This window comes from uncultured Clostridium sp., from assembly GCF_947039605.1.
Lineage (GTDB): Bacteria > Bacillota > Clostridia > Clostridiales > Clostridiaceae > Sarcina.
The window spans coordinates 57,672-100,060 of sequence record NZ_CAMQZG010000004.1 but is presented as its reverse complement, the minus strand read 5'-3'; the positions used below and the strand labels follow the sequence as shown (position 1 = coordinate 100,060).

Below are 42,389 nucleotides of genomic sequence, written 5' to 3'. Positions count from 1 at the left end.
CACCACTTAGCTAAAGCTTGAAGTGGGAGAATTCTCTCAAATTAAGTTAAAATTTATTTGAGATTTAGTTTAAATTAAATAGAAAATAAGGCTAAGAATTAAAATTCTTAGCCTTATTTTTATTTGTTATTTTTAAGTTTTTTGTCCATATAGAAGTATATAGGGAAACCTATAAGTGTTATAACAACTCCAGATAGAGCTATTATACTTGATTGAATTCCTGACATAAATAATTGGTTTATTACAACAAATAATCCACCAAGAATAGCGATAATAGGTATTACAGGATATCCTATAACTTTGTAAGGTCTGTTCATTTCAGGTCTTTGTTTTCTAAGTTTAAATACTCCTATAAATATAAGGGAGTAGAATATCCATATTGTGAATATTGTAAGGTTACTTAGTAGGTTAAATTGTCCACTAAGTGCATAAAGTATTCCAAGGATAGCCATAAGCCAAGTTGCATTAGCTGGAACGTTAGCTTTATTTAATTTAGAAAATGTTTTACTAAATGGAAGATAACCTGTTTTTGCTAGAGCAAAAGGAACTCTAGGTGCAGTAAGTGTGTAACCATTAAGTGTTCCAAATATAGATACTAATATTCCAATATCTATTATTTTAGCTCCCATATCTCCAAATAATTTTTGGGCAACTATAGATGCTGGTGTAGCACTAGCTGCAATTTCACTTGCTGGGACTACCATTACAAATACTACGTTGATTATAACGTAAACTGCCATAACAAGCATTAATCCACCAATAATTGCTTTTGGTAAGTCCTTGCTAGGATTTTTCATTTCTCCTGCAATATTTCCAACATAAATCCAACCATCATAAGCAAATAAACTTGCTACAAGAACTTGCCCAAGAGCAGTTGTAAAGTTTATGTTATGCCCAATCATTGGAGTCATTATATTACCTGTACTTGGATGTTTAAAAAGTCCAACTATTATTATTAGAGCGATAGGGATAAGTTTTCCAATAGTTGATACTATTTGAATAAGCCCACTAGTTTTTGAACCAATTAAGTTTACTAGTACAAGTAGAAGAATAACACCGATTGCTATTGGTATTTTTAAGTGAGGCATGTCTAAAAGTTCACATGCTTGTTCTGAAAATAATATTGCAAGCGCAGCAATAACTGCTGGGAAGTAAAGTATTGTTTGCATCCATGCTGTAAGGTATGATAATTTTTGACCATAGATTTCTCTCATGTAAATCATCATTCCACCAGTTTCAGGGAAAGCTGCTGATATTTCTGTAGCTGTAAGTCCTGCTGCGATTGTTATGATACCACCAAGTATCCAAGCTATTATACCAAGACCAGGTGCACCTCCAGTTGATTGGAATATAGCTTGAGGTTTGAAGAATACTCCCGACCCTATAACTAGTCCAATAACTGTGGAAAAGGCTGCCCAAAAGCTAACCGTCTTCTTTAGTTCATTATGTCCCATTAATTTTCCTCCTAAGTTGAATATGTAATTGTTTGATATTTAAAATAAATCCTAACTACAATTATTAAAGTGCGAATAATCTTCTATAAATATAATTTGGTTTTAAATTATAAGAATTATGTATATAAATATTATTACATAATTTAAGAAAAGATACTTTACAAATTTGTAAAGCATCTTTTTAAAAATCATGGTATATTTAGGGATTTCATTTTATAGTTATATATTTGTATTCACATGTATAGGTAAATTGGGTATAATTGAGAAAGACCACTAATTTAGACTAGGGGGTAGCACGCGAGATGAAAATAACAGGTAGAGTATTAATATCTCTTATAGCAATAGTTATAATTGATTTAATTTATTCTTTCTATTTAGGAATTACGATAGAAGAAAAGATAGGTGCAGCAGTAATACTACTAATATTACCAATAGTGTCTGGGATAGTATTTATAGCTAGAAAAACATTCCAAAGAAAAGTTATATTAATTGTACTTTTAGTTTTAACTATAATAATGATTTTATTGGAACTTACAATACTTGCTTTTACAGGTACTTTTGACCAGTTAAATGATGTTTATAGTTATAAAGCACTTGGAGTTATAGCACTAACATTTAGTCCACTTATAGCTTCATATGTATGGCTAGCTTATATGCAATTTAATGAGATAAAAGGAAAATATCAAGGAAGACAGAGATATCTATTTTAGGTATCCGTCTTCTTTTTTTTCTGTAAATATAGTAATCTTACAAAATTGAAAGGTTACTGAAATGTAAATCGATATGTGCAAGTGGATATCTAGGATATACTAATGTCATAGACAAACAAGAGCAATTTTAAAAAGTAACGAGGGAGATATGAAAATGGAGAAAATTTTAGAAGTTAAAAATATAGAAAAATATTATGGTAATAAGGACAGTCTTACAAAGGCTATTGATAATATAAGTTTTAAGGTTGAAAAGGGTGAGTTTGTTGGTATTATGGGACCATCTGGGTCTGGTAAAACAACACTTTTAAATTGTATTGCAACGATTGATAGGGTTTCAGCTGGAAGTATAACTATTAATGAAAGTGAAATAACAGGACTTAAAGGAAAGAAACTTGAAAAGTTCAGAAGAGATGAACTTGGTTTTATATTTCAGGATTTTAATCTTCTTGATACGCTAACAGCTTATGAGAATATTGCACTAGCACTTACTATTCAAGGTAGAAAGCCTATGGAGATTAATAGACTTGTAAATGAGGGAGCAAAAAAACTTAACATAAAAGATATTTTAGCAAAGTATCCATATGAGATGTCAGGAGGTCAAAAACAAAGAGTTGCATCAGTTAGGGCAATTGTAACAGAGCCGAGTTTAATCCTTGCAGATGAGCCTACAGGAGCATTAGATTCTAAGTCAGCATCACAACTTTTAACATCATTTGAAAAACTTAATGAGGAATTACAATCTACTATACTAATGGTTACACATGATGCTTTTACTGCGAGTTATGCAGATAGAATTTTATTTATTAAAGACGGAAAGATGTTCAATGAATTAATCAAAGGCAATGATACTAGAAAAGAATTCTTTAATAGAATTATGGAAGTAGTGACACTTTTAGGGGGGGACGCTGATGTACTTTAATATAGCAAAAAATAATATTAAAAAGAGTTTTAAAGATTACACAATCTACTTTTTGACATTAAGCTTTGCTGTATGTGTATTTTATGCTTTTAACTCAATTGGTTCACAAAGTGCTATGACTACCTTGAATGAAAGTCAAAAGGAATATATGGAACTAATGAACAATGTAACTAATATACTTTCAATTTTTGTATCAATAATACTTGGAGCACTTATAATTTATGCAAATAACTTCTTAATTAAAAGAAGAAAAAAAGAACTTGGAATTTATATGACACTTGGTATGGGAAAAGGTAAAATATCGAGAATATTAGTGTTAGAAACTTTAATAGTTGGGGCTATATCATTAATAGTAGGTCTAATAGTAGGTCTTATTATATCTCAAGGATTATCTGTTTTAACAGCAAAGCTATTTGGTGGAATAATCTCTAAAATGGGATTTATAATTTCATATAGTGCTATAGGTAAAACTATTTTATATTTTGGGATTATTTTTGTACTTGTTATGATATTTAACACAGTCATAATTTCAAAATATAAATTAATTGATTTGCTTACAGCTGTAAAAAAGAATGAAAAAATTAAGATTAAAAATCCTGTTTTATTATTTATTATATTTATTATAGGAGCAGTAATTTTAGCTAGTGGATATGTAATAATTCTTAAAGATGGATTAACTAAAATGGCAATATTATGGGTGGCTATAGGCCTTGGAACAATTGGAACATTCCTATTTTTCTATGGACTTGCTGGATTTATGGTTATAGTTAGTCAAAATAATAAAAATAGATATCTTAGAGGGTTAAATATATTTGTTACAAAGCAAATGAATAATAAAATCAATACAAGTTTTGTATCAATGGCTCTAATTTCACTTATGTTATTTGTAACGATTTCGGCTTTATCCACAGGTGTAAGTCTTAAAAATGCTATGAGTGAATCTATTAAAAACAATACACCATTTGATGTTTCAACAACAGTATATACAGATGAAAATTCAACTGTAACACTAACTCAAGCGATAGATGAACTAAATAAAATTTATCCGAATTATAGTACAGAGTTTAAAAGTGCAGTATTTACAAGTTATAGGTATAACACTCCTGTAAGCATAAAAAGTAAAGCAGGAATGAATACTCAGAAATATACAAATTATATGACAATTGATGATTATAATAATTATTTAAAATTATTAGGAAAAGCACCTATCACATTAAATGAAAATAGTGTTTTATTAGTGGGGGCTAAGAGTAAAACAAATAAGGGTATAAACAAAATTTTAGCTTCAAAAGCAAAATTGGAATTTAACGATAAAGAGTATGATATACAAAATTTAGAGTTAATCAATGATTCTTTAGAGAACTCTCCGGTGGCAAGTTCTGTTATTACAATTATATATCCAGAAAATTTTGTATCAAGTAATTTTAAATGGTCAGGTAAATCAATTATCGTCAATGCTAATGCCGATAATAAATTTAATTCAAAAAAAGTACAAGAGAGTTTATCACAAAAAGCACATAAATATGAAAAAGAGTATAACAGTACATCCAATAATGCAAATTCACCAATCTATTTTGTATCTACAAGAGGAAGTATTATTGCAGATAGTCAGGGAATCTCTACAATAATTCTTTATATAGCTATCTATATAGGTGTAATATTCCTTTTAACATCATCAGCTGTAATAGCACTTCAACAACTTGTTGAGGCTAGTGATAGTAAAGAGAGATATGATGTTTTAAGAAAAATAGGTGCTACTAATAGTATGATAAATAAAGCTATTTTAAAGCAGGTTGTAATAGCATTTATGCTACCACTAATACTTGCAATAGTTGATTCTATAGTGGCTATAAAAGTAGTTTCAAGTTTTGTTGAAACCTTTGGAAAGTCAGGGATAGTAGGTGCATCTCTTATGACGGGGGGAGTTATCATTGTTATATATGGTGGTTATATGATGGCAACTTACTTTGGATTTAAAAACACAGTTCGGGAAAATAAATAATACTAAAAATAATGAAAATTTAATTTTATAAAATAAATTTATTGTCTAATTTATTTATAGGTAGCGTATCTTGATTGATACGCTATTTTTTTTATGTATATTTTTTTAGTTTTATATAACACTAAATTAAGATACTAAAGAAGAAGTGAGGATGGATTTTTATGAAATTTACAAAGATTGATATTGATGAATGTTATGCTTATTTGATTGTTACACAAGAAGATAAAGCTATTTTAATTGACCCAAAACTTGATTATGCAGAGTATTATTTGCATATTTTAGAGGAGAAAAAGTTAGAACTTGAAATGGTTATAGATACACATTTACATGCAGACCATTTAAGTGCAGGGGCTTACCTTAAAGAAGAAACTGGTGCTACTTATGGAATGTATGAAAATAGCCCTTGTGCATCTATAGATAGAAAGTTTTATGATAATGAAGAGTTTAAGATAGATAATTTGAATTTTAGAATTATCTATACACCAGGTCATACTGATAATAGCATGTGTGTGATTTGTGAGGATAAAATATTTACAGGAGATTTCTTATTTTTAGATGGTAGTGGAAGGGATGATTTACCTACAGGTGATTGTGAAGCTCATTTTTATACTTTAGATAGACTTCGAGGACTTGAAGATTTTTATGTAGTTTGCCCAACTCATAATTATGGTGCAAATGAACTTTCAAGTTTACATCAAGTTAGAAAGGAAAATCCAATTTTAAATTGTAAAAGTTTAGATGAGTTTAAAAAGTTAACTAAGCCAGAGCGTGAAGCAGAGGAGTGGATACATGATGTTATTAAATTTAATAATGAGGGGAATAAAGATATTAATTCTATCAAGATTCCAAAAAGGGAAGCTATTTGCCAAAAAGGACAGGGGGAGAAAGGGTCTCTTGATAATGTGGCGTTTGTAACTAAGTATGAGATTAATGAATTACTTGGGTGTAAGAATCAACCTGTTATTTTAGATGTTAGAGAAAAAACAGAGTTTTATGATATAAAACCAATAGATGGGTCTATTTTTATTAATATAAAAGAACTTCCAAGTAGTTTAGATAAACTACAAGAATATAAAGGAAGAACATTTATTACTGTTTGCAAAAGTGGAGCAAGAGCAACTAAGGCTGCTAAAATGCTTCAAGGAGCAGAACTTGGAAAAGTGTTTGTACTAAAAGGTGGAATACAAGAGTACAGAAAATAAAAAATAAAGTGCATCTATTACTAATAGGATAATAGGTGTATTTTTCTAAATTTAAAGGAAAAAAGTTATAGATAGTATAAGTGACACAATTCTACCTTTTTCTTAGTGTAGAATATCCTTGTTCAAGATAAATGAAAAGGGGATATTATATGAAAAAAGGAGTAAAAATATTAATTATACTAGCAGGTGTTATTGTAGTTGGAATTATAAGTTTTTTATTAAGTGATTTTAGTAAAGCAACACCAACTGTAGTACCAGAACCAATTTTGGGGAGTACTTCAGTAATACAAAAAGTTGTACATAAAAAAGGAACTAATAATGAATCTGAATATATTAATTCTGTATTACCAGTAGTTCAAAAAAATATGAATTATAAGTCGCAAAATAAATTTATGTCGGTAAAAAAAGAAACTAATGTTTATGATGATGCTAATAATACTTCTAAAAAAATAGGCAGTGTAGGGGCATCAGAGAGGGTTATGTTTAAGAATAAAGATGGAGTTTTTACTAAGATAGGGTATTCATCAGCAGGAGGAATGAAACTTGGTTATGTGGCAAGTAGTGATTTAGAGATAGCAAAGATAATTCCAAATGATTTTAATAATTTAGTAGTACCAAGTAATGTGAAAAAGGTACAGTATGGAAAAAGTGGAATGGGAAGACCTTTATATTATTATAAGATAGGTAATGGAAGTAAGCATATCCTTATGAATTTTGCGATACATGGATATGAAGATTCATGGGCGCAAGATGGTTATGTTTTAACTCAAATGGGTGAGTATGTTATTAAAAACTTATCTGCAAGAGATTTAAAAGATGGAGGACTAAATGGATGGACAGTTTATATAATTCCATCAGCAAATCCTGATGGGCTTTTAAATGGTTACACTAATGAAGGACCAGGTAGAGCGCAAGTTTCAGAAGGAATTGATATAAACAGAGATTTTAGTGGTCCAGGCTTTGAAGAAACTTCAACTTCAAGAAATAAAACAGAAGCGAAGCCTTTTTCAGCACCAGAAACAAGAGCACTTGCAAAACTTGTGAGAACTCTTATAAAAAATAATCCAAACTTAATTTTAACAGATACACATGGATGGCTTAATTTTACAAAAGGTAATGCTAGTGTAGCAGAGTATTTTGATAAAGAATTTAATTTAAAAAATCAAGTTATTCATAGATATTTTGGTGGATATTTAGTAGGGTATGCAAGAATGGAGGGTGCAAGAGAAGTTTTAATTGAGCTTCCTAATCCAGAGTCACCAAAGGGTGCAGTTACAAAACAGTATAATGAAAAAATGTTATCAGCAGTTAATAATCTTTTAGATAATTACTCATTTTAAATAAAAAAAGAGCTTCAGACTAGCTATTGTCTGAAGCTCTTTACTATTTTAAAACTATTTTATCTAATCAAAAATCAAAAAATCTTTTCTATCTTAAAGAGTTGAAAGATCAGCAGCTGGTCCAAACATTTCGTAGTTGATTGAATCATCTGCAACATCCATACCTTTTAATGTGTTGAATACATGCTTCATGAATCCTAAAGGTCCACAGAAGTAGAATTCTCCATTTTTAGGCAGGTTTGCTTCTAACCATTCTTTTGTAGCAAATCCTTCTACATCATAGTCAACACCGATTTTTTCATCAGCTGTTGGGTTAGAGTAGAATACTGCTGTTTTAAGGTTTGAGTTTGCATCAGCAAGAGCCTTTAACTCATTTTTAAATGTGTGAGCTGTTGAATTTAATACAGCTTGTACAAATATTACTTCTCTTTTTTCTTCAAGAGCTTTGTAAAGCATTGACATAACTGGAGTAACTCCAATTCCACCACTTAATAATACTAAAGGTTGTTTTTTATCTTCTTTTAAGAAGAATTCTCCAAGTGGACTTGTTAATTCTACAACATCGCCAACATTTACATTATCGTGCATGTATCTTGAGATTTTACCTTGGTCTTCTCTCTTGATGCTTAATCTGTAGAAATCTTCACCTGGTTTCATTGATAAGCTGTATTGTCTTACTTCTTCAGTAAGTTCTCCTTCTTTAACAGGTTTAACTGATAAGAATTGTCCAGCTTTGTGAGTCTTAACAGCTGCACCAGCTAATGGTTTGAAGTAGAATGAAGTAACGACATCATTTTCTTTTACTTTTTTAGTTAATTCAAAGTTATGGTAGTCGAAATCATTTCCTTCTTCAGCTGAGAAGTATCTTTCTAATAATCCTGAGAAAGCTTTTCCGTGTCTAGCTTCATCTTTACACATTTCATGAACTGTATCATGTATTGCATCAAGGTTTAATTGTTTAGCAAGTGTAGCTAAATCTTTCTTACCTTGGCATGCACCATGTTCTGCATTAACTCTAGCTTGTAGGTTAGCTTTTGTATCAGCTTCTACAACTTCACCAAGCATTTCTGCAAATTTAGCAGCGTGCTCAGCTTCTTCGAAAGCTATTCTTGTATATGATCTAGCAACTTCTGGGAATCCTTCTCTATCAGCTTGTCTAGCCATAGCAAGGTACATTCCAACTTCAGTACATTCTCCCATAAAGTTAGCTTGTAAGCCTTCTATTATTCTTGAATCAACACCTTTAGCAACACCAATTCTGTGTTCATCAGCGAATACTAAGTTATCTGATTGCTCGATAAATTTATCAGCGCCTACTTTACAAAGTGGGCATATTTCTGGGGCATTTTCACCTTCGTGGATATATCCACATACTGTACAAACAAATTTTTTCATAATTTAAATCTCCTAAACAAACGTATATTTCTAAGCTAAAACAATATAGCTCTGTTATCTATGTTTCTATTATATAACACAAATAATGAATTGTAAAGAATAATAACTATTACTTAACAAAATAATTTTTAAAATAGGTAAAAGAAAAGAAATATCTTATATATAAAACAAATAAAATGTTCCTTTTTTCTTGTAACATCAAGTCGAACCATAGTGAATGGATTTTGATATATATATTAAGGAAGCCGTTTACTGAGTCTGGGTCTACGCAGTATCTTTTTTTATAGCGCCTTGCATATATTCTATATTGCCACAGACTGTTGCAATTCCAAGAGTATCAAGTTTTAAATTTTGTTTTATAAATTTATAGAATTAAATTTACAAAAATGTGTAGTTTAAATTTATAGAAATGGAAAAGTAATATAAAAAGTAACAAAATGATGTTGAATTTCAATAAATATGTCTTTTTTATTAGATTGAAAATAGGTTAATAGGTATATATAATCATAGTTATATTAATGAGATTATAATAAGACAAGGAGGGCATATGAAGACAATAATATCAATGATTATTGGAGGGGCTATAGTTTTAGGGTTATTTCTAGGAGTAACATCTAGTAATAGTTTTGTTTTAGATAGTCAAACTGTATTAAAAAGCCCAAAAGTTAATTTAGTAAAAGATAAGCATATTTTTAATTTTGATAATAATAGCAATAATGTGAATGTTTCTACAAGTACAAATAAACAAGATGGTTCAAATAGTTTAAATAATACAATGAGCCAATTTAATTACCTAATACAAAATGAAGGAATGTTATATGGAGTAGTAGCGAATGGGGCAAAAATTATAATTCCTTGTTCAGAGGGTAAGGTGATAAATGGACAACTTGTTGTTCCAGAGTATTATACAAGCATGCCATGGGAAAAATTTACTGATTATATAAGTTCTAATGGTGATGGATCTTTTACAATTTATGAATATTATAATGGTAAGCAAACAGGTGAATTTAATGTAAATGAAAAGGGAAACAATTTAGTTGGAGAGTTTATTCATACTGTAAATAATGCAAAGAGTAAAGTTATCTTTAGCAATGTGAAGAGTTTTGATGAGTCAGGACAACTTTCAAGAAAGCCTTTTTATATAGGGGTTATAGGAGAAACAGCAGTTACATTAACAAATGAGTTTGATGGCACATATACAGAGTATTATCATGGTGATAAACATTTATTTGATATTAAAAAAGAAACTAGCAGTTCTAATAGCAATTATAATATTCAATTAAATGAGTATTATAATGGAAAGTTAACTGGTGAGTATTTATTAAATGATATTGGTAATGACACTTATACAGGGATTTTTATTAAAGCCCCACAAAGTGCTAATCCAATAAAAAGTACAGTTGGTTTAACAGGGAGCAAATCTCCTTTTAGTATTTAGTTGAATAGATGTATTAAAAGCTACTATAAATTATAGTGGCTTTTTTAGCTATATAGTTATTTAAATAATACTATTGGATATATATAGGATATTTATTATAATTTTGAGATATTGACTTAAAAAGTACAATAAATTTATTTATAAAAGCATTTTAGTAATTTTAAGAAAGTAATTATTTGTATTTTGTATTATAATGCTTAATTTTCTTAAATTGAAAGTTACTATTCATAGGATTATGATTACTACATAAGGACAGGTTAAACTTATAATAGTAGGAGTGATTCATATGGAAAAAATAGAAAAAATAAGTCAAACAGGTAATACAGGCGTAATAAGAATAAATGCAGAAAAAGGTGATGTTTTTACAGTTGCAGAAGGAAGCTTTCTTTCAATGACTGATACATTTGATGTTGTTCTAAAAAAACACAGAGACCTTAAAAAAACTTTAGAAAAAGCTATATCAGGTCATAAAGTATTTTTAGAAGAGTATACAGCAATAGAAGATGGAACTTTAATATTAACAGATACTAAACTTGGTGATGTTTTAGTTTTAAATCTTGATAGTGAAAAAGAATATATTTTAGAGCAAAAAGAGTTTATGGCTTCATATGGACAGATAGAATATGAGGTTGAAGGTGGAAGAATTACAAATTTATTTGCTGGTGAGGGTTTATTTAGATTAAATGTAAAAGGGTCTGGAATTCTTTGTTTATCAGCTTATGGTTTACTTCTAGAGCAAGAGATTAAAGAAAATGAATCTTTAATTATAGATATGGATCATATAATTATAAGAGAAAAACAATTAGGTTATGAAATTGTTGATGTAGAGAGTAAAAAAACAATATTAGAAGGTGAAGGAAGAGCAGCTAAGGTTACAGGCCCAGGTAAGGTTTGGTACCAAGCTAAAACTTATAGTGCTTATATGAGCAATCCAGAACTTTAGAATTTGATTTTTTGAGATATTATATAAAAATAAAAGAGGTTATCTTAGAGTAGAATATTAAATTCTACTTTAAGTTAGCCTCTTTTGTATTTTACATAGAAATATTTATTTTTACATAGTTCTATGAAGATGACCGATAATAAATATTCCAAAGTTTAAGACATAATATATAAGTACTACACTTATGCCTAAAAATGTATATTGCATTTTTTCACCTAGATTACTTTTCAATCTATCTTGATTTTCAACGTCATTATCATCTCTAGCTCTTGAAAATTCTATGTTTGTTGTTATTAAATCGGCAAAAGCTAAAATTAATAATGCTATTATAACTAATACAGTTTGTGTAACTGGATTAAGTGATGGCATAGAAAAAATCTCCCCTCTGATAATAGTTAGTAAGTATATTATATCATTAAATTTACAAATATAAGGGATAATTTATAAGATAAAAAATGAAAAAATAAAATAAAGTTTAGAAAAAATATATAACTTAATAGTTAATTTATAAAAATGGCTTATTTAAAGGTTTTAACGTTGATAAAATATAGTGAAATTTAATTATTGTTTTATATAAAATTATACCTGTTTTTAAAAATTGAAAGAAATAATTCATAAATTCAAAATTTACTGACTACACATATAAAGAGATTAATTTAAAAAGGATGATTTCAATGCAGGAAAAACTTTTAAAAATTTTATCATCAGTAGTTAATGAGTCAAAGTTAAATGACTTTGAGTCACTAAGTGAGAAAGAGTGGAATGTTATATATGATGAGGCTAGTGCACATTCTATAGAGAGTGTAGTCTATTATGGAATTAAAGAAAATAACATAGATGTAAAAAGCGAAAAGTTTAAGTGTTACAAAAAGGAAGTAGCTTTAGCTAATATTTATCAAAACAGACATCTAGAAGCTATTTTATTAGCTTTAAATAAGTTAAAGGAAAGCGGAGTAGTAGTAATGGTACTAAAAGGCCTTGCTTTAAGAGGGATTTATCCAAAGTCAGAACTTCGTTCAATGTCTGATGCTGATATTTTAGTTAGAGTTGAAGATTTAGATTTAACTTGTGAAGTTTTAAAGAAGTTAGGATATAAAACGTCCACAGAATTTTCAGGTGATGAGTTTAATATAGTATTTGATAATGAAAAAACTAAGATTGAGGTCCATTGGGATTTAGTGAATGATGATTTTTTTTATGGCAAAAATAATTTTGATATAAATGTATGGGAAGAGTCAAAAAATTTAAAGATAAAAGGCGTAGAGTGTTTTGCTTTAGGAAATGAGGATTTAATAGTTCATATATTAATGCATATGATGGTTCATTTGTGCTATATGGGAGTTGGATTAAAGCAAATTTTAGATTTGGCATTTATGATAACTAAAAATCGTGATGAAATTAAATGGGAAGTAGTAACTAGTAAACTTGAAGAAGCAGAAATACTTAAATTTTCATTATATGCTTTCGAGGTTTGTGAAAAGCTTTTTGATATTGAGTTACCGGGGAATGTTAAAATGTTAGTACTAACAAATGAGTTAGATGATAAGAATGTAAATTTATTTATAGAAGATATTTGTAGTAGTAGTATTTTAGGAATTGAACAAGACAGAGAGACTTTTGGTAAAAATTTTGCTTATGATAAAAAAAGTAAAAAGCAAAAAAGTGTATATAGTCAGTTTATGAGAAGTATATTTCCAAAGGCAGATGATATGTCGAGTAAATACAAATATCTAAAAAAAGCTAAAGTGTTAGTTCCTTTTGCATGGACACAAAATATAATTGCAGGACTTTTCCATAAGGATTATTGCTTTAGTGAAAAAAGAAAATTTATAGGGACAATAAAAAAAGCTAAAAAAAGAAGAGAACTTTTGAGCTGTTTAGAGGTTAAATAAAAACAATATAAAAGCACTATTTAAACGAATACTTTAAATAGTGCTTTACTTTAAAATTCAATTTCAATTATAGTTATATTAGGAATGCAACAAAACCTTACAGGAAGACCTGTGCTACCTATACCAGAGTTAACATACAAGGGTAGATTTTTATTTTTGCCAAGTTTATATAAGCCTCTATCATGACTTTCAGCTAGTCCGGTATTTACAATGGTACCGTACAAAGGAATATAAATTTGCCCACCATGACTATGACCTGCAATAGCAAGGTCAATTGGATAATCTATAAATTTTTCAGCAAGGTCTGGTTCATGTAGCATAAGTAAGTTAAAATCATTTTTATCAATATCTATAGTAGTTTTCTCTATATCGTATTTACCTTGAAAAAAATCATCAAGTCCCATTAAGTTTAGTATTTTATTATTTATTTTAATTTTAGTATTTTCATTTCTTAGTAAAGTAAATCCGGCTTCTTTTAAAATTTTAGCATAAGTATATCTATTGCCAGGATAAGAATCATGATTCCCATAAACAGCAAACTTACCAATCTTTGCTTTTATAGTAGCTAGAATTTTATCAGCCTCACCATCATCAATATATCTTTTCATGCTATCAACTAAATCACCAGTGAAAACAACAATATCAGCATCAATAGAGTTGATTTTTTTAACAAGTCTTTTTAAATCATTTAGTTTATAGAATGGTCCAAGATGAACATCTGTAAAGTGAGCTATTTTAACTTTTTCAGTTAACTTAATATTGTTTTTTTTAATATTTATATATTTTTTTATAAGTAATTTTCTTTCAATTAAAGTGGAATATGCGATTCCAGCTAGTGCTATTAATATTAAGATACTAGTTTTCATTTATTTACTCCTTAAAATAGTATATCTAATATTATATATAAAAAAGATGGACTATAAGTTAAAAAAATCTGATATTTTAAAATTAAGCTAGTGGTAAATATAAAATAGGAAAATACATAACATATTAATAAGTTATGAATATAATATATAAATAAGTTATTTTATGTTATTAAATAGGAGGTAAGCAGGTGCAAAAAAAAGTTATAGGAATAACTGCAAACGTTGTTTCAGATATTGATGTTCCATACTTTGATCATTGTAAAATAATAAGAGTTTTTACTGATTATTCAGATTCTGTTATTAGGGCAGGAGCTATTCCAATTATAATTCCATTTACTACAAATAAGGATATTCTAGATGAATATATAAAACTTGTAGATGGACTTATAATAACAGGGGGATATGATGTAGAACCAATTAGATATAATGAAGAGCCTCATGAAAAATTAGAAGGGATTTCTCCAGAGAGGGATGAATATGAATTTTATCTTGTGGAGAAAGCAGGTGAGAAAAAGATACCGTTACTTGGGATTTGTAGAGGTCATCAGGTTATTAATGTAGCACATGGTGGAACTTTATATCAGGATATTTCACTTGTAAATGGAGCAAACTTAAAGCATAGACAGCAAGGATTATGTCATTTTCCAACTCATAGCATAGATATTAAGGAAAATACCATGCTATATGAAATTTTAGGTTCAAACTCAATGGTAAATTCATTTCATCACTTAGCAGTAAAAGACCTTGCAAAGGGATTTATAGTATCAGCTATGTCTAAAGATGGAGTTGTTGAAGCTATTGAAAAGACTGAAGAATCTTTTGTTATGGGAGTTCAGTGGCATCCAGAATGTTTAACACAGCGTAACGAACAGATGTTAAAACTATTTGTTTATTTTATAGAGAAATGTAATTGAAAGTCAGGTTTATATTTTAGGAATGTGTGATGAAAAATGAATTAGACGAAAATATAAAAGACCCGGGGGTTAAGATATGGAAAAAAGCAAAAGAAAAAAAATTGGGATACTAAGTATGATATTACTTGGATTTAACTCAATTGTAGGAACAGGGATATTCCTTTTACCAAACAAAGCAATGAAACTTATGGGAACGGCAAGTCTTGCAGTTATTTTATTTGATGCATTACTTGCGATAAGTATAGCCTTATGTTTTGCAGAGGCAGGGAGTATGTTCAATAAAGGTGGAGGGCCATACCTTTATACAAAAAAGGCATTTGGAGATTTTCCAGCATTTGAAGTTGGAATAATGACATATGCAGTATGTATAATCGCAGCAGCATCAATGGCTGTTGGATTTGCAACCGCACTATCAGTTTTTTGGCCAGCGGCAGCACATGGAATGACAAGAAGTATAATAGTAGTTTCTGTAATAGTAATTCTAACAATAATAAATTTATTAGGAGTTAATTTTACAAAGATTATATTAAATATAGCAACAGTGGGTAAATTAGTACCACTTATATTATTTATAGCTATAGGAATTTTCTTTATAAAGGGTGCTAATTTTACACCTATATTGCCACATAATACATATACTCCAGGGAATTTTGGAGCAGCAGCACTTTTAATATTCTTTGCATTTACAGGATTTGAAAGCTTAGCACTTGGTGCAGAAGATATGGAAAATCCACAAAAGAATATACCAAAAGCAATTATAATAGTAATGATAATAGTAGCATCAGTTTACATGCTAATTCAAATAGTTTCAATTGGAATATTAGGACAAGGTCTTATAAGTGATTTAACACCAGTAAGTACTGCAACAACACAAATTGTAGGTTCATTTGGAGGAGACTTTATAAGTCTTGGAATTCTTGTTTCAATAATAGGAATAAATGTAGCGCAATCATTTTATACACCAAGAATAGCAGCAAGTCTTGCAAATGATAAGTTGCTTCCAAAATCTATGGGGAAACTTAGTAAAAGAGGGGTTCCTTATATAGGAATTATAGTAAGTGCAATAATTACAATACCAATAGCACTATCAGGTTCATTTACAGAACTTGCAGTTATAAGTTCAATATCAAGATTTGCACAGTATCTGCCAACTTGCATAGCAATTCTTGTTTTAAGAAGAAAGAAAGAATTTAATGGTACTTTTAGAATACCATTTGGGCCAGTAATTCCTATTATAGCAGCGGTAGTAAGTATTTGGCTTGTACTCCAATCAAGTTTGAAAAATATAGTATGGGGACTTGGAGCACTTGTAATTGCAATTCCTTTATACTTTATAATGAAATTTTTAAATAAAAAAGATAATAAAGAAGCTAATAATTAAAAAACAAAAAACCATCAATGGGGGAATCCAATTGATGGTTTTTTTCTAATTAATAAAGAATATAATAGCTGTTATAAAATGTTATAAAAATTACTAATAATAAATATTATTAGTTCATATCGTATGATTGCTCAAAGAAGTCAACTTTTTCATCTCTTGAAGTTAAGAATGAAACGATAGAAACAACCCCTACTAATAATCCAACTGTTAAAATAGCCATAATAATTTACCCCCTAAAATTTAATTTTTAAAAAATCTATATATTTATAATTTATATTTAAATTGTTTTTCTTTATCTTATAATTTAATTATACGGCATAAAAATTACAAAAAGATTTCATTTAAATTAAAGAAAAATTTTTAATTCATAAGAATTTATTACAAAATTTTATGTAATCGTTAAAATTATAGAGAAAAACAATTAAATTAATAAAATATGAATAGCATTAAAAATAATTAGCAACAAAAAAGTTAAAGACAATTATAAAAGCCAGTAATTTATAAAAATTACTGGCTTTTTAGGATATTTATTATTTTTGGTAAATTAATGTAAGATTAGCATTATTAGATAAAACTACTTTATTTAATGCTGTTGTATTATCAAGTTTAATATCTTGAGTATTTCCTGAATAACTAAGTTCCCATTTAGCAGTTGATGAATTTGGACTATCCTCTAATGATATTAGATATGTGTTACCATTTTCAGTTTTAAATTGTGGATTAAAGAGTTGATAATTCTTTTGTAAAAAATCAGCAACATTTTTAGAATTAGTAGTCATCTTAAAATTACTCAATAGAGTAGTATTAGTAATTTTATTTTCTACTGAAACAGTTATATTAGAAGTATCTTTACTTTTCTTTTCAAATTTTTTATGTACAACAACAGCACCACCCGCAACTGCGATTATTAGTAGTACAATTATTAGCTTAATATGTTTTCTCATATTTTTTGTCCCTCCGAATTTTAAGTCTCTGTTTATAGAATATTGGAGTTAGAGAAAAAAAGAAAGAAGGAAATTAATTAAGTTTAATTACAAAATAATTAAAATATATAATTGACAACTATAATAGGGCTATGCAATAATTAGTTAGTCGACTAAGTAGTTGACTAACTAAGTGAGGTGAGAAAAATTTATAGTAAAGAAGATCAAGAATTATATGATGAATTAAGAAGAATGATGAAAGGACACTTTAGAAAGAGTAGAGCAGTCCTAGAAAAATATAATTTATATGCAGGGCAACCACCTTTATTATTTTTACTGATGAAGGAGGAAGGGCGAAGACAAAAGGATATTGCAAAAGCTCTTAATATACAAGCAGCAACAGTAACTGTTACGGTTAAAAGATTAGAAAAAGCTGGCTTTGTAGAAAAAAGAGAAGATGAAAAAGATAAAAGGATTTCTAGGTTATATCTTACAGACCAAGGAAGAGATGCATGTATAAATGTTAGGGAAGCTATGGATAATATTAATATGAAAGCTTTTAATGTACTAACAGAAGATGAAAAGATTGTATTTAGAAATCTTACTAAAAAAATTAATAACTGTGCAGAAAATGAAAAATAAAACATAAGACAAGGATGGTGAAATATGCTTAAATTATACAAGCATTTAAAACCTTATACTAGTCTTCTGATTTTGATATTAATACTTTTAGGTGTTCAAGTAGCAACTAGTTTATGGTTGCCAACTTTAATGGCTGATATAGTTGATAAAGGTATCATCAAAGGTGATACAAGCTATATTGTAAGTGTTGGTGGGAAAATGCTTATTGTTACTGTAATTGGTATGATAGCAATGATAATAGCAACTTTCTTTATATCAAAAGTCGGAATTGGCTTTGCAAGGGATTTAAGATCAAAATTATTTAAAAGAGTAGAAAGTTTTTCACAAGCGGATATAGATAAAATAGGAATAGCATCACTTACTACTAGAACTACAAATGATATTACACAAGTTTCAACAGTTACAATAACTATTCTAAGAATGATGGTAACAGCACCAATTATGATGGTTGGTGGAGTAATTATGGCTATTGATAAAAGTCCAAAACTTTCAATAGTATTAGCTTTCTCAGTACCAATTCTTATAATTGTTATTGCAGTGATTGGAAGTAAGGGTGTACCTTTATTTAAATCAATACAAAGTAAACTTGATAAAGTAAATCTTGTAATGAGAGAAAAACTTAATGGAATAAGAGTTATAAGAGCTTTTAATAAAAGTGAATTTGAAAGTGTTAAATTTAATGCGGCAAATAAAGATTTAACAGATACATCAATAAAAGTAAACAAGCTTATGGGTTCATTGCAACCAGTACTTATGCTTATATTAAATCTTACAACAGTCGCACTTGTTTGGATTGGTGCTATAAAGATTAATGATGGGTCAGTTCAAATTGGTGACTTAATGGCAATAATTCAATATGCTATGCAAATAATGTTCTCACTTATCATGATGGCAATGATGTTTGTTATGATTCCAAGAGGAGCAGCATCAGCAAAAAGAATTAATGAAGTATTTGATATAGAACCATCTATAAAAGATGATGTTAAGGTAAATAGTATGAGGGCAGAAAAAGGAAGTATCGAATTTAAAGATGTAGCATTTGCTTATGAAGGTGCAGAAGCGCCAGTTCTTAGTGATATTTCATTTGCTGTAAATTCAGGAGAAACACTTTCAATAATTGGTGGGACAGGTTCAGGTAAATCTACACTTGTAAGCCTTATACCAAGACTTTATGATATTACATCAGGTGAGATATTATTAAATGGCGTAAATATAAAAGATGTTTCACAAGAAGAACTTAGAGAGAATATAGGATATGTACCTCAAAAAGCAATATTATTTAGTGGAACAATAGAAGAAAATATTAGATATGGTAAAGAAGATGCAACTGATGAAGAGGTTAAACATGCAGCACAGATTGCACAAGCTTCAGAGTTTATAGTAAACATGGAGAATGAATATAAGCATGAAATTTCTCAGGGTGGTACAAATGTTTCAGGTGGTCAAAAACAAAGACTTTCAATAGCGAGAGCTTTAGTTAGAAAACCATCAGTTTATGTGTTTGATGATAGTTTCTCTGCATTAGATTTTAAAACAGATGCAAAACTTAGAGCAGGACTTAAAGATGAAACTAAGGACTCAGCAGTTATTGTTGTAACTCAAAGAATTAGTTCAGCTAAAGATTCAGATAAAATTATAGTTTTAGATGAAGGTAGAATAGCTGGAATGGGAACACACAAAGAACTTGCTAAAAATTGTCCATTATATAAAGAGATTGCATTATCTCAACTTTCAAAGGAGGAGATGGAAAATGAGTTCAACTAAGGATAATAAACAACCAAAATCATCGGCATCTCCATTTGGTGGAAGAGGTAAAGGAATGGCTGGTGGACCAACAGCTAAAGCTAAAGATTTTAAAGGAACAATGAAAAGATTATTTAGCTATCTTAAAGATTTTAAAGTTAGAATGATAGTTATATTTATACTAGCTATTCTTGCAACAATATTTAGTGTTGTAAGCCCAAAAATTCTCGGAATGGCAATCACTAAAATTGGTGATGGAGTAATGGAGAAGTATAAGGGAGTACCAAATGCTTCAGTAGATTTTCATTATGTATTTTGGATATTAGTAATACTAGCCTCATTATTTGTACTTAGTTCAGTATTCTTATTTGCACAAAAGTATGTTATGGCTTCAGTTGCACAAAAGACAGTATTCAAACTAAGAAAAGAAGTTGAAGATAAACTTAATAACTTGCCACTTAAATACTTTGACTCACATTCAAAAGGTGATTTACTTAGTAGAGTTACAAATGACCTTGAAAATATAGGTTCAACACTTCAACAAAGTTTAAATGAACTTATAACATCATTAATCACAGTAATAGGTGTGGCTATAATGATGTTTACTATAAATATATGGCTTGCACTTGTTTGTCTTATAGTTATTCCTATAGGAATATTTGGGATAAAACCTATAATGAAAAGATCACAAAAGCATTTTGTGGCACAACAAAGAGAAATAGGTAAAATTAATGGTCATATAGAAGAAGTTTATTCAGGGCACAAAGTAATTAAATCATTTAATAGAGAGACAGCTTCTATAAAAGAGCTTGAAGAGATGAATGATAGACTTTATGACTGTGGATGGAGAGCACAATTTGTATCAGGTATAATAATGCCATTCATGAGATTTGTAAGTAATATAAGTTATGTTGCAATTGCAGTTCTTGGTGGGATATTTGTAACTAAAGGTTATATAACTCTTGGAGATATACAAGCTTTTATCAGATATGTAAATCAATTTACACAACCAATGAGTCAAGTTGCAAATATAATGAACGTACTTCAATCAACAGCAGCTTCAGCAGAGAGAGTTTTTGAAATTCTTGATGAAAAAGAAGAGGTTAAAGAAGTAGAGAATCCAATTAAACTTGAAACTGTAAAAGGAAATGTTACATTTGAAAATGTTGAATTTGGATATACAAAAGAGAAAACTCTTATTACAAACATGAATATAGAAGCAAAATCAGGTCAAACAATTGCTATAGTTGGCCCAACGGGGGCAGGTAAAACAACACTTATAAATCTTTTAATGAGATTTTATGATGTAAACTCTGGTTCAATAAAAATTGATGGAGTTGATATCAATGAAATGACAAGAAAAGATTTAAGAAGCACATTTGGAATGGTTCTTCAGGATACATGGTTATTTAATGGAACAATAAGAGATAATATTGCCTATGGAGTAGATAATGCTACATTTGAAGAAGTAGTTTCAGCAGCAAAAGCTGCTCATGCAGACCACTTTATCAGAACACTTGCAGATGGTTATGATACTATCTTAAATGAAGAAGCATCAAATATTTCACAAGGACAAAAACAACTTCTAACAATAGCTAGAGCGATACTTGCAGACCCATCAATATTAATACTTGATGAAGCAACAAGTAGTGTAGATACAAGAACAGAAGTATTCATACAAAATGCAATGAATAAGCTAATGGAAGGAAGAACAAGTTTTGTAATAGCACATAGACTATCAACAATCAAAGATGCTGATATAATTCTTGTAATGAAAGACGGTAATGTAATTGAAAGTGGAAACCATAATGACCTTATAGAAGCTAAAGGTTTCTATGAAGATTTATACAATAGTCAATTTGCAGAAGATATGCCAGCTTAGTAAATAATACTATCTATAATAAAATAGTCACTATTTTGCCATAAGCAATTATTATAATTGCGTTATAGATATATTATTTAAATTTTGAAAGAAGGTGGATTCTATGATAACTCTTTTCTGGATTATGGTGGGAGTTCTTTTATATAATCTAGTTTTAAAACCAATTGTGGAAAAAGCATTTTTCACAAAATAATATTAACAAGTTAAACGTAAGACACCACAATTAGAGAAATCTGATTGTGGTGTTTTTGCTATAAAAATTACTTTATCAATAAAAATTATGTAATCCTATAAAAATGTGTAAAAAAATGGTAAAATTATTTTATGTAAATATTTTCAAGGGGGGAGAGTTTTATGTTAAATAATAAAGTAAAACTAATAATATTAGCAGCAATATCATCTTCAGTATTAATGGTAGGATGTGGATCAACAGAAAATGAAGAAAAAGTAGAAGAAAAGAAAGCTACAATGACCATGGAAGACTTACTAGATAAAGAAAAGAATATACTTGTTGATAAAGAGGGGGATAAGTATTTATATTTAACAAACAATAATGAACTATGTTTATGGGATGAGAGTGATAATGAAGTTCAAGTTATAGATAAAGAAGAAAATGAAAATTATGATATAGCATTTGCAGATATATTTGGAAATAAGATAGCATACAAAAAAATCACAGCAGATGGAACAACAGGTGTACAAGGTTATAACTATGGAACTTTTGTAGGCGAACTTGATGAGTCAGGTAAATATGTAGCAAATACAAGTTTTGTATCAGAAAAAGGAATACTTGAAGGTTATATTATAGATGGAAATAGATTAGTAGTATCATATGATAGCAAAAATGATGATAAAAATACTAGTGTAATATTATATGAATTTGGATTCGATTATGGATTTGAATTGTTTAATTCAGATAATTATTTTCATAACTTACATCTAGCTAATAATCTTTTAGTATTTAATATAGGAGAAACAACAACATCAGAGGATGACAAAAAAGATGTTGAAGTTAAAAATGACACATATGTAATAAATATAGAAGGAATAGATAGAGCGGATGTACTTACAGAAAATATGGTTACTAAAATAGAAGATATAAAAAATCCTTTAGTATATGGTGAAAAAATATATGGATTAACAAGCTTAGAAAATGGAAGTGAAGATTTAATAGAATATGATATGGTAACAAAAGAGAAAAAAGTTATCATATCAGGAGAAGAGTATTCAATAGAACCTAACTCAACTACGTATATACTAGGAGAAAATTTATATATATCAGGATATAATTATGCAAATAAATCATTTGTAGGTTCAGTTAACTTAGCAGATGGAAAATACACACCAACAAAGTTTGAAGATAAAGTATTAATCAGAAAAGAGTTTGATGATAGTCTTCTTATAGAAAAAATGACAAATGATAACTATGATAATCCAGAAACAATATATGAAATAATGAAAGTTGAAGTGAGTAAAGAAGTAAAAGAAGCAGATTCAGATGAACAAAAAAAAGAGGCAGAATAAATTTAAATAAAAAACTCCTATTGAGTGATTCAAGCTCAATAGGAGTTTTTTCTATACCAAAGTTAATATCTAATACCTACACTTGGCATTAGAACAAAAGGAGATTTTTTAGATTAAGGTATTATTGATTCAAGATAAAGGAGTATAGTGAAATACCCACCACTTAGCCTAAAGACTTGAAGTCGGGGCTTCGTATAATCCTGTCTAACCATATAGGTAATTATTTTACAGACTATCAGTTTCCAACGCTATGGGTTTTTTTAGGAGAACCCTTTCCGTATTTCCTACGGTACTGCAAGCTTAAGACTTGCTTTTGGAAACCTATAATTATATTATATCCAAGCTTGAATTATTAATACATGGGAATTATTTACGTTTAGCTAAAGCTACATCGATTCATCTCACCACCTGTAGAGATGGGAGAATTCTCTCAAATTTTAGTTAAAACTTTAGATACCTTAACCACAGTAACTTAATTTAGTTATAAATTAGTATAACTAGATTATGGTCAAAAGAATTTTTTTTATACAGTAAAATATTAAATTAATTTTAATATAAAAAAATTAATGATTTTAAAAAAACAATCGTTTAAATTAACATATTTATGAAAAATAAATGATAATATAAATCTTAATTGAGAATGGTATTTCAATGAAAAAATAAGAAAAAATTAAAAAAAATTAAAGAATAAGAAAAAATTAGTAATAAAGAATAAGAAATAGCTAATAAATTACATAAATAATATATAGTTATATAAAAAAATAGCAATAATACTAAATTTACTATTTAAAATTAATATTGTAATATTAATGAAAACACTGTGACAATTTAACATAGCATAGTTAACGAAGGAGGAAAAAAATGCATATACCAGATAATTATTTAAGTCCATCAACATGTGCAGTTATGGGAGCTGTTATGATACCAATATGGGTTATTTCAGCAAAAAAAGTAAAAAAAGAATTAAGTAAAAAGAAAATACCACTACTTGGTGTTTTTGCAGCATTTTCATTTTTAATAATGATGTTCAATGTTCCAACACCAGGGGGGACAAGTGCGCATGCAGTTGGGACAGCCCTGACCGCAATTATTTTAGGGCCGTATGCAGCAGTAATATCAACCTCAATAGCATTATTAATACAAGCACTATTCTTTGGTGATGGTGGAGTTTTAGCATATGGAGCTAATGCATTTAATATGGCAGCAGTTATGGCTTTCTCAAGTTATTTTATATTTAATTTCTTGAAAAATAGAATAAAAAGTTCTAAAGGTGAAAAAATAGGTGCATTCATTGCAGGATACATAGCACTGAATTTAGCTGCTTTTTCTGCATCATTAGAACTTGGAATACAACCAATATTATTCCACAACGCTGCAGGGCAAGCATTATATTGCCCATATCCATTTAGTGTTTCAATTCCAGCAATGATGTCAGCTCATGCAATTATTGGAATCGTTGAGGGAATAGTTACAGTAGCAGTATATTCATACATAAAAAAAGCATCAGATGATACTATCTATGCAAATGAAATAAAAGGTACAAAGAAAATTTACAAAGGATTAATTGGATTATTAGTAGCAATGATAATTATAGTGCCAATAGGATTATTTGCAGCAAGCAGATCAGCTTGGGGAGAATGGGATTCTTCAGCATTAAAAGCAATGATTGGGTATGTTCCAAAAGGTATGAAATCAGGAGTCGATTATCAAGCAATTGGCTCAGGATATGGCTTTGCAGGGATGGGGACTATACCAGGATATATTCTATCAGGGGTAATAGGAGTAGTTCTTTTAGTAATTTTATTTAAAATACTAGCAAGTCTTAAAAAAGATGAGCCAGTAAATTTTGATTAATTAGGATTAGTCCTATTCAGCAATTTTGGTGGATAGGGCTAATTTACTAAAATAAAAGGTGGTAATGAGAATTGGATGATAAAGATTGGCTTTTTAAAAAAGAAGAATACAACCTTGAAAAAGATAATGATAGCTTTATAGATAAAACTATTATCCACTTTATGGGGTTAATAGGTAGAATTAAAAGAGATGACCAAAAAGAAACTGGACTTTTGTATGAGATAAATCCAATGCTTAAATTAATTTCAACAATTGTATTAATTGCATTTTTATCAATGTCGAAAGAACCTTTATATACATATTTAATAGCAGCATATTTTTTAGTGTCACTTGCAACATTAAATGGAGAGATACTTAAAAGAATAGTTTTATTAAGCATAATAGTTCCTATTCTTACACTTATAATTTTGATACCCTCTATGATTATGGGGAATATATACAACAGTTTGATGATTGTTTTCAAAATTATGATAACTTTAATAGGTGTAAATATTTTATCTAATACTACAGCGTGGCATGATATTACAAAGGCTTTTAAAATATTATTTATATCAGATATTTTTATATTAGTTTTTGATATAACAATTAGATATATATTTTTATTAGGAGAATTTTCTTTAGAAATGTTATATGCGCTTAAATTAAGGTCTGTTGGAAAAAATAAAAATAAAGTTAAAGCCGTAACTAACATAATGGGAAATTTATTTTTCAAAACTAAATCAATGGGCGAAGATATGTATTCAGCAATGGAATGTAGAGGATTCACAGGCGAATATGTTTCTTATAAAAAGTTTAGATTTACTTTAAAAGATGCTATATATCTAATAATAACAATTGCAATAATAGTAATATTTTTTATTTATTAGAAAAATAGCAGTAATAAAATAGAGCTTAAAATAAGGAGAACTTACATGATTAAAATGGAAAAAGTATGTTTTGCATACAAAGATACAATTGCCCTTAAAAATATAGATTTAGAAATAGAAGCTGGAGAAGGAATTGCATTAATTGGAGCAAATGGTAGTGGGAAATCAACATTATTAAAATTAATCAATGGAGTTGTAAATCCAACAAAGGGTAAATACATTTTTGATGGTGAAGAAATAAATGAAAAATTTTTAAATAACAGTAAAAATGCTAAGAAGTTTCATCAAAAAGTTGGATTTGTATTTCAAAATTCAGATGCACAATTATTTAACTCTACTGTTTATGATGAAATTGCCTTTGGTCCAAGACAAATGGGTTATTCAGAAGATATTGTTGAAAAACGAGTAATGGATTGTTTAGACCTTTTAGGAATAGAGAAATTAAAAGATAGACAGCCATATAATTTAAGTGGTGGTGAAAAGAAAAAAGTTGCAATGGCAAGTGTGCTTTCTTTAAATCCAGATGTTTTAGTATTAGATGAGCCGATGAATGAAATTGATCCGAAAGGAAAACGTTTCTTAAGAGATTTTTTAATAAAGCTCAGAGAAAGTGGTAAAACAATTATATGTTCAACACATGAATTTGCATATGTTGAGGGAGTATTTAATAGAGTTGTTGTATTCTCAGAAAATCATGAAATCATAAGAGATGGTGAATATCATGAAGTGTTAGAGGATAAAGAGTTTTTAATAAATAATAATATTTTATAATTTAAAAATTAAAGAATAGTAAAAATTTTGAATGATGATTTTAGCAGTGAGCTAGAATCATCTATTTTTATGAACTAAAATAAGGCAGAGACTTAATAAAGTATCTATAAAAAAGCCTTTATTTTAAATGAAAAGTTATAATTTTAAAATAATACCGAGAGTATAAAAAAATTATGAATTTTATACTTAAATGTTTTTTTGTATGCAAAATATATTATAAAGATTTAATTTATATATATAAATTTTTAATTATTTGTAATAGTAGTTGACTAAAAAAAAAAAAGTAGAATTTTTAATAACAATTTAGTGTGGTAGAATTTTGGTGAAAAGTTTAATAAAAGCTTAAAGCAAAATTAGTTAAACTTTCAAGATGAATTTATTTTGAGGAGTGTTGAGACATGGAGACAAGAAATATAAAAGAAATACATAGTAATGTGGAATATCAATTAGACAAAATACAAAATATGTTAGAAAATGTTGCAAGTGAAATATTAAATTGGGATGCATGGATTGAATTTGAAAATAAAAAAGTATGTTTAAATAAAGAATATTATTCACTTGTAGTGAATTCATTATATTTATTAAATAGTAATATAGATCATTTAATACCAATCAGAGAAATACTAGAAGATTATAAAGATATATATGCATATGAAGGTTTTAATTGGAGAGTTCCAAAATTTGAAGATTTAGAGCCATTATTTAAAACAGATTTTAATTATCCAAACGCAATTAACAGAAATCAAATGAGATTTAAACATGGATGTAGAGGATACTTACTTTGTGATGACCATGGAATGACTAAAAGATATAGAGTAGAAAGTCCAAGATTATGGGCGGGCCCAGCTGCTGTATTCCCATTCTTGAAGTTAGAAGAATTATCATTTAATGGAATAGTAAAATTTATTTTAAGTAATGATCTTAAACCACATGGGTTTAAATTAATTAAAGAACTTGAAACACTAATAGAATTTAATGCTGCTTACCCAGTAATTGAAGATGAAAATGGACTATGTGTAGATAGAGAAGCAGTGCGTAAAGATATTAAAAATGAAGAGTTAACTTATGAATTCAAAAATGATATAGAAGAAATCAAATTAGATAACTTAGAGTTTGATAAAAGAAGAGCAGATATAGAAGTATATGATGAAAAAATGTTATTTGATGTTAATAGAGGAAGTTGGGATTTATGGGAAAGTATAGAGTACGACAAACTAGATACAGAAGTTAATATCAATTTAGAAGAAACTCTTATAGCAAGAAATCCACGTTCAGATATAAAGAAAAATGGAGTAGTCGGAATTGACTTTGGTACAAAAAGTACAGTTGTTGTCTACCAAGAAAAAGGAAACTATTCTGTTCCAATGAGAATTGGTGCTGGAGATTATAAAAGTAAAGTAGAAGCATATCAATATGAAAATCCAACAGTTATGGAATTTGTTGACTTTGAAAGTTTCATGAAATTATATGAGGGTAAAGAAGGAAGACCAAAAACTAAATGGAGTGACCTGACTGTATCACACACAGCTAGAAATAAGATGCTAACTAGTAATAGTGAAGAATATTATTCATTCTTTAGTGAATTAAAACAATGGTGTGGAAATAGTGATACAAAAGTAAGAATAAAAGATAAAACAGGTTTAGAAATTGAACTACCTCCATTTATGCAATTAAAAGAAGATGATTTTAATCCAATAGAAATATACGCATATTATATAGGTGCATATATTAATAACATGCATACAGGTGTATATATGGATTATAGCTTATCATTCCCGGTTACTTATGAGTGGGATATTAGAGAGAAAATACTTGATTCATTTAGAAAAGGAATTCAAAAATCACTACCTAAATGCTTAAACACTAATGAAGAATTTATGAAAGATTTTAGTGTTGAAGAAGGAGCAAATGAGCCAGCTGCATATGCAATATCAGCAATGAAAGCATATGGATTTAATCCAAAAGCAGATGAAGAAATTTACTATGGAGTCTTTGATTTTGGTGGTGGAACTACTGACTTTGATTTTGGTGTGTGGAGAAAAGCTACACCTAAAAAAGAAGAAAGATTTGACTATGTAATTGAACACTTTGGTGCAGGTGGAGATAGATACTTAGGAGGAGAGAATTTACTAGAACTATTATCTTTTGAAGTATTTAAAGATAATGCTGACTTATTAAGAGAAAATAGTATAGCATTTATATTACCACCAGAAGTTAGAGCTTTCCCAGGTTCAGAAATGTTAATATCAGAATCTAAGGAAGCAAGACTTAACACTAGACAATTAATGGAAAGACTAAGACCTATTACAGAAGCACATGATGATTATAAAGCTTTATATAGTGAACATGAGATAGAAGTTCATCTTTATAGAAATCAAGATGGTAAGTTAGTTACATTAAAATTAAAAGTTAATTTAGATGAGATTGAAGAAAAACTTAGCTCAAGAATTGAAAAAGGAGTAAAAGACTTCTTTGAGGCATTATCAGACTTAAGAGATGATAATAAAATACCAACAGATGCTAAAATGAATATTTTATTTGCAGGAAACTCAAGTAAATCAGAACGTTTAAAAATATTATTTGGTAAATATATGAGAGAACATAATACTATAAATAATTTTGAAGTATTCCCAGGACTTGGTACAAAGGATGCATATACAAAGCAAGAAGAATTAGGTTTAGAAGTAGATAGAACTAATTTAGAACTGCCTAATAGTAAAACAGGTGTAGCATTTGGACTTGTAGAAAGTAGACGTGGGGGAGTTATCAAAGTAATAAATAAAGAAGCTAAGTGTAAATTCTTCCTAGGGGTTGAAAAACTAGGTAAATTTAATTTAGTTATTGATAAGAAAATAGAACTTGGAAAATGGTTTAAATTCATAGATGCTTCTGTTGATAAATTTGAGATTTATTATACTACACTTGCTGAATCTAAAACTGGAAAATTATTAATAGATGATGTAGATCGTACTAGAGTAACAATAGATGTTATTAGTGAACGCGCAAATGTTTACATTAGAGCTTTATCATTTAATAAAATAGAATACGTTGTATCATATCCAGAAGATTTAGAAAAAGAAGAATATTTAACAGAAGTTAAAAATATAACTTTAGTCTAAAAATAAAAAAGTTAATTTTGTTATTAAAATGAAATTAACTTTTTTGGATTTATACATTAAAATTATATTTATGCATCATGATATGCTATCTGTAAATGGCTTTTTTAAACGGATTTATGCCTTTTAGTGTGAATAGAAAATAATTTTATTCACTTTGAATCAAATATGAAAAAATATACTATATTTAATACTAATACAAATTATTACCATATAAAAGTGCTATATTGGCAAGAATAGTACCTATAATTTATAAAACATTAAAAAAAATGAAAAAACTTTAATCAAATATAATAATATCAACTAATTATTTAAACTGTGGTAGTAATTATTAAAAATTTTTTAATTTTACATGAATTTTTTTAAAAATATATCATTATTTTTAAAAAAAGAAGCAAAACACAAATTTGACGGTAAAAGGAAAAAGTTATAAATTATAACTACCGGCAAAGTATTTAACTAAGTTGGTAAATTACATTAAGAAAATCATGTTTAATGATTTCTTATGAAATATACATATAAAAGGAGGAGTAATCATGAAGTTTACTTTAAGAGAGCAAGAAAGATTAATGATGGTTGTTGCCGCTGATCTTGCAAACAGAAGAAGAGACAGAGGTTTAAAACTTAACTATCCAGAGAGTGTTGCTGTAATAACAGATTTCCTTATGGAAGGTGCTAGAGACGGAGTAAGTGTTGAAACACTTATGTCAACAGGTAGAAATGTAATTTCATCAGATGAAGTTATGGCAGGTGTTCCAGAAATGATACATGCTATTCAAATAGAAGCTACATTCCCAGATGGAACTAAGCTTGTAACAGTTCACGACCCAATAAGATAATTTTAAAAGGAGGTTTACGATTATGATACCAGGAGAATACAAATTAGCAGAAGGTAAAGTTTTAATGAATGAAGGTTCAGAAACTATAAGCCTAAGAGTTGTCAATACAGGTGATAGACCAGTTCAAATTGGTTCACACTACCACTTCTATGAAGTAAATACAGGATTAGAATTTGATAGAGAAGCAGCTTATGGAAAGAGATTAGACATTCCATCAGGAACAGCTGTAAGATTTGAGCCAGGTGATGAGAAAGAAGTTCAATTAATCGAAATGACTGGAAGCAGAAATGTTTACGGATTAAATGATAAAGTTAACGGAAACTTAGATTACCAAAGAGAATTAAGATTAAAATAATAAATAAAGATAAATAGGAGGTTAATACTATGAGTTTTGAAATGAATAGAAAATCATACGTAGATATGTTTGGACCTACAGTTGGAGATAGCTTCAGATTAGGAGATACAAACTTATTCGCAACAATAGAAAAAGACTTAACTAAGCACGGAGACGAGGCAAAGTTTGGTGGTGGAAAAACACTTAGAGCTGGTATGGGAATGAACATAACAGAATCAAGAAATAATCCATTAGTAGCTGACTTAATAATATCAGGAGCTACAATTATAGATTATACAGGAGTTTATAAAGCTGATATCGGTATTAGAGATGGAAAAATCCTTGCTATTGGTAAAGGTGGAAATCCAGATCTTATGGATGATGTAGATTTCATCGTTGGTGTTGCTACAGAAGCTTTAGCTGGAGAAGGATTTATAATCACTGCTGGTGGAATAGATTCACACGTTCACATGATCAACCCTGATTTAATTAAGGTTGCTTTACAAGGTGGAATAACAACAATATTTGGTGGAGGAACAGGCCCTAATGATGGATCAAATGCTGTTACAGCTACACCAGGACCACTTCATATCAAAGAAATGTTAAGAGCACATGATAGTTTCCCAATAAACGTTGGTATATTAGGAAAAGCTGCTGCTTATACAGAAGCTCCAGGAGCTGAGCAAATAGAAGCTGGTGCTGCTGGACTTAAAATACATGAAGACTGGGGTGCTACTGCAGGATGTATCGATAAAGCACTAGAAATAGCTGATAAGTATGATATTCAAGTATCAATACACACAGATACATTAAATGAGTGTGGATTCTTAGAAAATACTATGGAAGCTATTGATGGAAGGGTTATACATACATTCCATACAGAAGGTGCTGGTGGAGGTCATGCTCCTGATATTATCAAGGCTGCACAATACGACTATGTATTACCATCATCAACAAGCCCAACACTTCCATACACAGTGAACACAATTGCTGAGCACTTAGATATGCTTATGGTTTGTCACCACTTAGATAATAAAATTCCTGAGGACGTAGCTTTTGCTGACTCAAGAATCAGACACCAAACAATCGAAGCTGAAGATGTTCTTCACGATATGGGTGTTATTAGTATGACAAGTTCAGATGCTATCGCAATGGGTAGAATTGGTGAAGTTATTACTAGAACATGGCAAGTAGCTCACCATATGAAAAATCACAGAGGAGTATTAGAAGGAGATAGTGAATTTAACGATAATAACAGAATTAAAAGATATGTTGCTAAATATACAATCAACCCAGCTATAACTCAAGGTATTTCAGATTATATCGGTTCAGTTGAAGTAGGCAAATATGCTGACTTAGTAATGTGGACACCACAATTCTTTGGAGCTAAACCAGAAGCTATAATCAAAAAAGGATTAACAGTTATGGCAGTTTCAGGAGATGCTAACGCATCAATTCCAACAGTTCAGCCAAGAGTACTTAGAGATATGTACTATGCTACTGGAAAAGGACCTGGAGATACATGTATGACATTCGTATCAAAAGTTGCTTATGAAAATGGAATTAAAGAAGAGTTAAAACTTGATAAGCAAGTATTACCAGTTCATGGTGTAAGAAACTTATCTAAAAAAGATATGAAACTTAATGATGCAACTCCTACAATAGAAGTTGATCCTCAAAGTTATGTAGTTTCAGTAGATGGCGTTGCAGTTACATGTTCACCAGCTACAGAATTACCATTAACACAAAGATACTTCTTATTCTAATTTAGTAAGATAAATAACATTTATAATATCTAGCATAGTTTACTATGCTAGATATTTATTAAAATAGGATAATGATATAAGAAAATAAATAATAAATAATTTAATTATTATTTAATATAGTAAGTCTTGAATGGAAAAGATTTATTTTAGTAAATGTCTGATAATACAAAAGTGTTAGGAGAAATAATATGATATTAGATAAAGTATTAGGAAATATTTATGATAAACATACTCATGATCATAATCACGAAGATGAGAAAGATAATCATGTTCATGAACACAATCATGAAGAAAGCAATCATAATCATGACCATAAATTACATATAGAAAAAATATATTTAAAAAGTGATGAATTACTTAAAAGAATAAATAGAGTAATGTCAGATCATGGACATGAATTTGGTATTTCTTTACCAAAGAGTACAGTTTTAAGAGATGGGGATATACTTTTAAAAACAGAGAAAAACATGGTTGTTATCGCTGTAAAATCAGATGATGTCCTTATAATAAAACCTACTAATCTAACAGACATGGGGAAAATTGCGCATAGCTTAGGAAATAGACACCTTCCAGCTCAATTTAGAGATGGAATGATGATTTTAGAATATGATAATCTAGTTGAAGATTTATTAAAAGAAGAAGCTATTCCATATTCAAGAGAGAATGTTACATTAGAAAAAGCATTTAGACATGTAGAGTTTGGGCACAAACATGTATAGTTTAGATACAGTAGAAATCTTAAGAATGCTTCAATTATGTGATTCACAATTCCCCGTTGGATCATTTAACCACTCATATGGTATGGAAAATTACTTAAGAACAGAAAAAATTAATGATGCAAAATCATTAAATAGTTGGTTAAAAGCCTTTTTAAAAGATTCATTTGCACAAACAGATGCGTTAGCAATAAGATTTGTATTTGAAGCTTTAGAAAAAAATGAATTAGAAGAAATATGGACATTAGATACATGGATGGCAGTTCAGAGTATTCCAAGAGAAACTAGAACTGGAGCTAAACTTGTAGCAAGAAGAATGTGTGAACTTCTATTAGACTTATATGACAATGATATTTTAGTAGAATATCAAAGAAAATTAAAAAGTAAAGAAGCATATGGACATCCTGCTATAGCATTTGCAATAATGATGCATAGTTTAGAGATACCTTTAAAAAGAGCTATCATGTATCATATGTATGCAACAGTTTCAACACTTGTGCAAAATGCAGTAAGAACAATTCCTCTTGGCCAAAAAGATGGACAGGTAATACTGAAAGAATTTGCAGATGGATTTGAACAATTCTATACATATATAGAGACATTAACAGAAGAAGACTTTGGAGCAAATGTTCCAGGAATTGAAATGTCACAAATTAAACATGAAACACAAATATTTAGATTATTTATGAGTTAGATATTATTTATTTTTAAAAGCGAAAGGAGTGTCTTAATATGAGACCAGTAGTAATAGGAGTAGGTGGACCAGTAGGTGCTGGAAAAACTTTATTAATAGAAAGACTAACAAGAAGCATGGATGGGGATTATAAATGTGCAGTTATCACTAATGATATTTACACAAAAGAAGATGCTAAATTCATGGTTAAGAACTCAGTATTACCAGAAGAGAGAATTGTTGGTGTTGAGACTGGCGGATGCCCTCATACAGCAATAAGAGAAGATGCTTCAATGAACTTTGCAGCTATAGAAGAATTAAAGAATAACTTTGATGATTTAGATCTTATATTTGTAGAGAGTGGTGGAGATAACCTTGCAGCTACATTTAGTCCAGATTTAGTTGATTTTTCAATGTATATAATTGATGTTGCTCAAGGTGAAAAGATACCAAGAAAAGCTGGACAAGGTATGATTAAGAGTGATTTATTTGTTATAAACAAAATAGATTTAGCTCCATATGTTGGTGCAGATCTTGAAGTAATGAGAAAAGATACTATGGTATTTAGAAATGAAGATAGTTTCATATTTACAAACCTTAAGCAAGATGCAGGAATTGAGCAAGTTAAATCTTGGGTACAAAAGAAATGTCTTTTAGAAGGGATTGCTGAATAATGTTTAAAGAAGTAAACGAAAAAGAATATGCAGCTAATTCAGAACTTGTTATAGGAAAAAAAGGTGAAAAATATGCAACAGAAGTAGCTTACTTTACTGGTATAGCAAAGTTAGCTAGAGCACTATATTTAGATACAGATGGAGTTCCATGTTATTATTTAATGCAACTTGGTGGTGGCTATGTTGAGAAAGAGAAGTTTAGAACTGCAATAGGCGTTAAAGATAATGCTAGAGCGGTTGTAACAACTCAAGCAGCTACTAAAGTTTATAAGTGTGAAAATGGACACCCATCATATCAAGAAAATGAAGTCTATGTTGGAGAAAATGCTTCTCTTGAGTATATAACTGATAATGTTATTTTATTTAAAGATGCTATGTTTAGACAAGAGACAACTATAAATTTAAAAGAGACTTCAAGTTTAGTTTATACTGAAGGTCTTACATCAGGATGGTCTCCAGACGGGAAGAGATTCCAGTATAAGGCTATACAGATGAGATTAAAGATGTTTATTGATGGTAAACCAGCTATGCTTGATAACCTTAAGTTAAATCCAAGAGAAGATGATATGTCTTCAATAGGATTCTTAGAAGAATATAATAATTATAGCTCACTAATAATGGTTGATAAGTTAGTTAATGACAATTTTATAGAGATATTAAGAGAAAAGATAAAAGACTTAAATCTTGATATAAGAGCTGGAATTACTAAATTAGAATGCAATGGATTAGTTTTAAGAGTTATGGGAAATTTAACTCAAGATTTAGAGAAAGCAATGTTTGCTTGTATAAATCACCTAAGAAGTGAAAAATTCGGTGCGAATGAATTACAATTAGGCAAACGATAGTATATGATTTTTTAATAATTTGTATAAAAAAAATGAAATTATCCAATAAAACATTAAAATTTGAATAAAATGTGAAAAATGTTGAAAAATGTTGAAAATTTCATTAAATTATTGTAAAATTATCAATGTTAAAAAAAAAGAATATATGGAGGTAACATAATGTTAGGAGCAGTTTTACTTTATGTCGGAGTAGTACTTATAACAAACGGTATTGCTACATTAACAAATATAGACCCTAAGGCATCAGCTATTATGAACTTATTCACTGGTGGATTATCAATAGTTGCTAACTTTGGAACATTATTAATCGCAGCAGCGCAGCACTCATCAACAGGATTAAATAGTCCATATTATGCAGCAGCAACAGGATTATTATTCGGATTTACTTACTTATTCATCGGAATTAATGGAATATTTAATTTAGATGGAAGAATATTTGCATGGTATTCATTATACGTTGCAATTACTACAATTCCAGCTGGTATCTTACAATGGAGAGAAGGCGGAATATGGAACATACTTATGGCACTTATATGGTGGGCATGGGGAGTACTTTGGGTTACAGCACCAATCGAAATCGTTTGGAAGAAAAACCTTGGTAAGTTCACTCCTTGGTTAAGTATATTTGAAGGTATATTCACAGCGTGGATTCCTGGATTCTTAATACTTATATCAATATGGAAATAATCAAATAGTAATTTAAAGTATTTTTAGAAATTTTAATTTACATAGTAGAATAACATTACTAATACTTAAATTAAGGAAACTGTATCAAGATACTATTTAGAGAGTATTTGGATACAGTTTTTTTTTATTTTATTATATAAGCGTGGCTAAGTGGAATTTATACTTTATATTAAGTTTTAGGGGGTGAAATGAATGTGTGTAGGAAAACAATCTAATGCAAAATTAATTATATTAATTTTAATTGCTATATTAGGAGTTTCAGCAGCTATGTTAATTAATTATTTTCATATATTATAAATATTAGAGCTAATGAAAAAAATGAGTTTAATGCATTTTAATTTACAGATAGTATATAATTAAAGTAAGTATAGTTAAAACTCTTAAAAAGCGTCTAAGGGGCTTGTAGAAGAGATTAAATGAGTAGGACTTAGGTAAGTAGGAAGCTGTAAATAATAAAAGAAATTAGGTGATACTCAAATGAAATATAGTTTTTACTGCTTTATATTTTAATTGTAAATAAAAAGTTGTTTTTTTAATTAAAATTACATTTTTAATTAATAAGCTATTTTTATATCTGTTTATAAATTTTAACCTAATTATATTATTAATAATTAAGAAAAAAAGATGTTTTAGTAACAAAAAAATAATTTAACAAAAAGTTAAATATATGAATTTAATGTTAAAAGTACGATTTGAAATTGATTTTATTAAGTATATTGGGAATTTTATAATATTACTTTTATAAATTCCCTTAAAATTATAAAAATATCGCTATAAAGATTTGATTTTAGTGACAAGGAGAGTATTGAACTTGCTAAATTTTATGTGTAGAATAAAAATCGGCTTTGAAAAAGAGTTCTCATTTAGATTTTATTTTTCTTTTGAAAATAGATTCTCAATGCGAATTTAGAATATTTAAAGTTTAATATTAATAGAGGGAGATTATTCTATGAAAAAACAAAAAGTTAAAAAGTTTGATCAAGAACATTTTAATAATATTAATTCGAAAATTCATAAAAATAGTGAATTGTCGAATGAAAAATTATTAACAACATTTAAGACATCACTTGATGGGCTTACTGATTCTCAGGTTAAAGAGAATATTTCAACTTATGGAAAGAATGATACTAATGCTAATAAGAATACGCCAGTGATTGTTCAGTTTATAAAATCATTTATAAATCCATTCGCAGCGGTATTAGTAATTATTGCAATTATAAGTTACTTAACTGGTGTTGTGTTTGTTCCAAAATCACAACAGAGTTGGTCACAAATTTATATTATTATTTTCTTAATATTAACTGGAGGAATAATTCAATTCACTCAGGAGTATAGATCTGGAAGAGCAGCAAAAGCATTAGAAAATTTTGTTCGAAGTGTATGCTTAGTAAAGAGAAATAATAAAGCCTTTGAAACTATTGATACAAAAAATTTAGTTGTAGGAGATATAATTAAATTACAAGTAGGAGATATGATTCCTGCTGATTTGAAAATTCTAGAGTGTAAGGATCTTTTTATTAGTCAATCAACTTTGACTGGAGAATCTGAGCCAATAGAAAAATTCCCTTTAAATAATTCAAATAGCACAGAGGTTGGAGATTACACAAATATTTGTCTTTTAGGGACTAATGTTGTTAGTGGGACAGCAATTGCGGTTGTTATTGGGACAGGTAAAAATACATATTTTGGTGCTATGCAGGCATCATTACAAGAAGCAGATACAGAAACAGACTTTGATAGAAGTGTAAGACAAGTATCTAAAATGCTTTTAAAATTCATGTTTGTAATGGTTCCTTTAGTACTAGTCATAGATTGGTATCAAACAGGTAGTTTCTTAGACTCTCTAATGTTTGCTGCATCACTTGCGGTAGGTTTAACACCAGAGATGTTACCAGCTATCATATCTGAAAACCTTGCAAAAGGTGCAGTTAAAATGGCTAAGAAGAAAACAGTTGTTAAAAAAATCAACTCAATACAAAACTTTGGATCTATTGAGATTCTTTGTACAGATAAAACTGGTACATTAACAGATGATCATATTAGAGTTGAAGAATGTATTGATGCTTCAGGAATGAATTCTGAAGAAGTATTAAAATATGCTTATATCAATAGTGTAAGCCAAGATGGATTACAAAATGTTATTGATTTTGCAATCATGGATCGTGCTAAAGAAAAGAATATTGATAAAGAAATGAAAGATAAGTATAAAAAACTTGATGAATTAGCATTTGATTTTACTAGAAGAAGAATGTCTGTGTTAATTGAAGAAGATAATACTTCTAAATTAATAACAAAAGGTGCATTTGAAGAAATGTTACATATATCTAAGTTTATTGAAATAAACGGTGAGATAGTAGAAAAAAATGAGCAGATTATTGCTGATTTAAAGAAAAAGATAGATCGTTTAAATCTTGAGGGAATGAGAGTTATTGCAATTGCTAAGAAAACAATTGATAAGAAGTCTGCAAACCTTGAGGATGAATCAGAAATGACATTAATAGGATTCTTAGGATTCTTAGATCCACCAAAAGAAACAACTAAGGAGGCTTTAACTGCTCTTGATTATTATGGTGTTCAGGTTAAAATTTTAACTGGTGATAATGAACTTGTTACTAAAAAAGTTTGTGAGCAAGTAGATTTTGAGATATCTGGAATTTTACTTGGACCTGATATTGCTAAGATGACTGATGAAGAGTTAACGGTTAAAGCTTTAAAAGTAAATGTTTTTGCTAAGTTAAATCCACTACAAAAAGCAAGAATTGTACGAGTATTAAAAAATGCTGATAAAGTTGTTGCTTTTATGGGAGATGGAATTAATGACTCTATCGCATTAAAAGAATCAGATGTTGGAATTTCAGTAGATACTGCTGTTGAGATTGCAAAAGAAAGTGCTGATGTTATATTACTTGAAAAAGATCTTATGGTACTTAAAGATGGTATTATTGAAGGTAGAAAAGTTTTCGCTAATGCTACAAAATATCTAAAAATTACTGCAAGTTCAAATTATGGTAACTCTATTAGTGTTCTTATGGCAAGTATTTTCTTACCATTCGTACCTATGTTACCTCTTGAATTATTAGTACAAAACTTGGTTTATGATATTACTCAATTATTTATCCCTTGGGATAATGTTGACCCAGAGCTTATTGCAAAGCCAAGAAAATGGAAAGCTAGAGAAATAGGAAAGATGCTAATTGTATTTGGTCCTACTAACTCGCTATTTGATATTATTACATTCCTTACTATGTGGTTTATATTTGGTGCTACAACTATGGCAACTTCTCACTTATTCCAAACAGGTTGGTTTATTGAGGGAGTTTCAAACTCTATCTTCGTGTTATATACATTAAGAACAGAGAAGATACCATTTATACAAAGTAACCCATCATGGATATTTAACTTATCTATAGTTGGTGCCTTATTAGTTGGATGGATATTACCTTATACAGCTATTGGACACGCTATGGGTATGGTTTATATCACACCTTGGTATATCTTATATATCTTCGGGTTAATGATATTACTATGTATTTTAACTCAATTTGTTAAGAGACTTTATATTAGAAGCTTTAAAGCGCTTCTATAATTGAGGGAGGAATTTAAAATGGATCATACACTAATGATTCTTGGATTTATTGCTGGATTTATTGCTTATTTAGGTCTTCCAGCTTTAGTTTTAATCAAGAAGGATCTTTAAGTTATAAAATAAAAAAGTTAATAGAAAGATATTTTATTAAGTTAAAGAATTAAATTAATAAAAGGAGTTATTTGAAAAAATAGCTCCTTTTTTTTGATTAAATATAATAGAAGTTTTTTAATTTATGTATTATAATAGTTATTTATGAATAATTATGCGAAAATTATAGTTATAATAGATAATTAATTTAGAATGGAAAAAGAAATTCATATAAGATACATAAGAAGAATATAAGTCTGAATAGGAGGATTTATTGTGGAAAAAAAATTAGGATTAATAGGGCTTATAGCATTAGTAGTTGGCTCTATGATTGGTGGAGGTATATTTCAACTGCCAGCAGAGATGGCAAATGCAGGTGGACCTTTAGCAGCAATAATAGCTTGGATTATTACAGGAATAGGAATGTTTTTCCTAGGGAAAGTATTTCAAATTTTATCAAATGAAAAACCAGAATTGAGTGGTGGGATTTATGCATATGCAAAAGAAGGTTTTGGGAATTATATTGGGTTTAATTCAGCATGGGGATATTGGATAAGTCAAACATTAGGAAATGTTTCATATGCTGTATTGCTAATATATGCATTGAAAGCCTTTTTCCCAAGTATGGGAGGCGTTAAGTCTATAACAGGAGTAATTATTTCAATAGTTATGATTTGGGGTTCAGTTTTTATTATAAGTAAGAGTATGACTTTGGCAAATAAGTTGAATACAATTGCTACTATGGCAAAGATTGTACCGGTGATATTTGCTATATTTTTATTATTCTTAACTTTTAAATTACATACTTTTACTTCTGATTTTTATGGAGTAAAAGCTATTTTACAAGATGGGACAACATTTGGGTCTATTTTTAGTCAGGTGAAAAATGGATTGCTTCAAATAGTATGGGTTTTTATAGGGATTGAAAGTGCGGTAGTTATTTCAGGTAGGGCAAGAAATAAAAAAGATGTTGGTAAAGCAACAATTATTGGATATTTGTTTACTTTATTATGCTATGTTTTAATTGTAATGTTAAGTTTTGGTTCATTAAAGCAAGGGTTATTAATGAATTTACAGAATCCTGCTTTAGGTGGAGTTCTACAGCAAACATATGGAACATGGGCAGCTTTTATAATTAATATAGGTGTAGTAATTTCTGTATTAGGAGCTTGGGTTGCATGGTGTATAATTAATGCAGAAGTCCCAATGATGGTGGCTAAAGATGGTTTCTTCCCAAGTATATTTGGGAAAGTTATAAAGAGTGGGGCTGCAATTAATTCATTGATAGTAAATGCTATTATTATGCAAATAGCCTTTTTATTTGCTATGTTTGCAAATAATGCATTTACAGCTATAACAAATATATCAACTACATTAGTTTTATTACCATATATACTTTCAGCTTTATATCTTATTAAATTGAAGGTTATAGATAAAAAAAGCAAAGGTAGAATACCAGCATTAATATATGCAGTAGTAAGTTTAGTATTTTCTTTATATGCAGTTTCAACTTCTGGGATAGCTGGAATATTACAACTTGCATTATTATACTCTATAGGTCTTGTATTAATATTTATTACAGCAAGAGAGCAAAAGAAAAAAATGTTTGAAAAAAAATGGGAACTTATGCTTTGTATCATAATTACTATACTTGGAATTATGGGTGTAATAAATATATTTTTATAATTAAATTTGATGAATTTTATACATAATATTGAAGGATTAACCAGTTTGGTTAATCTTTTTTTGAGGAAAAAATTAATCGATTTTATAAAATCAATTAAATGTCTTTTAGAGTAGGCTATAACTCATTTTAGAAAAGGTTCATAAAAAGCAAAACAATAACTTATTTAGATAAGAAAAAATGAATTTGTCAACAGTTTTTCGAAGAAAATTTGCGAAATTGATAAAAATATGTTAAACTATGTATAGAAAACATACATTGTGCGTATTTTTTATAAATAAAAAATTTTATAATTTCTAACCTGGAAATCTTTCCAGTCTACAATATATTTTTATAATATATGTCGTTTGACAATCATATTGTTCAGTATTAAATAAAAAGTCTTGATTCATACATCAACTTATTTAGAGCAAATTTATGTTTATATAATTTAGTCATGTCTTTTAGACTAAATATAATAACGTCAGTAAAACGTATTTTTAATTGCAATTAACTTGAAACAGTACAATGTATATAGGAATAATACATTTAGTAGTATGACTAATATACAAAGGAGAGTTTAGAATTTGAATAACAAAAAAGGAATAAGTAAGGGAGTATTTTCAGCCTTAACATGGGGGCTAGATACGGTTATATCAGGAATTATACTGTCAATGGAACCATTTGCGGGACATGTCAGTTTACTTTTTGCACCCTTAGTAGCAGTATTTTTACATGA

At 28.9% G+C, this 42,389-nt stretch carries 33 protein-coding genes and 2 pseudogenes (1 of these 35 only partly in view); 29 read left to right on the top strand and 6 right to left on the bottom strand.

Annotated features, from left to right (window positions below):
- Nucleotides 1–119: 119 nt before the first annotated feature.
- Nucleotides 120–1,454, bottom strand: a complete 1,335-nt coding sequence (locus Q0V24_RS02955) for an amino acid permease (protein WP_297518598.1) — start codon at nucleotides 1,452–1,454, stop codon at nucleotides 120–122.
- Between the two features lie 302 nt (nucleotides 1,455–1,756).
- Between Q0V24_RS02955 and Q0V24_RS02950 the strand changes: the two genes are divergently transcribed.
- The 5 genes from Q0V24_RS02950 to Q0V24_RS02930 all read left to right on the top strand — a co-directional run bounded on the left by Q0V24_RS02950 (nucleotide 1,757) and on the right by Q0V24_RS02930 (nucleotide 7,627).
- Nucleotides 1,757–2,164, top strand: a complete 408-nt coding sequence (locus Q0V24_RS02950; protein WP_297518596.1) for a hypothetical protein — start codon at nucleotides 1,757–1,759, stop codon at nucleotides 2,162–2,164.
- A 154-nt stretch (nucleotides 2,165–2,318) separates the two neighbouring features.
- Nucleotides 2,319–3,083 (top strand): ABC transporter ATP-binding protein, encoded by a 765-nt coding sequence (locus Q0V24_RS02945; RefSeq protein WP_297518594.1) that lies wholly within the window; start codon nucleotides 2,319–2,321, stop codon nucleotides 3,081–3,083.
- Nucleotides 3,073–5,085: an ABC transporter permease gene (locus Q0V24_RS02940; protein ID WP_297518591.1), complete on the top strand. Its 2,013-nt coding sequence runs from the start codon at nucleotides 3,073–3,075 to the stop codon at nucleotides 5,083–5,085. Before Q0V24_RS02945 ends, Q0V24_RS02940 begins: the two co-directional genes overlap by 11 nt.
- A 161-nt stretch (nucleotides 5,086–5,246) precedes the next feature.
- Nucleotides 5,247–6,287: an MBL fold metallo-hydrolase gene (locus Q0V24_RS02935; protein WP_297518589.1), complete on the top strand. Its 1,041-nt coding sequence runs from the start codon at nucleotides 5,247–5,249 to the stop codon at nucleotides 6,285–6,287.
- A gap of 149 nt (nucleotides 6,288–6,436) precedes the next feature.
- Nucleotides 6,437–7,627, top strand: a complete 1,191-nt coding sequence (locus Q0V24_RS02930) for a M14 family zinc carboxypeptidase (RefSeq protein ID WP_297518588.1) — start codon at nucleotides 6,437–6,439, stop codon at nucleotides 7,625–7,627.
- Nucleotides 7,628–7,720: 93 nt separating this feature from the next.
- Here Q0V24_RS02930 and Q0V24_RS02925 read toward each other — a convergent pair.
- Together Q0V24_RS02925 and Q0V24_RS02920 are read right to left on the bottom strand one after the other, a co-directional pair.
- Nucleotides 7,721–8,437 (bottom strand): annotated as a pseudogene (locus tag Q0V24_RS02925) (FAD-binding oxidoreductase); the annotation flags it as partial.
- Nucleotides 8,438–8,482: 45 nt separating this feature from the next.
- Nucleotides 8,483–9,022, bottom strand: a pseudogene (locus tag Q0V24_RS02920) (NADH peroxidase); the annotation flags it as partial.
- A 547-nt stretch (nucleotides 9,023–9,569) separates the two neighbouring features.
- Between Q0V24_RS02920 and Q0V24_RS02915 the strand changes: the two are divergent.
- Nucleotides 9,570–10,460 (top strand): hypothetical protein, encoded by an 891-nt coding sequence (locus Q0V24_RS02915; RefSeq protein ID WP_297518587.1) that lies wholly within the window; start codon nucleotides 9,570–9,572, stop codon nucleotides 10,458–10,460.
- Between the two features lie 286 nt (nucleotides 10,461–10,746).
- Nucleotides 10,747–11,403 (top strand): TIGR00266 family protein, encoded by a 657-nt coding sequence (locus Q0V24_RS02910; protein WP_297518586.1) that lies wholly within the window; start codon nucleotides 10,747–10,749, stop codon nucleotides 11,401–11,403.
- A gap of 111 nt (nucleotides 11,404–11,514) precedes the next feature.
- Here the strand turns inward: Q0V24_RS02910 and Q0V24_RS02905 are convergent, their stop codons facing one another.
- Nucleotides 11,515–11,772, bottom strand: coding sequence for a hypothetical protein (locus Q0V24_RS02905; protein ID WP_297518585.1), 258 nt, complete (start codon nucleotides 11,770–11,772; stop codon nucleotides 11,515–11,517).
- A gap of 305 nt (nucleotides 11,773–12,077) precedes the next feature.
- Here Q0V24_RS02905 and Q0V24_RS02900 point away from each other — a divergent pair, with 305 nt between their 5' ends.
- Nucleotides 12,078–13,295: a nucleotidyltransferase family protein gene (locus tag Q0V24_RS02900; RefSeq protein WP_297518584.1), complete on the top strand. Its 1,218-nt coding sequence runs from the start codon at nucleotides 12,078–12,080 to the stop codon at nucleotides 13,293–13,295.
- Between the two features lie 50 nt (nucleotides 13,296–13,345).
- Here the strand turns inward: Q0V24_RS02900 and Q0V24_RS02895 are convergent, their stop codons facing one another.
- Complete coding sequence (locus Q0V24_RS02895) at nucleotides 13,346–14,161, bottom strand: metallophosphoesterase (protein WP_297518583.1); 816 nt, start codon at nucleotides 14,159–14,161, stop codon at nucleotides 13,346–13,348.
- 188 nt (nucleotides 14,162–14,349) lie between these two features.
- On the opposite strand from Q0V24_RS02895, the gene Q0V24_RS02890 reads away from it, so the two are divergent.
- Both Q0V24_RS02890 and Q0V24_RS02885 read left to right on the top strand, forming a co-directional pair.
- On the top strand, nucleotides 14,350–15,075 hold the full coding sequence (locus Q0V24_RS02890) for a gamma-glutamyl-gamma-aminobutyrate hydrolase family protein (RefSeq protein WP_297518582.1): 726 nt from the start codon (nucleotides 14,350–14,352) through the stop codon (nucleotides 15,073–15,075).
- Nucleotides 15,076–15,151: 76 nt separating this feature from the next.
- A complete protein-coding gene (locus Q0V24_RS02885; RefSeq protein ID WP_297518581.1) occupies nucleotides 15,152–16,456 on the top strand; it encodes an APC family permease in 1,305 nt (434 codons plus the stop codon).
- Between the two features lie 530 nt (nucleotides 16,457–16,986).
- Here the strand turns inward: Q0V24_RS02885 and Q0V24_RS02880 are convergent.
- Nucleotides 16,987–17,400 carry a hypothetical protein gene (locus tag Q0V24_RS02880; protein WP_297518580.1) on the bottom strand — a complete coding sequence of 138 codons (414 nt, stop codon included), beginning with the start codon at nucleotides 17,398–17,400 and terminating at the stop codon, nucleotides 16,987–16,989.
- Between the two features lie 177 nt (nucleotides 17,401–17,577).
- Between Q0V24_RS02880 and Q0V24_RS02875 the strand changes: the two genes are divergently transcribed.
- The 19 genes from Q0V24_RS02875 to Q0V24_RS02785 all read left to right on the top strand — a co-directional run.
- Complete coding sequence (locus Q0V24_RS02875; protein ID WP_297518579.1) at nucleotides 17,578–18,021, top strand: MarR family transcriptional regulator; 444 nt, start codon at nucleotides 17,578–17,580, stop codon at nucleotides 18,019–18,021.
- A gap of 24 nt (nucleotides 18,022–18,045) precedes the next feature.
- Nucleotides 18,046–19,785 carry an ABC transporter ATP-binding protein gene (locus Q0V24_RS02870; RefSeq protein WP_297518578.1) on the top strand — a complete coding sequence of 580 codons (1,740 nt, stop codon included), beginning with the start codon at nucleotides 18,046–18,048 and terminating at the stop codon, nucleotides 19,783–19,785.
- Between the two features lie 55 nt (nucleotides 19,786–19,840).
- Nucleotides 19,841–21,646, top strand: a complete 1,806-nt coding sequence (locus Q0V24_RS02865) for an ABC transporter ATP-binding protein (protein WP_297518602.1) — start codon at nucleotides 19,841–19,843, stop codon at nucleotides 21,644–21,646.
- Between the two features lie 354 nt (nucleotides 21,647–22,000).
- The gene (locus Q0V24_RS02860) at nucleotides 22,001–23,170 is read left to right on the top strand and encodes a hypothetical protein (RefSeq protein WP_297518577.1); all 1,170 of its coding nucleotides are present in this window, start codon (nucleotides 22,001–22,003) and stop codon (nucleotides 23,168–23,170) included.
- 861 nt (nucleotides 23,171–24,031) lie between these two features.
- Nucleotides 24,032–25,024: a cobalt transporter CbiM gene (cbiM, locus tag Q0V24_RS02855; RefSeq protein WP_297518576.1), complete on the top strand. Its 993-nt coding sequence runs from the start codon at nucleotides 24,032–24,034 to the stop codon at nucleotides 25,022–25,024.
- Nucleotides 25,025–25,095: 71 nt separating this feature from the next.
- The gene (locus Q0V24_RS02850) at nucleotides 25,096–25,890 is read left to right on the top strand and encodes an energy-coupling factor transporter transmembrane component T (RefSeq protein WP_297518575.1); all 795 of its coding nucleotides are present in this window, start codon (nucleotides 25,096–25,098) and stop codon (nucleotides 25,888–25,890) included.
- A gap of 45 nt (nucleotides 25,891–25,935) precedes the next feature.
- Complete coding sequence (locus tag Q0V24_RS02845) at nucleotides 25,936–26,661, top strand: ABC transporter ATP-binding protein (protein WP_297518574.1); 726 nt, start codon at nucleotides 25,936–25,938, stop codon at nucleotides 26,659–26,661.
- A gap of 398 nt (nucleotides 26,662–27,059) precedes the next feature.
- Nucleotides 27,060–29,780, top strand: a complete 2,721-nt coding sequence (locus Q0V24_RS02840; protein ID WP_297518573.1) for a hypothetical protein — start codon at nucleotides 27,060–27,062, stop codon at nucleotides 29,778–29,780.
- A gap of 533 nt (nucleotides 29,781–30,313) precedes the next feature.
- Complete coding sequence (locus Q0V24_RS02835) at nucleotides 30,314–30,616, top strand: urease subunit gamma (protein WP_297518572.1); 303 nt, start codon at nucleotides 30,314–30,316, stop codon at nucleotides 30,614–30,616.
- A 22-nt stretch (nucleotides 30,617–30,638) separates the two neighbouring features.
- On the top strand, nucleotides 30,639–30,971 hold the full coding sequence (locus Q0V24_RS02830) for an urease subunit beta (RefSeq protein ID WP_297518571.1): 333 nt from the start codon (nucleotides 30,639–30,641) through the stop codon (nucleotides 30,969–30,971).
- 29 nt (nucleotides 30,972–31,000) lie between these two features.
- Nucleotides 31,001–32,716: an urease subunit alpha gene (ureC, locus tag Q0V24_RS02825; protein ID WP_297518570.1), complete on the top strand. Its 1,716-nt coding sequence runs from the start codon at nucleotides 31,001–31,003 to the stop codon at nucleotides 32,714–32,716.
- A 188-nt stretch (nucleotides 32,717–32,904) separates the two neighbouring features.
- Nucleotides 32,905–33,435, top strand: coding sequence for an urease accessory protein UreE (locus Q0V24_RS02820; protein WP_297518569.1), 531 nt, complete (start codon nucleotides 32,905–32,907; stop codon nucleotides 33,433–33,435).
- Nucleotides 33,428–34,126, top strand: a complete 699-nt coding sequence (locus tag Q0V24_RS02815; RefSeq protein WP_297518567.1) for an urease accessory protein UreF — start codon at nucleotides 33,428–33,430, stop codon at nucleotides 34,124–34,126. The genes Q0V24_RS02820 and Q0V24_RS02815 overlap by 8 nt, the downstream gene beginning before the upstream one ends.
- Before the next feature lie 38 nt (nucleotides 34,127–34,164).
- Complete coding sequence (gene ureG / locus Q0V24_RS02810) at nucleotides 34,165–34,779, top strand: urease accessory protein UreG (protein ID WP_297518565.1); 615 nt, start codon at nucleotides 34,165–34,167, stop codon at nucleotides 34,777–34,779.
- Nucleotides 34,779–35,624 carry an urease accessory protein UreD gene (locus Q0V24_RS02805; RefSeq protein ID WP_297518563.1) on the top strand — a complete coding sequence of 282 codons (846 nt, stop codon included), beginning with the start codon at nucleotides 34,779–34,781 and terminating at the stop codon, nucleotides 35,622–35,624. Before ureG ends, Q0V24_RS02805 begins: the two co-directional genes overlap by 1 nt.
- 159 nt (nucleotides 35,625–35,783) lie before the next feature.
- Nucleotides 35,784–36,311, top strand: a complete 528-nt coding sequence (locus tag Q0V24_RS02800; RefSeq protein WP_297518561.1) for an AmiS/UreI family transporter — start codon at nucleotides 35,784–35,786, stop codon at nucleotides 36,309–36,311.
- 949 nt (nucleotides 36,312–37,260) lie between these two features.
- Nucleotides 37,261–39,897, top strand: coding sequence for a magnesium-translocating P-type ATPase (gene mgtA / locus Q0V24_RS02795; protein WP_297518559.1), 2,637 nt, complete (start codon nucleotides 37,261–37,263; stop codon nucleotides 39,895–39,897).
- A gap of 366 nt (nucleotides 39,898–40,263) precedes the next feature.
- Complete coding sequence (locus tag Q0V24_RS02790; RefSeq protein WP_297518557.1) at nucleotides 40,264–41,673, top strand: basic amino acid/polyamine antiporter; 1,410 nt, start codon at nucleotides 40,264–40,266, stop codon at nucleotides 41,671–41,673.
- A gap of 564 nt (nucleotides 41,674–42,237) precedes the next feature.
- A protein-coding gene (locus Q0V24_RS02785) for a DMT family transporter (protein WP_297518555.1) crosses the window boundary here: on the top strand, nucleotides 42,238–42,389 show its 5' portion. The gene runs 1,000 nt beyond the window's last position; the window shows 152 of its 1,152 coding nt (coding positions 1–152); its start codon is at nucleotides 42,238–42,240; its stop codon lies off the right edge, out of view.

Bases quoted from the DNA above. Each gene is read 5' to 3' on its own strand.
- cbiM (WP_297518576.1), top strand. From the start codon at position 24,032: ATGCATATACCAGATAATTATTTAAGTCCATCAACATGTGCAGTTATG.
- Q0V24_RS02820 (WP_297518569.1), top strand. From the start codon at position 32,905: ATGATATTAGATAAAGTATTAGGAAATATTTATGATAAACATACTCAT.
- Q0V24_RS02835 (WP_297518572.1), top strand. From the start codon at position 30,314: ATGAAGTTTACTTTAAGAGAGCAAGAAAGATTAATGATGGTTGTTGCC.
- Q0V24_RS02880 (WP_297518580.1), bottom strand. From the start codon at position 17,400: ATGAGAAAACATATTAAGCTAATAATTGTACTACTAATAATCGCAGTT.
- Q0V24_RS02900 (WP_297518584.1), top strand. From the start codon at position 12,078: ATGCAGGAAAAACTTTTAAAAATTTTATCATCAGTAGTTAATGAGTCA.
- Q0V24_RS02860 (WP_297518577.1), top strand. From the start codon at position 22,001: ATGTTAAATAATAAAGTAAAACTAATAATATTAGCAGCAATATCATCT.
- Q0V24_RS02950 (WP_297518596.1), top strand. From the start codon at position 1,757: ATGAAAATAACAGGTAGAGTATTAATATCTCTTATAGCAATAGTTATA.
- Q0V24_RS02885 (WP_297518581.1), top strand. From the start codon at position 15,152: ATGGAAAAAAGCAAAAGAAAAAAAATTGGGATACTAAGTATGATATTA.
- ureG (WP_297518565.1), top strand. From the start codon at position 34,165: ATGAGACCAGTAGTAATAGGAGTAGGTGGACCAGTAGGTGCTGGAAAA.
- Q0V24_RS02945 (WP_297518594.1), top strand. From the start codon at position 2,319: ATGGAGAAAATTTTAGAAGTTAAAAATATAGAAAAATATTATGGTAAT.
- Q0V24_RS02845 (WP_297518574.1), top strand. From the start codon at position 25,936: ATGATTAAAATGGAAAAAGTATGTTTTGCATACAAAGATACAATTGCC.
- Q0V24_RS02935 (WP_297518589.1), top strand. From the start codon at position 5,247: ATGAAATTTACAAAGATTGATATTGATGAATGTTATGCTTATTTGATT.
- Q0V24_RS02805 (WP_297518563.1), top strand. From the start codon at position 34,779: ATGTTTAAAGAAGTAAACGAAAAAGAATATGCAGCTAATTCAGAACTT.
- Q0V24_RS02840 (WP_297518573.1), top strand. From the start codon at position 27,060: ATGGAGACAAGAAATATAAAAGAAATACATAGTAATGTGGAATATCAA.
- Q0V24_RS02955 (WP_297518598.1), bottom strand. From the start codon at position 1,454: ATGGGACATAATGAACTAAAGAAGACGGTTAGCTTTTGGGCAGCCTTT.
- Q0V24_RS02870 (WP_297518578.1), top strand. From the start codon at position 18,046: ATGCTTAAATTATACAAGCATTTAAAACCTTATACTAGTCTTCTGATT.
- mgtA (WP_297518559.1), top strand. From the start codon at position 37,261: ATGAAAAAACAAAAAGTTAAAAAGTTTGATCAAGAACATTTTAATAAT.
- Q0V24_RS02930 (WP_297518588.1), top strand. From the start codon at position 6,437: ATGAAAAAAGGAGTAAAAATATTAATTATACTAGCAGGTGTTATTGTA.
- Q0V24_RS02865 (WP_297518602.1), top strand. From the start codon at position 19,841: ATGGCTGGTGGACCAACAGCTAAAGCTAAAGATTTTAAAGGAACAATG.
- Q0V24_RS02940 (WP_297518591.1), top strand. From the start codon at position 3,073: ATGTACTTTAATATAGCAAAAAATAATATTAAAAAGAGTTTTAAAGAT.
- Q0V24_RS02910 (WP_297518586.1), top strand. From the start codon at position 10,747: ATGGAAAAAATAGAAAAAATAAGTCAAACAGGTAATACAGGCGTAATA.
- Q0V24_RS02895 (WP_297518583.1), bottom strand. From the start codon at position 14,161: ATGAAAACTAGTATCTTAATATTAATAGCACTAGCTGGAATCGCATAT.
- Q0V24_RS02815 (WP_297518567.1), top strand. From the start codon at position 33,428: ATGTATAGTTTAGATACAGTAGAAATCTTAAGAATGCTTCAATTATGT.
- ureC (WP_297518570.1), top strand. From the start codon at position 31,001: ATGAGTTTTGAAATGAATAGAAAATCATACGTAGATATGTTTGGACCT.
- Q0V24_RS02915 (WP_297518587.1), top strand. From the start codon at position 9,570: ATGAAGACAATAATATCAATGATTATTGGAGGGGCTATAGTTTTAGGG.
- Q0V24_RS02830 (WP_297518571.1), top strand. From the start codon at position 30,639: ATGATACCAGGAGAATACAAATTAGCAGAAGGTAAAGTTTTAATGAAT.
- Q0V24_RS02905 (WP_297518585.1), bottom strand. From the start codon at position 11,772: ATGCCATCACTTAATCCAGTTACACAAACTGTATTAGTTATAATAGCA.
- Q0V24_RS02800 (WP_297518561.1), top strand. From the start codon at position 35,784: ATGTTAGGAGCAGTTTTACTTTATGTCGGAGTAGTACTTATAACAAAC.